The following is a 57,671-nucleotide window of genomic DNA, read 5'->3' on the forward strand; positions in this document are numbered from 1 at the left end:
ACCGCTGGTCAGGGCACCGGTACGACTCACCGGACGCGCGCCGGGCCACCCCCGGGATGAGGTCCCCGGGCTCACCGCCTCGTTGCACACCGGCGCCGGTCAGCACGTGCACGGGGATGCCCAGCGTCGCGAGTACCTCCAGGACCGGCGTACCGGCGCTCAGCGCGCTCACCGCACCGTCGAGTTCAGTGGCCCGGCCGCTCTGGTGCATGGCTGCCCTGAGCTGGGGCAGCGTTCGGCAGAATGCGGCCAGGTAGGCCCGATCGTCGTACACCCTGTTCCTCCTGCCTCGTGCCCGTCGCCGAACCCGGACCCGGACCCGGGGACCGGTCCCCTGACCCCCCGAACCCCGCGGCGTGAACGGCAGTTCCACCCCTGGACGCCCCCGCGCCGCAGCGGTCCGCAGCCAGTCTAGCGCCGTCGCCGAAGGCCCAGGGTGACTTCACCGGTTTCGCGGCGCAGCCGTGTCGTCCGTCGTGAATCGGCGCCTGTCACGGCCCGATGTGGATGACTGAGGCCCAGAAGAGCGGTGCGGCGTAGTGCGGTTGGCTGCGCAGCTGCCGGGCCGCCCGGTGCAGCGCGTGGGCCGCGTCGGTGCCAGGTCGCGCGGTGGCCATCGTCCGGTACACCTCCCGGGCGAGCTGCGGGGCGATCGCGTCCGCCACCGTCCACAGCGCGCCGATCACCTGGCGGTAGCCGCAGAGCTGGAACGCGGACGCCAGGGTGATCATCTCGTCCAGCAGCGCGTCGCCCGGAGCGGCGGTGTGGCAGGCGGACAGGTAGGCGAACTCCGCGTCCGACAGGCGCTCAGTGGTGAGATCACGGACCGTCAGGCTGCCGCCGTGCAGCAGCAGTCGGCTGTTCGAAGGGGCGGCCGGGTCGTACACGCCGTGGCAGGCCAGGTGTGCGTGGGTGTGGGTGCGCAGCGCGGCGAGCACGGCCTGCGGGGTCGCCTGGGTGTCGTTGAGCCGGAGTCGGCGGGCCGGCAACTCGTCCAGTGCCGCCAGTTCCTCCTCGACGGCGGGCAACGGCTGGTGCACCAGGGTGTCGGGGGCGAGCGGCGGTGCCTGCGACACGCCGACCGCGACCGCCGACCACCGTTGCAGCGCCGGTGCGGACCGCTCGCGGGCGTGCAACAGCGCCTCCAGCGTGGGCGTGTAGGACGACACCACCAGATCGTCCAGGTAACCGCCGGTGTCGTCGGTGCGCCCGTCACCGGTCGGGCGGCGCGCAGCGTGCAGCGGCAGCAGGGAGAGCGGCCCGGTGGGGCACCACCACAGCCTCGGCCACTGCTGTCCGGGCGCCACCGGGCGGTCCAGCCCGAGCCGGGAGAGCACCGGGCCGGTGACGTACTCCCCCAGCCACCGCAGCGTCTGCGTCACCGTCCGATCGTGCGCGAGCCGGTCCGCGAACGGGGTGGCGGCGGCGGCCAGTGCTGCGACCGCGGCCAGGAAGCCTCGTGCGCGGTCGGCGATCTCCCGCTCGGTGACTCCGGCCAGGGGTACCACTTCGACGATGGTGCGGGTCCTGGCCGGGCGCCGTAGCAGGGCGCCGAGCATGGTGCGGCTCGAGGCCGGGCGCAACAGGATGGCGTCGCAGCCCAGTTGGGAGACGTTGAGCACCACGACCGGTCCGTGCGCTGCCGCGGACCGCAGACGCGGCCATTCGAGCGGCATCTGGAAGCGGGTGAACCCCGGGAGGGTACGGATGTCCGCCACCACGCGGTCGTACTCCTCGGCGGCGGTTCTGCGCTCCTCGGCTGTCCCAGGCTCCTCGACCAACCGCATGCACACCAATTCGAAGCGGTCGGCGAGTTCGGCGGATGCCTCGGCGAGTTCGGCGTACCGGCCGCGCAGGCGCAAGGCCTGCGCCAGCAGCACGCCACGGCCCTGCTCCAGGCGGACCAGTGCCTCGGCAGGTCGCCCCGCCCTGATCTCCACGGCGGCGGCGTCGCACGCTATGGACCCCGCCACGCGCAGCTGGGTCTCCTGCGAGGACCTGCCGAGCGCTCGTCCGGTCAACTTGGGCAGCAGGTCGTCCAGCGCCACCCGGAACGCCGAACCGGCCTGCCGTAGGTCGCCGACGACCGCGCTGTGCAATCCCCACGCGTGGGCCGCGATCAGCCGGGTTCGCACGTCGTGCGTGGGGGTGAGCGCGGTGGCGCGGTACTGCGCTGCCGCCGCGATGAGGCCGTCGGCTCCCTGGGCGGCCACGGTCAGCGTGGCGCCCAGTTCCAGGCGGGCCAGTTGCTGATGGGGACCGTCGGCCGGGGGCAGTTCGGCCACGCCCCGCAGCAACTGAACGGCACGGTCGAGATCGGCGGCCGCTCCGGTGCCTCTCGCGCGGGTCCGCAGGGCCACGGCCAGTTTGATCCGCATGACGGCGTGGTCGTGCTGCTGGTACGAGGTGGCGGCGACCGCGTACTCAAGGTGCCGAACGGCCTCGCCGAGGTCCGCGAGGTCACCGTGGGCGTGGAACCGTGCCTGCAGTACGGCGCCCAGGTTGGTGAGGACCTGGCCGTGGGTCTCGGACAGCGGGTTGCTGCCCGCCAGCGCGGACCGGCCGAGCACGGTCGCCCGTTCGAGATCGGCGTGGTCCTGCGTACCGGTGAACCGGTCCAGGTGGGCGAGGCTGAGGGAGGATGCGGCCAGGGCCCGCAGCGCCGGGTCCTGACCGGTGTCGAGGGCCTCCTGCAGGCAGTCGATCGACTCCTGGAGGTCCTCCAGATCGCCCCTGACCTCGAACCGCATGCGCAGCCAGTCGCCCAGTTGCGCGAGGGCAGTGACGCGGTCCGCCGTCGGCACGGTCGGCGGGCGCAGGGCCCGACGCGTGTCGGCGATGAGCACGTCGAGCCGAGCCGGGTCCCCGTCCCGCGTGTAGTGCGCCACCGCACCGGCGGAGCCGGCCTCGTCCGCCACGGCGGACGGCGGTACTGCGGCGCGCGCCCTCTTCAGGGCGACCAGCATCGCTTCGGGCACCGGCCGATCGGCCGGACAGGCGGCGATGGCCTCCCGCATCATCGCGACCGCCATCTTGATGAAGTCGCTGTTCCCGCCGAGGGCGAAGAGTTCGGCGTAGGCGGAGCCCAGGTTGAAGGTGATCGCCGGGTCGAGCTGGTGCGTCGGCAGCATCTCCCGAGCCTGCTGGATCATCATCGCCGCCTGGGCCAGCCGGTCCCGGTCCCGGGCCTGCACGCTCTGGAGAAACAGCACGACGGCCACCGCGTGCATCACCTCTCCTGGGGGTTGCAACGGGGGTGTCAGAGCTGCGAAGTGGCTGCGGCGCGGTTGCGGAACGGCGTCCGGCCGCACCGCGTGCACCACCGAGAACAGGAAGACGGACGCATCGTGGTCCGGCCTGGACTCCGCCGCCGGAAGGTGCTGACAGCGCGCCCAGTGGAAGCAGGCGGCGAGGTAGATCGCCTCCAGGTCCGCCTCTTCCCCGCCGGCCGTGCCGGGTGCCAGGCGGTCGCGTGCGTCGTAGACGATCTCGGCCACGTTGCCAAGCGTCTCCAGGGACAGCACGGACTCCGGCGAGTCGCCGAAGAACGGGATCTCCCGGTCGGGCGCGGCCATGGCTGCCCGCATCAGTTGACGTAACGACGCGGTGAAGCGACCCGCCATCATCCCCCCCAAGCCCTGTCGACAGAGCTCATCCAGCTTACTGCCGAATGCACTTGACGGTACTTCAGGAGCTGTTTCCCGCAGATCAAGGGAGGCGCCCGGCAAGCGTGGTGGTGAGTTCGGCCGTGGCCAGGTACCACCAGAAGATCCAGTCGAGGAACGCCGGGTCATAGTCCTCCTGCTGGGAGGCGTCACGGTGACGGATCTCGAACTTATTGGCGATCACGAACAATGCGCCGTCATCCGGCTTTCCGAGTTCGGTGCGGATCAGGTCGCGTCGCTCCTCGAGGATCCCGGCCAGGGCGATGATCGCCGAGCGCTTCTCCTCGACGGCTGCGCCGCGTCCGCGGTAGAGGGCGATGGCGTGCGCGGTGCGCTGTTTGATGTCGGGGTCGGTGACGGCCAGGGCCCGGTGGACGAGGTCGGCGCGGGCGTCATCCGTCACGGCCACCAGGCGTCCTTGGTCCTCTCCCTCATCGGCCAGCCGGAAGTGGATCCCAGCACTGTCGAGCAGCCGGTTCACCCGCCACCGGTACAGCACCCGGGCGGGGCCGGCGTGGAACTCCCGGTGGTGCCAGCCGCACTGGTTGAAGGGATGGAAATAGCGGTCGCGCGGACGCGACATCAGATCGTGGAAGACCTCCACCAAGCCGAAGAAGGTGTCCTCGTCCCACTGCTGGGGCTTGACGGGCCACAGCTGCGCGATGCCCAAGCGGAGCTCCAAGACCTCGGCTGCGTCCGGCAGCTCCTCGTCGACGTCGATGCACTCCTCGCCGAACTGCTCGACAAGGTAGCCATTGCCGTGCATCTCCATGACCAGCCGGGCGAACCCGAGGCGCACCGAGTCCGGGTGCGCCGGCGCCTTGGGGGGTGACCCGCCCCTGGTGGTGAGGCCAGTAGGGGCGGGGCTCCGTGAAGTGCTTGATCTCCTTCGTCCGGTCGACCAACTCGCGGAACCACGTCCTCTGCGTCAGCGCCGGGGCCTGGACCCAGGCGGGCAGGTCGGGCCGGCCCCATGGGTCGTCGGTCTTGGGGGCCGCGGCGGGCAGGTTCTCGAAGTCCGAACAGGCACTGGATCCCTGGAACGTCTCGGTGAGCAGCCATGCGGCCCTGGAGGTCCAGTCCCGCCGGCCGGACGCCGCGATGTGGTTGGCCTCGGCGATGAAGAGATCGGCAGGCCAGAGCAGCCCGTAGTTGCTGAGATCTATCACTGGGTTCCTTCCACGCCTGCTGGCCAAGGGAGTTGGCCAGCAGGTAGACCGGTCGGGTGCGGTGCCGCGCGGCGTGGAACTCTCTACCACAAGGCATGACCCCGCCGGCGTGCTTTGTCAGGGAAATAGCTGATTCGAATGACTTCACGGTGATCTGCTCTGTGCCGGGGAAGGATCACCGGCGCCTGCGGGTGCCGTGCACCGCCGTCCGGCGGACAGCCGCTGCAGCCCGTGTCACTGGGGAGGGCGGGGAGAGTCGTGTCAGCACAGGGGAGTGCGGGAGCGCGCGTCGATCGGGGGACCGAGGTGGTCCAGGTCATGGCCGGTGTCATCGATGTGGGATTGGAGCAGGCCGAGGGGCTGCTGCGTCGGATGCGCGGCGTGCTCGGCCGTTCCGACCTGCACGAGGTGGCGGCGGACGGGCAGGAGGAGTTGCGGGCGCGCGGCGAGTTGCTGCTGGGCCGCCTCGCCCCCGCTTCCGAGTCGCACATGGAGGCTGTGGCCCGACGAGCGGCAGCCTCCCGCCAGCCGTCGCCCGATGCCTGAGCTGCTGCAGGGCCCAGAGCTCAGGGCGCGGGTCGACGAGGTCCTGCGCGCCTTCGTCCGGCAGGAGACCGAGCTACTGGTCGCCATCGACGTCCAACTGGAGCCGGTGGCGGAGCAGTTGCGTGCGGCCGTGGCGGAGGGCAAACGGTTGCGCGCCGCGTTCGCCTACTGGGGCTGGCGGGCCGCGGGCCAGCCGGACAGCGAGGCCATGGTCCGAGCCGCGTCCGCGATGGAGCTGGTGCACGCGGCAGCCGTGGTCCACGACGACCTGATCGACGACAGTCCGATCCGCCGCGGTGTGCCTACCGCGCACCTGTCCCTGCGCCGGACCGTCGCCGACGGGCCCGAACACGAGGCCCAGGGGCGTGCGTTGGCGATGCTGGTGGGCGATCTGCTGATGTCCTGGGCGGGACAGCTGCTCGCCGCCTGCGGGCTGCCCGCGGCCTACCTGGCGCGGGCCCGCCCGCTGTGGGCCACGCTCGCCCGCGAGCTGATCGCCGGGGAGTGCCTGGAGATCCTGCGCACCCGCGCAACACCGGACGCGGAGAGCTCACTTGAGATCATCCGCTACAAGACCGCGAAATACACCGTCGAGCATCCGCTGCATCTGGGCGCCCTGCTCGGCGGTGCTCCGCCCGCCCTGCTCGCTGTCTTCACCGCCTACGGGGTGCCGCTGGGCGAGGCGTTCCAGCTCCGCGACGACCTGCTCGGCGTCTTCGGCGACCCGCGGCGCACCGGCAAGTCCAACCTGGACGACCTCGCAGGCGCCAAGCCCACGGCGCTGCTCGCCCACGCCCTCACCGGCGCGATACCCGCCGACCGTGCGCGACTCCAGGCCCTGGTGGGCCGTGACGACCTCGGTACCGCCCAACTCGACGAGCTGCGGGAGATCATGGTCCGTTCCGGAGCCCGCACCCGCGTCGAGGAGATGATCGGCGAGCGGGCCGCCGCCGCCCGCACCGCGCTCGCCCGGGCCGCACTCCCGCCGCGGGCCGCAGGCGCGCTCGCCGACCTGGTCGCCGCGGCGACCGCCCGCACCTCCTGACCCGCCGCACCGAACGAGGGGGCACCCCGATGACCGTGACACCTGAAGCGATGGACGCCCTGCGCCTGACGGGCGACCCGCTGGCCGACACCGTCGTGGACGCGCTGTTCGAGCGCGGTGACATCGGCAAGTTCAACACCCTGATGCGCTGGGTCGCCCAGACCGGCCAGCCACTGCCCGAGGACGTCCCCGACGAGGCCCACGACTACCTGCACGCCACCGCCGCCCCACCCGACTGGGTGGACTGGGACCAGATGGAGAAGGCCCGGCTCTTCTTCATCCGCAACAACGTCCACATCTCCACCGCGCTGTCCTTCGCCTCGATGCCCGCCTGCTACGTCGTGCCGCACGTCGCCCGCCTGCTCAGCGCCACCCACTCACTGGACTACCCCTCCAAGCGGATGGCCGAGACCGGCCAGTTCACCCTCTACCTGATGCGGCCCGACGCCTTCGAAGCCGGCGGCAGGTTCCTCCCGGCCGCCCAGAAGGTCCGCCTGCTGCACGCCTCCATCCGCCACCACCTGCGCCGCGAGAACCGCTGGGACGAAGCCGCCCTCGGCGTGCCGATCTGCCAGGAGGACATGATCGGCGGTCAGATGATGTTCTCCATCCAGGTGCTGGACGCCCTGCACCGGATGGGCATCCACATCTCCAACGAGGGTGCCGACGCCTACTTCTACGCCTGGCGGGTGGTCGGCGCCATCGTCGGCATCGACACCCGCGCCGCCCCCGCCGATCTGGCCGAGGCCCGCGACTTCTCCGACCTCTACATGGCCCGCCACATGGGCCCCTCCGACGAAGGCGCCACGCTCACCCGCCAACTCATCGACCTCTACGAGCAGGTCGTGCCCGGCACCCTGCTCGACCCGGTCGTCCCCGCTCTGATCCGCTACCTGATCGGCGACACCTGCGCCGACTGGCTCCAAGTCCCGCGCTCCACCTGGGACAAGGCCATCACCCTCGCCCCCACCCTGCTCGGCATCCTGGAGCGCATCGAGGACTCCTCCCCGCTCGGAGCCTGGGCGCTGGACCGCCTCGGCGACCTCACCACCCGCTTCGAACTCAGCTCCCTCACCCGCGGCCGGGTCATGCAGTACGCCATCCCCGAACACCTCCACGACGAACACGGCGTCACCTCCACCAAACACCGCACCGACCCCTGGACCCCGCCCCCGCTCTCCAGCCGACTCCCCGCCTGACCACCGCCCGCGAGCGAAGTTCACGGTTCGCAAAATCGGTCGCGCAGCTGAACTGCTGCGCCGAATCGTGCGTGGACAGGCCAGCGCCGAGACCGGCGATCAAGTCCGTGGCCAGGGTGGATGGTTTGTCGGCACCGCAAGGCCCGGGAGGACCAGCAGATCGGCTCGCTCTTCGGCGAGATGCGCGGCTTCGACGGTGACCGGCTGACGGCGCCGGAGCTGCCGCTGGTGCCACTCGAGCCCCTTGGCCGGGGGCGTTGACATTTCAATTGCACCCTGACCGATCGCGGACAGCGGCGATATGATCGCAATGTATAGCCAAGAGCCTTGCGCCATGCCTTCTCCTGTCGGATGAGGTACCCCTGCCCACGCGCTTCGGAGGACGATCCATGACGGAACGCAAGCCACCAGGTCTCAGCTTCGAGAGCTGGATCGACAAGCAGATCCGAGAAGCGACAGAACGTGGCGAGTTCGACAACCTGTCCGGCGCGGGCAAGCCGCTCCGTAACGAGAACCAGCCGTACCACGAGATGTGGTGGGTCCGGGAGAAGATGGAGCGCGAGAACCTGACCTACATGCCGCCGTCCATGGCGATCCGTAGTGAGGTTGAGGAGGCGGTCGAGACTGCTCGGAAGGCGCCGTCGGAGCGTGTGCTGCGCCAGATCCTCACAGAGGTCAACGAGAAGATCGATGCTGCGATGCGGCGCCCGTTGGAGGGCCCGCCGCTCCACCTCGCGCCGGTGGACATCGAGGCAGCCGTCAGGGAGTGGAAGCAGAAGCGCCAGCGGTAGCGGCGCGCGCTCCCTCTCCCCCTACGACTTCGTCCCTGCCTCAGCTTGGCGTTTTACCTCGCCGGTCACTCGACCTGCTGACTGATCGGCGCTTCTTCCCGAGACAACGGAGGCGGCCGTTCTCCACGCTTCGAGATGTCGAGTCACGAAGTACGAGAGAACGGCCGCTGTGTACGAGTCTCCCTCCCGCCCCGCCTGCCACAAGCTCAGGCGGGGACGAAGGGCACACCCTCTCGGGGCGTGGGGCAGGTCAGAAGTGGCTGCCGCACCAGGGCACTGCGGAACCGGCGAACAGCAGGTCGGCCCGCGCGACGGCGCCGGCGTTCAGCGCCACTATCCGGCCGGCGTTGGCCAGTTCCGACGGCCGGAAGCCACCGAGGTAGAGCGATGCGAGTTCGGTCACCGGCATCATCAGATCCGGAGCGTCGTCGACCCGAGCCACGTTGTCCGCCGCAACCCGGTAGCGCCCGTCGTTCTGCGGCAGGAACGGGTCCTTGACCTCGATGACCACGGGGTCGGCGTCTCCGTACCCTCGCGCGGCAAGCGCCTCCTCGACGTTCAGCAGCCGGAGCCACAGCTCGTCGGAGACGACTGTGGTCCGGCAGGCGCGCGGATCCAGGAGCAGCCACTCCAGCGGTTCGTCCATGGCGCGCTCGCGGGCGTGCACCTCGGTCACCAGATCCATGTCGAGGACGAACCGCCACAACCCCGCCAGCGCTTCGGGAGTCGCGGCGTGCAGGTCGCCCACGTCGAGCCGGCCGTGTAGTTCCGGACGGTCGTAGCCCCAGTCCAGGGAGGCCTGGTATCGGACGTATCCGTCGTCGCCGTCCGAACCCGAGTGCACGGCAAAGTAGGTGCCGTGCGAGGTGGCAAGGCGCGCCTTGGCCCGGGCCATCCACTCGGCCGGACGTCGGATGCCACCCGGCCGTCCCCGCCAGATCCGCTCGTAGATCTCCGGGACCAGCTCCAGCGCCTCGTCAGGCTCGACCAACCGCACCGACCCGCCCAGCGGAGCGCCCGGGTGGAAGGCGCCCCGGGTCGCGTCCACCACGATCGACCGGGCGCGGGTCGCCACTCCCGCGCCGAAACGCGGATAGATGAGGGCCTCCGAGGGGTAGTAGCCCACGACCGGCTCTCCCCGGCGCAGGGCGTCCTGATAGCCCTCCATCATGAGGGCGCGCAGGATGCCACGTCGGCGGAAGTCCGTGCGCACGCCGCCCCGTTCACCGGTGGCCATCCGTACGGACCTCCCGCCGGGAACCGCGAGTTCCGAGGAGTGGGTGGCGACGGTGCCGGCCAGCACACCGTTCACATCGATCCCGAAGACCCGGCCCGGCTCAAAGCTGTGCCGGCCGTGCTCCCACCAGGCGTCCCCGACGGGCGGCTGGTGCAGCGCCCGCGAGAACATGTCGTACGCTGTGCGGTGTTCGCTCGGGTCCAGGACACGAACCTTGTGCGGGTTGACCATCAGTGACTTCCTTCCTCGAGCACGAACCCCTCGACGGCCCGGTTCGGGCTGTCGACGAGCTGGTGCAGGATGTTCAGATAGGCGGATGCCATCCAGGACACCGCCTCCGGCGAGAGCAGGCCGGTGCTGTATTCGAATTCGGCCGTGATCCCCTGCTCCTCGCGGACCAGGGAGAGCTTCAACTCGTACTTCACGGCGCCGGTGGACAGCTGCAGGAACTCCGCTGCCACTCCGGGCAGCTCGAGTCGCCATGGACGGTCGGCCAGTACGCACGCGATCTGGAACACCGGGTTTGTGTCGCCACTGCGACTCTTCACGACCCGGGCCACCACTTGGTCGAACGGCGCCTCCTGATGGGCAAGCGCTTGCATCGCCGCCTGGCTGGTGCGATCGAGCACCTCACGGAACGTGGGATATCCGGCGAGGGACACCCGGACCGCGACGGTGTTCACGAACAGGCCGTACGTGCCGTGCCACTTGGCGTCCTCCCGGTTCGCGACCGGGACGCCCACCACCACCTCGTCCGGGCCGGCCTGGCGGTGCACGAGCACGGCCAGCGCGGACAGCAACACCATGAACACCGACGCGCCGGACTCCGTCGCCAGCCCGCGCAGGCGGGCGGCGAGCGCCTGGGGGATGTCGAAACGCAGGGCTGCCCCATCCCGGGAGAACGCCGGCTCTCCCCAGGAGTCCTCCGGCCACGCCTCCTCCGGCCAGCTGAATGCTGGCAGTGGCTGGACGAGTTCACGCTCCCAGTAGGCCAGGTCCGACTCGTACCCGCCTTGCTTCGAGCGCTCGGACTCCTGGAGCGCGAAGTCCGCGTACTGGCTGCCGATTTCGTGCAGGTCGGCGGCCCGCTGAGCCGCCCGGGCGGCGTAGAGCTCCGCCAACTCGTCGAACAGCAGTTGCTCGGACCAGCCGTCGGTGATCGCGTGGTGGAGGTTGAGGAAGAGCACGTGCTCGTGATCGGCGAGCCGGTACAGCGTGGCGCGCAACAGCGGCTCACCGGCCAGCACGAAGGGACGCCTTGCCGCCTCCCGGAGTGTGCCGGTCAGCTCGTTCGCGGTGATTTGGATCACCGGCAGGCTCAACTTCCAGCCTTCCAATACCTCCTGGCACACGGACCCGTCGGAGGCCGCAGCGAGCACCGTCCGAAGGCTCTCGTGCCGGTCCACCGCGTCCTGCAGCGCACCGTGCAGCGTGGCCACCGGGAAGGCTCCCGTCAGCCGAATCGCGAACGGCACGTTGTAGGAGATGTCGGCACCGTGCAACTGGTCCAGGAACCACAGGCGTTGCTGGGCCGCGGAGGCCGGTAGCTCGGTCGGCCGGGGCGAGCGTTCCGGGCCGGCGGCGGGTGCGCCACCGGCCAGCAGCCGGGCCAGCAACTGTCGGCGCAGCGCGGCCGTCGACTCGTTCTCGACGTTCTCTGTGGTCACGGTCCCTCGCTGAGGACCTGGTGGACGATGGCCACCGCCCGATCGATATCCGCCTTGCTCACCCCGGAGTGGGTGACCGCGCGAATCCGGCCGTGGCCGAGTTCCCCGACGCGCAGGCCGTGTCGACTGGCTGCCCGGACGAAGGTCTCCCAGCTGAACCGGGGGTCGGTCACGCGGAACATCACGATGTTGGTCTGCACCACGGCCGGGTCGAGTTCGATCCCTGCGACTCCGGCCAGACCTTCCGCCAGCAGACGGGCGTTGGCGTGGTCCTCGGCGAGGCGGTCCGTCTCCTCCAGGGCGACGAGCCCGGCCGCTGCGATGATGCCGGCCTGCCGCATGCCGCCGCCGAGCATCTTGCGCACCCGGCGCACCCCGCGGATGAACTCGGCGGAGCCCGCCACGATCGAACCGATCGGTGCCGACAGTCCCTTGGAGAGGCAGAACTGTACTGAGTCCGCGTAGCGCGTGATCTCACTCACCGGGGTGCCCGCAGCAACTGCGGCATTGAAGATCCGGGCGCCGTCCATGTGCACCGGCAGTCCGTGGCCGTCGGCGAACGCCCGGACCTCGGCGAGGTACTCCGACGGTAGGACCACGCCACCGCAACGGTTCTGGGTGTTCTCCAGACAGATCAGCCCGGGCAAGGCGAACTGTGGGTCCTCCGGATCCGGCGGGAAGCCCGCCGCCAGGTCGGTGAGCAGGATCCGGCCGTCCGCTTGATTGGGCAGCGGCTCGTAGCCGATTCCACCCACGACGGAGGCGCCGTGCGCCTCGTAGACGTAGATGTCGCTCTCGGCGCCGACCAGGATCTTCGAGCCGCGTGGGCAGTGCGTCATGATCGCTGCCAGGTTCGCCATCGTGCCGCTCGGCAACAGGCAGGCGGCCGCTTTGCCCAGCAGGTCGGCGGCGCGTTCCTCCAGCGCCCGTACGGTCGGGTCCTCGCCGTAGACGTCGTCGCCGAGCTGTGCACCGAGCATCGCCTCGCGCATCCGCGCCGTCGGCAGGGTGAATGTGTCGCTCCGCAGTTCGATCATCACGCGGTCCCCTCGATGTTCAGGTGGATCTTGTTCAGTGCGGTGGCCAGGGTCTGCTCGACCTGCTCCGGGCAGGCGCCCCCGGCGATGACGTAGCCGAGTCGGCCGTATGCGTTGCGGGCTGACCCGACCCTCGCCCGGGTACGTGCGGTCACCGTGACGCGCTCGACCCCGGAGACCTGCTCGGCCTCGTCGACACCCTCGACGGCGTGCAGCACGCCGGGTCGGTCGGCGAGCAGGAACTGGATACCCGCGTACCCGGACCTGACCGGCTCCAGGGCGGGGGCGAGACCTGTGGCCACCCGCAGTTGCTGCTCCAGGAGGTCCACGCCGGTCGCGATGCGGATCACCTCGGGGATCATCCCGCCGGCCAGCCGGGGGTTGACCTCGACGATCGCGGCGCCGTCGGCGGTGAGCCGGATCTCGGTGTGGGTGGCGCCGAGCCGGATGCCGGCCGCCTCCACCGCGCGACGGGCGGTTTCGGCTATCTCCCGCGCGCTGTCCGGCGGAAGCGGCGCCGGGAAGACGTGCCGGGTCTCGACGAAGTACGGCCCGTCGGTGACTGTCTTGGCGGTGACGCCGACGCAGTGGGTCCCGCCGGGCCCGCTGAACAGCTCGACGCTGAACTCTGGCCCTACAAGGTGCTCCTCGATCAGGACCAGCCCGCTGGTGGGCAGTCCCCGGTCGTTAACCCGTACCTCGAGCAGACGTGCGGCGTGCTCGGTCGCCTGCTCGACGCTCTCGCACAGCAGCACGCCGTTGGAACCGGAGTCGTCAGCGGGCTTCACCACACAGGGCAGGCCGATCTCGATGACCCGGTCGGCGACCTCGGTGGCTGAGGCCACTGCAGCGAAACGGGGCTGGCGCACTCCCGCCTCGGCCAGCCGGGTGCGCAGCGAGGCCTTGTTCCGGCACGTGCGCACGGCCTCGGCCGGGTTGCCCGGGAGCCCCAGCCAGTCGGCCAGGTCGGCGACGACGGGAACGTAGAACTCGCTCGTGGTGGTGACCCCGACGATCTCCTCGCGGCGGAAGCGCCGCTGGATCGCTGCCCGGAGCGCCACCGGATCGTTGGTGTCGCAGACCAGCAGCTCGCACTCGACCGCGTCCAGTCTGGCGTAGCGGCTCGGCTCACTGGTCACCAGGACCGGGCGGAGCTTCAGGTCCCTGGTCGTGCGCAGCGCGACCACCCCGGTCCCAGTGGTGTTGGACTCGACGAAGAGCAGGTGTCCGGCGTCGAGGTCGACCCCGTCGGTCACCGCCCGCGACCACCGGCTGACGGGTGTCCCGTACGCCACTCGGGTCGGCTGCTCGGCCAGCGCCAGGTCGGTGAGCGTGTGCCGAGCCCAGTGCTCGTCGCTGTAGACCGTGTCGGCGTAGCGGTCCCCGCGGTCCGGGAAGATTCCGACGATGCGGGTGCCCGGGGCGCTCTCGGCCGCGACCGCGCAGAGCACCCGGTAGACCGACCCGGCAGTGTTGCCGGCGAAGATCTGCTGCTCACGGGCGAGGGCGCGGCTTGCCGCGAACGCCTCGTGGTCGTTCAGCCAGTGCACCTCGTCGATCAGGCGACGGTCCAGGTTCTCCGGCATGAGGCTGTTGCCCAGGCCGCTCTGCAGCCGCCCCGGCACGTCCGGCTGGTCGAAGAGGGCGCTGCCGACACAGTCGACACCGACCACGCGGAGCTCGGGCAGGGCGCCACGCAGGTGCCGGGCCGAGCCGCAGAGCGAACCGCCGCTGCCCACCGAACCGATCAGCACGTCGAAGGAGCCCAGATCGGTGAGGAGCTCGTCACCCAGGGTGCGGTAGGCGCCGGGGTTGTCCGGGTTGCTGTACTGCTGCGGCCAGAACGCTCCGGGGAGGTCGCGCATGAGCCGCTCCAGCCGCTCCAGCCGGGCGCTCTGCCAGCCCTGGGAGGACATCGCCCCGACGACGTGGACCTCACAGCCGAGCGCGCGGAGCTTGGCCAGGGTGATGGCGTCGATCCGCGGGTCGGTGACGATGTGGACCTCGTGGCCGAGCGATCGGCCGACCAGTGCGACGCCGAGGGCCATGGTGCCGGACGAGCTCTCGACGATGGGAGCCCCGTCGCGCAGTTCGCCGGACCGCTTGGCGCCGAGAATGATGTTCCGCGCGACGCGGTCCTTCATGCCGAAGGGATTCTGCATCTCCAGCTTCGCGTAGACCTCGACGCCTTCGGGGGCGTCGAGCTCCAGACGTACCAGCGGGGTGTGCCCGATAGCGTCGCGGACGTTGTCGAACAGCATGTCAACCCCTGATTTCAAGCCGGTCGGCGACCGGCGACGAGTGATACAGCGTGATCTCCCCGCCGAGTTGCGCGCAGGTCTCGCGCACCCGGCGCTCCTTGCCAGCGAGTTCCGGGTCGTCGGCGGCGAGCATGATGCCGAGCACGGTGCCGCTGTGGGCGAGCGCCAACCCGAGGCCGTCGACCTCCTCGCAGGCTCGGCGCAGCGTCGCGAAGCCGGGCCGCACCCGCAGCTTCGCGTGCATCTCCGCGCTGCGGGTGGCGATCCGGCCCACGGCGCGCAGGTCACCGACGGCGATGGCCTCGCCTATCTCGGCGAGCAGTCGGGCGTACTCCCGCTTGTCCGCGTGGTCGAAGGGCTTCGCGTGCCGATTGTGCTGAACGGTGTCGACCTGGCCGCCCTCGTCGTGCGCGATGACCGCGATCGGCGGGAGCGCGCCAAGGTGGCTGTGCAGCCGGACCTCGCGGTGGTAGAAGGCCACGACGCCGTCGTACATCACCCCGTCCGAAGGTTCGACGGCCCGCATGAGGTCCTCGGTCGTGGACTCGTCCAGAGGGGCGCCGACCGCCGCGGCCACCGCCCGGGCGGTGGCCACCAGGTCAGCCGAGGAACTCGCCAGCCCCTTGCCCTCCGGCAGGTCACTGAAGATCTCCAGGACGCCGCCGTCCTGGATACCGAGCGCGTCAAGGGTTGCCCGGGCGAGCGTGCGTGCCTTGACCTTGTGCGCCGGCCGGACGTGGATCTCCGGGACGCCCGGTGTACGGCGGAAACGCACAGTGGTCCCGGTGTTGATCGGAAAGGTCACCAGGAACTCCCGGTCGTCCGGCAGGATTCCCTGGACGAGCTCGCCGAAGGTGCCGCAGGCCCGGCCCAGCCCGGTGTGGTCGGCCGTCACGACGTGCTCCCGACAGTCAGCAGCCGGTCCAGTTCGGCCGACCGTGCGGATCCGAGCTCCTCGTACCGCGACCACCGTGTCGTCAGACGCGCGTACTCCTCAGCCTGTGCGGCGAGCACCTCCCGTACGGCGGACGGCCCCGTCGAGCCGGTGGAGACCATCCGGCCCAACGCTTGGCCGACGTCGAAGGCCGCCGCCAGCAGCCTGCCTGGGTCGGCCAGGCGGTAGCCGTGTTCCGCGGCGATCCGGCCCAGCAGCTCGGGGTCGACCGCACTGGGCGCCTCTCCGGTCCTGGCGGCGGCGACGATGTAGCCGCCGGCGATCACCTGGGCCTTGCGCCACGGCACCAGTTCTTCCAGGGCGAGGCTGTTGGCAAGACTGAAGCCGCCGAAGTACTCGCGCTCACAGGCCGCGGCCATCCGATCGGCCCGCAGCACCAGCGCGTCCAGGACCGTACGGAACAGTCTCAGCACGCTGCGGCTGTCCGTGAAGGCGGTGAGCACGTGGCGGCCGGCTTCTTTCGACACCTCGACGAGGTTGGTGAACGGGGTGTTGCGCTGCCCCAGGATCACGTCCAAGTGGTAGGCGGTGAGATGCGCCGTGCGCCCGCGGATGCGTTCCAGGATCGGGAAGTTCTTCTTCTGCGGCATCGCCGAGGAGATGCCCGACAGCTCGTCGGGCAGGTCGACGAAGCCGTACTCGCTGCTGCTCCACATCAGCAAGTCGGTCGAGAACCGGCTCAACGCTGCCCCGAGCAGACTCAGTTCGGCGGTTGCCTCGGCACTCCAGGCGCGGGAAGCGACCGAGGTCAGGGCCAGCGGCTGGGGCCGGGCGAACCCGAGCAGGTGCGCCATCCGGTCGCGGTCCCAGTGCAGTTCCTGTCCTGCCATGGCGCCCGCCCCGAGTGGCGAGGCGTCGATGCCCTCGTAGGTGGCCAGCATGCGGCGTACGCTGTGCAGTACCTGCTCGGAGAGCGCGGCGAAGTAGAAGCCGGGCGTGATGATCTGCGCGGCCTGGAAGTGGGTGTAGCCGGGCATGGGCATCTCGGTCGCCGTGCCGGCGAGCCGGTGTGCTGCTGCTCCGAACGCCAGGGCTTCCTGTGCGACCAGGACCAGTTGGCGCCGGCCGAAGAGCAACTGCGCACAGGCCTGGAGGTCGTTACGGCTGCGGTCCACGTGCCAACGCACGACCGGCTCGCCCAACTGCCGCTCGACATGGCGTTCGAGGCAGAAGGCGATGTCCGACATGCTGCCGGCCTGCCACTCGGCGATCGTCCCGGCCGTCACGGTGTCCAGCGCCGCGGCCAGCTGTCCGGCCTCGGCCTGCGTGATGAGTCCCATCCGCAGGTACTCCGCCGCGAACACCTTCTCGATGGAGACGTAGCCCGGCAGCAGGTGCTCGGCCTCGTACCGGAACTGGGGGTCGAGGACCTCTTCGCGGAGCAGCTCGCTGGGCCCGCCGGCGATCCGCCCGGTCAGTGCGGTGGTGGCGTCCTCGGACGCACCACTGTTGTCCACTCGTGCCATTTCACTCCCCTGCCTGCTGGAGAAGACGGAGGAGCTCCTCCTCGCTCATGCTGCTGACCCGATCCAGGACCCGGCGTTCCACCACCGCTGAGAAGCCGCGTAGCACCGGGGTGGTGAACAGCTCGCGCAGCGGGAGCTCGATGGCGAAACGCTGCCTGATCTTCCCCACTACCTGGGCGGCCGACAGCGACTGCCCGCCGATGTCAAAGAAGTTGCTGTCCGCCCACACGGCACCGGTCTGCAGGACCTCCTGCCAGACCGAGGCGAGGACCGGTTCGAACTCGCCGTCCAGGGGCGTTCCGCGGGCCGCGGAACGGTCTTCGTCGAACCGGGGAGCGGGCAGCCGGCGCCGGTCGATCTTGCCGTTGGCGTTCAGTGGCAGCCGCTCCAGCACGTGCAGGGCGGCGGGACGCATGTACGAGGGCAGCAGGCGGGCCAGGTGCTCGCGGAGGCTCTCCTCGGCGGGGCGCGCCCGTTCCATCGGCGCGACGTAGGCGGCCAGGCGCTGGTGGCCGCCGTCAGTCCGGTGGACGGTGACGACAGCCTGTCCCACGTCCGGGTGGCTGCGCAGCACCGACTCGATCTCCCCCAGCTCGACCCGCATCCCGCGGATCTTCACCTGGTGGTCCTGGCGCCCGACGAAGATGATCGAACCGTCCGCCTGGCGGTAGCCCTGGTCGCCGGTCCGGTACAGGCGCTCGCCTGGTCGGAACGGGCTGGCGACGAAGGCCTGGGCGGTCTTCACCGGGTCGCCGAGGTAGCCGCGGGCGAGGCCCACCCCGCCGATGTAGAGGTCGCCCACGACGTCGACGGGCAGCTCGGCGAGTCGCTGGTCCAGCACGTGAACCTGATTGTTGTCGAACGGCGAGCCCACACTGACCGCTCCACTGCCGGTCGCGTCCACGGTGGTGCACAGGCGGTCCGTGGAGTCGATGGACACCTCGGTGGCGCCCCAGGTGTTGTGGAGCCGACCGGGCATCGACTCCTGGAAGCGGCGCACCAGGTCGGGCGGCAGGGCCTCCCCGCTGGAGACGGTGCTGCGCAGCGCGCCGAGACCTTCACGCTGCTCGGGACGAATGGTGTCGAGCAGCATCGCGAGCATGCTGGGGACGGTCTGCAGGTGAACCGTCCGGTAGGCGACAGCGGCCGCCAGGACGGCCTCGGGGTCGCGGTGCAGCTCCGGATCGATCAGGGCTATCCGCCCGCCGACGGACAGCGGCCAGAAAAGCTCGAGTGCGGAGTCGTCGAAGGTCAGGGTGGTTTTGTGCAGCACGGTCTCGCCTGCGGCCAGACCGTGCTGCCGCTGCATCCAGACCATCCGGTTCACCCACCCACGGTGGGTGCTGGCCACGCCCTTGGGGTTTCCGGTGGAACCGGAGGTGTAGTAGACGGAGACCAGGTTCTCGGGCGCGATGCGGACCGCCGGCCGCTCGGCGGACTGCTCCGCGGCCGGCCACGGCTCGTTCAGGCTGATCAGCGACTCCACGGACGGACAGCGGTCCTTCTGGTGCCGCAGCGTCAGGCAGACCGCCACCCGCGCGTCGGTGACGATCCGGTCGAGCCGGGCCCGAGGGGTCTCCGGGTCCAGCGGTAGGTAGCCGGCTCCCGCCTTGAGTACGGCCAGCAACGCGATGACGAGTTCCGGCGAGCGGTCCATGCAGACCGCGACCGCGTCGTCGGTGGCCACGCCCCGCTCGATCATCAGTCGGGCGAGCTGGTTGGCCCTGCGCTCCAGCTCTGCGTAGCTCAGCGAACGTTCGCCGTGCACCACCGCGACAGCGTCGGGGGTCCGCCCTGCCTGCTCCTCGAACAGCTCGTGCAACAGGGTGTCCGCGGGGAACGCCGCGTCGGTGGCGTTCCACGCGTCCAGCTGGGCGCTCTCCTCCTTGGTGAGCAGGGTGAGGGAGTCGAGGCGGCGCTCCGGCTCGTCCAGTACTTGTTCGAGGAGCCGGCCGAAGTGGCCGAGCAGCTGGTTGACGGCACCGGGGGTGAACAGTTCGGCGCTGTAGTCGGCGGTGCAGCGCAGGCCACCGTCCTCGGCCGTTTCCATGGTCAGGGTGAGTTCGGCGCTGGTGTGGCTCGGGGTCGTCTCCAACGGAGTCACCGTCAGGCCGGGCAGTGCCAGCCCGCTCCGGTCGTGGTCCGCCCGGAAGTCGAACTCCAGCTGGACCAGCTGACGTTGGCCGGCCTCACCGCGAAGGTTCAGTCGGCGCAGCAGAAGCTCGAACGGGATCTCGCGCTGCTCCGTGGCGAACCGGTGCGCCTCGACCGTGGCGCGCAGGTGCTCGGCGAATGACCGATGCCCGTCGTAGCCCGAGCGGACGGGGAGGAGATTGGTGAACTGCCCCACTGAATCCCGGTATTCGGAACCGCGCAGATCGGCCGGCAGGCCGACCACCACCTCGGCCTGGCCGGTCTGCCGGTGGACCAGCAGGGTGAACACCGCCAGGGCGAACGCCGCCGACGAAACGCCGAGGCTGTCGGCGGCCCGGGCGAGGCGGTTGGAGAGAGGGGCTCCGAGCACGGTCCGCGCCCGCGCGGCGAGGTTCCGCGGCAGCACCGGACGCGCCAGGTCCGCCCGGATGGTGGAGGCGTTCGGCGCGTCGGCCAGCGAGTCGGCCCGGGTGGCCAGCTGGTCCGCCGACCGCCCGGAGTCCGTGGCCTCCCGCTGCCGCCTCGCGTGCTCGAGATGCGCCGCCGGTGCGGTTCGCGCCCCGGCGGTCGCGCCGTCGAGCACGAGTCCGTACCCGGCCCCCAACTCCTTCTCCAGCAACGCCAACGACGGTCCGTCGACGAGGATCCGGTGGGACGTCAGCAGCAGGATCCAGTCGCTCTCGCCGAGCCGCAGGAGCAGACCGCGCAGCAGCGGCCCAGCCGTCAGGTCGAATGGCCGCCGGGCCTCCGACGCCAGCACCGCCTGCGCCGCGAGTTCGCGCTGCTCCCCGGCCGGTACCTCCGTCAGGTCGTGCACCGGTAGGTCGAACGGCACCGCGTCGAGCACCCGCTGCACGGGCGCGTCCTCGTGGTGCACGACCGCTGTGCGCAACGCCGGCTGACCAGCCACCAGGTGACGTGCGGCCTGCTCCAGTGCTGAGGAATCGAGCCGGCCCTTGATCCGGTACGCGACGGACTGACTGTGGATCGGTTCGGCAGGGTCGATCTGCTGGCGCAGCCAGATCTCTTCCTGGGCGAACGACAGCGGGGCGTCGGCGAGCATCGTTCCTGCCATCCTTGGGTTGAGCTGTTGGTTCCGGAGTCGGTGGCCGGTATGCCGTCAGAGCTTGCTGTAGAGGGTTCCGTCGGCCCAGACGTAGTCGGTGCGGCCCCAGCTCATCGCCGAGGCGGCGTCCGGGAAGAAGCCGTACCCGTTCAGGTTGGCGCTCGTGTTGCAGAGCACCGGTACTCCGCTGAGCCGGTGGTAGGCCCGCAGCAATTCGGTGAGGACCGGGTCCTCGTCCACGCTCACGGTCTGCAGGCGGGCGGTGCCGTCGAGGTGCATGATGGCGGGCACCCGGTCGACCCACTCCGGACGCACATCGTGGTCGAAGAGCATGTACGGGTCCGGAGTGCCGGGATCGAAGATCTCCTCGGCGTGCTCGACCAGGCAGATCGGCGCCACCGGGCGGTAGTACTCCCGCTTCTTGACCTCGTTGAGCACGTCCTTCATCGCCGTGTCGGTGGCGGGGGCGAGGATGCTGCGCGCGCCGAGCGCACGCGGGCCGAGCTCGGCGTTCCCGCTCAGGAAGACGAGCGGCTTGCCGGTCTCGTGCAGCAGCTCGGCGACCTCCTCGACCGCGCAGTCGCGCGAGGCCCAGCCGGCCGGCGTCGCGTCGGTGGCGGCCAGCCACGGGCCGGAGCGCGCATGCCACTGGACGGCGGAGAGCCCCTTGGCGTAGGCGTACTCGGCGCAGGCGGTGCCGATGGCCGAGCCGGAGTCGTCCGGGAACGGGGGAACCCAGACGTCCTTGAAGAGCGGGTGGGCGCGTAGGGCGCTGTTCCACTTGATGTTCAGTGCGCAGCCGCCGGCGAAGGCGAGGTTCCAGGGGCCGTCCCCCTTCCAGCGGCGGATCTTGTCGACGATGCGCTCCACCAGCAGCTCCTCCATGAACTGGTGCATGGAGGCGAGGACGTCCTCGTCGGAGACGCCGAGCGTGGCGATCCGCTCGGCGGCGTCCGAGAGGTAGCCGTGCACGTACCGGTGCGAGGGCTCACCGTTGCTGCCGCAACCGGTGACGTTGCGTCGGAACTCGGCGACGGCCTCGGTCGGCGCCTCGAAGTTGCGGTGGAAGGCGTCGCGGAGCGCCTCCTGGACGGCGTCCTTCGGCTGCCCGAGCGCGATGTAGGCCATCAGCTTTCCGGCGACGGACAGGTCGTCCACCACCTTGGAGCGGTCGGCGGTCTTGCGCGCCCACGGACCGAAGTACTGGGCCGCCATGGCGTAGGAATGGCCGATGAGCGGAAAGACCTCGGCGCCGTTCTCCACGGTGCCGCGCGCGGCGTCGACGAAGTAGAGCCGCGGGAAGGTCCCGCCGTCCCAGACCAGGACGAACGAGTCCTCACCCCGGGCCGCGAAGGGGCTGGAACAGTACGCCGCCGCGAAGTGGCTCGAGACGTGGACGAAACTGTTGTACGTGACCGACCGGCCGCCGAGCGGGATCTCGCCGATGTGGCCGGGCCGGATCAGGCTGGGGATCGCGTCGTTCTCACGGTACGGGGCGACGGCCAGCTCCAGCGGGCTGCCGCTGTCCAGCACGGAGAGCCGGCCGGCCTCGCGGCCGTCCCAGCCGTCGAGTGCCCAGCGGTCGACGTCGGAGACCTTGAAGCCGTACTCGGCGAGGATCTCGGGTATCAGGCTGAGGTCGGAGACTGGGCTGTAGCGCGGGTTGTTGGCGAGCTTCTGCACCTCGACGTGGAACAGCAGCCGGTCGTCCTCGAGCAGAGCGAGTCCGCCGCTGTGGGTCAGTTTGATACCTGCGGTGATCATCGTGCGTCTTCCTGCCTGGGCTTGGGACGAAGGAGGTTGGCCGAGTCGGCGTTGCGGCGGATGCGGTCGGTGACCCGTTCCAGGCCGGCCACGCCGCCGGACACGAGGGTGAAGCCGGTCGGACGGAGTTTCAGTTCGACGGCGTCGAGCTGGGCGTAGGCGTCCATCCGGTCGAAGACCGCTCGGAGCCGGGGGCTCTCGAAGAGGCCGGCTGCGGAGATGGTGCCGAACTCGCCACCGGTCCAGTCCCCGGCATCGACGGAGCCGGAGCCGCCGTCCCAGTTGACGCCGTGCACGATGGCCCAGTCGCTGCCGACCCGGAAGAACTCCGCAGCCTCCTGGAACCGGTAGGCGTTGACGATGGGGTGGATATACGCGTCGACGTCGGCAGCGAGCCGGGTGGCCTGCGAGACATCGGAGAAGGAGGTGCGGGTGCCGTACTGCTCGACCGACAGCGTCAGGCCCAGATCCCCGAGGACCGTGCCCGAGATGTCGTCCTCGGAATCCCGAAGGAGCAGCTGGACCAGATCACGGCTCAAGAGCCGGTCGAATTCACCGTACGGGTGATAGTACCAGGTATAGGCGATTCCCTCCGGCTTGAGGTGACGCTGCAGCCATTCCGCACCACCGGCCGGATTCTCCAGATGATGGATCACCCCGGTGCTGGTGATGAGGTCGAATTGGCGCCCCAGGAGCTCGCCGCCGATCTCGGCGTGCCGGAACTCCACGTTGTCGCAGCCGTTCCGCTCGGCCAGCCCGCGCGCCACCGAGAGCGAGTGTTCGCTGAAGTCGACGCCGAGGAAACGGGTTTCCGGGTACTGGCAGGCCAGGCCGATCAGTCGGTGACCGGTGCCGCAGCCAGCATCGAGCACCTCGAGCCCGTCCAGATCCGCCATCACGAGATCCAGTCCCATGGCGACGTCGTAGATCGGATCGCTGTCGGCGACCGGCAATGGATAGGGGAATTCCTCGTACAGTGCGCGTACGTCTGCACCGCGCGGTTGTTCGGACCGCATCAAGCGACTCCTGTCATATCGGGAATGCGTTTTGTCCTGATTTTTTCGTTGACCGTGCCCGAGCTATTCGGCGTGCTCGGTGAACGCCTCGGTGATCTCGCGCGCCATAACCGCCACGTGCGGCGGTCGCAGGAAGGTGAGGTGGTCGCCGGGGGAGGTCCGGGCGTCGATATCGCCGACGAACGGCGCCCAGCTCTCGGCGATCGGCAGCGTCCACGGCGAGCTCTCCGCCTGGTACAGCAGGACGGGGCAGTCGACCTTCGGCGGCTGGTAGTGGTACACGGCCCGGGTGTGCGCCTCCATGGTCCTGAGGTGGTCGACCAGTTCGGTGCGCTGCAGCGCGAGCATTTCGACGGGCAGGTTGAGCTCGCCCATCAGCTTCTCGACCTCCGCGGACCGAGCCAGGTCCCGCTGGGTCACCCCGGTCTCGGTCAGCCGCGCCAGCAGGGCGGAGACGGCTGTGTGGTCACGCTCGATCAACTCCATGGCACCCTCGACCGGAAGGCAGGAGTCCAGGGCGACCAGCAACTCGACCCGCTCGCCGGCCTCGGCGGCCAGCCGCGCGGTCTCCAGGGCCAGCGCGCCGCCGAAGGAGTAACCGGCCAGCAGGTACGGCCCGGCCGGCTGGAGGCTGCGGATCGCCTCCCAGTAGCCGCCCGCCATCGTGACTACGTCACCCTCGGGCTCGGCTCCGAAGCCCACGCTGCGGGACTCGATACCCACCACCCGGACCACCGGGGCGAGCGCGTCGGCGAGGTGGACGTAGCCGCTGACGTTGCCGCCACCCTCGTGGAAGGCGAACAGCGTGCGCTGCGCCGTGCTGTCGTTCAGCTCGACGGCCGCCACCCGGGTGTCCCGCCCGCCGTCGACGGAGCCGAGCACAGCGAACCGGCGCGTGCCCGGCCGCGCGGCCGGGCCAGCGGGCACGGTGGCGGGCGCCTTGCGCACCGAGGTCACCTGGCCGGCCAGCTCCGCGATCGTCGGGTTCTGGAAGAGCACCCGCGGGGTCAGCTTCATGCCACGGCGCCGCGCCTTGGCGATCACCTGCATGCCGAGGAAGGAGTCACCGCCCAGAGCGAAGAAGTTGTCGTCGGCGCCCACCCGGTCGACCTTCAGTACCTCGCGCCAGATCTCGGCGAGCACGGCCTGGGTGCCCTCGGTCGGCGAGGAGTACTGAGTGGCCAGCTCGGGCCGGGCCATGTCGGGAGCCGGCAGCGCCTTGCGGTCCACGCCCTTGCCGTTCGCCGTCACCGGCAACGTGTCCAGCAGGACGAACGCGGTCGGCACCATGAACTCGGGCAGCCCGCGAGCGCACCACTCGCGCAGGTCGGATGCCCCTGGACGCTCCTCCGCCGCAGGCACGCAGTACGCGACCAGTCGACGCACCCCCGGGTCGTCCTCCCGAAGCAGTACAACGCCCGACTTGACCTGCGGATGGGAGGTCAGCACGGACTCGATCTCGCCGAGCTCGATGCGGAAGCCGCGCAGCTTGACCTGGTCGTCTATCCGGCCCAGAAAGTCCAGCTGCCCGTCCGGCAGCCAGCGCACCAGGTCGCCGGTCCGGTACATCCGAGCCGAAGGATCGGCGGGGCGCGGGGCCTGGACGAACCGTTCGGCGGTCAGCCCGGACTGGTTGAGGTAGCCACGGGCCACGCCCTTGCCCCCGATCCACAGCTCGCCCGGTACACCGAGCGGCGCGGGTCGGCCCGACCTGTCGACGACCAGCACGTCGGTGTTGGCCACCGGAGCCCCGATCGGGACGATCGCGGCGGGACGCGTGATCAGACAGGTCGTCATGTTCACGGTGGTCTCGGTGGGACCGTAGATGTTGAACAGCGGCACGGAGGTTCGCCTGAACCAGCGCTCCACCGAGGCGGCGAGGACTCGCTCGCCGCCCATACTCATCAGCCGGAGCCGCACGCCCAGCTCCGCCGCGCTGGTCAGCTGCGAGATGAGCTCGTTCCACACGAACGGGGGCAGCTGACAGACGGTGATGCACTTGTCGCGGATGGTCTCCAGCACCTGGCGCGGGGTCCAGTCGTCGCCGCGCGGCACCAGCCGCGCGCCGGCGACCAGCGTCGGGAAGATCTCGCCCACCGAGCCGTCGAAGGTCACGGAGGAGAACTGCAGGTAGGCATCGTCAGCGGTGAGCCGGTACTGGCGGCGCATCTCCTGCACCCGGTCGGACATCGAGCGGTGCTCGATCATCACGCCCTTCGGCCGGCCGGTCGAGCCGGAGGTGAAGATGACGTAGGCGAGGTGGTCCGGGCCGGACAGCGGCTCAGGATCGGCGTCCGGCTCCGCCGCGAGCACCGCGGTGTCCGCGTCCAGGTAGACGTAGCCGGGCCCGTTCTCGGGCAGACGGTCGGACAGGTGTCGCTGCGTGACGACGACGGGCGCGGCGGTGTCCTCGATCATGAACGCCAGCCGGTCGGCAGGGTACTGCGTGTCGAGCGGCACGTAGGCGCCGCCGGACTTCATGATGCCGAGCAGCGCGACGATCATGTCGATGCCCCGCTCGACGCACAGACCGACGATAACCTCGGGCCCGACGCCTCGTCCCCGGAGGTGGTGAGCGAGCTGGTTCGCCCGCCGGTTGAGGTCGCCGTACGAGAGCAACTCCTCGCCGAACTCCACGGCGACCGCTTCCGGTGACAGGTGCGCCTGCCGCTCGATCAGCTCGTGCACCGGTACGTCGTCCGGGTACACAACGGTCTCGCCGTTCCACCGGGCGAGTTGCGCGAGCTCCTGCTCCGTCAGAAGGTCCAGCTCGTCGAGCAGCGTCCCGGCGTCCCCCGCCACGATCCCGGTCAGCAACTGCTGCAGATGGTCGACCATCCGGGCTGCGGCGGCATCGTCGATCTGGCTGCGGTCGTGGACCAGGTGCAGGTCCAGCTCGTTGCCGGAGAGCGCGACGCCCAGCACCAGTGGGTACCCCGTGCGCTCGACGTAGCCCAGCCGCTTGCGGGTGAGCCCGTCCGGCAGGTCGTCACCGCCCAGCAGCTTCGGGTAGTTCTCGAAGATGAGGATCGAGCGGAACAGCGCCTCGCTCTTGGGGACTTCACTCCACCGGTGCACGTCGCTCAGCGCGCTGTACTCGTACTGCCGCAGTTCGGCGTGGTTCTCCTGGAGCCCGCGCAGCCATCCGACCATCGGCTCGCCGCCCGGCACCACGGCCCGCACCGGCAGGGTGTTGATGAACAGACCCACCATCGACTCGACATCGGGCAGGTCGACCGGCCGTCCCGAGACGGTCGAGCCGAACAGCACGTCCTCGCCACCGCTGTAGTGCGACAGCAGCAGGGCCCACGCCCCCTGGAGCACCGTGTTCGCCGTGATCCGATGCTTGCGGGTGAACTCATCCAGCCGACGGACGAGTTCACCATCGACGGTGCGCTCGACGTCGCCGAAACCGGTCAGCCCGGTCTCCCGGTCCACCCCGAGCGTCGTTGGGGCCTCCAGACCGGCGAGGTACCGTCGCCAGAAGGCCTCGGCCTCGGCGGGAGAACGGTCCTCCAGCCACTCGATGTACCGGCCGTACGGCACCGGAGCGCCGAGGGCCGACTCGGCCGACGCCGTGGTGCCCTCCGTCTCGGCCCGGTAGAAGGCGTAGAACTCCTTCTGCACCAGCTGGGCGCTCCAGCCGTCCAGCAGCAGGTGGTGGAAGGACCACAGCACGACGGTCCGGTCCTCGGCGACCCGCAGCAGCGTGAAGCGGAAGGGGGACGCCTGGTCGAGGTCGAAGCCGCGTTCCCGGTCCTCGGTCAGCAGGCCCGCCAAGAGCTCCTGCTGACCGGCCTCGTCCGAGTGCCGCCAGTCGAGTTCGGTGATGGCTACCTCGACCTGGGGGCTGACCGCCTGGTAGGGCTCCTCCACGCCCTCCCAGACGAACGCACTGCGGAGGATCGCGTGACGGTCGATCACCCGCTGCCAGGCCCTCCGGAAGACCGCCGGCTCGAAACGCCCGGTGAACTCGTCCAGGAACTGCACGATGTAGGGGCGCACGTCGGACGCGTCCGACAGCGACTGGAAGAACATTCCTGACTGGAGCGGTGTGAGCCGGTAGATCTCCTCGGCCCCCCGGGAGACCAGCGCGGTACGCCGGGTCGGTTCAGCACAGAGGATCTCCCGCAGCGCGGTGACCAGCCCGGTGGCGAACGCCTGCGCGGTGGCGTCTTCGTGGACCTCGGCGCTGTACATGACCTCGATGACCATTCGGCCGTCACATACCGCGACAACCACCTCGATCAGATGTGCGCGCTCGGTCCGCGGATCCACTCCGAGGCCACGCGGCTCCTCGTCGGGTGCGTGCCGACCGATCGAGGCCACCGAACCCTCGAACTGCCCGAGGTAGTTGAAGCCGATCTCCGGGCGGGGCAGGGCATCGATCACCGTGCGGACCTCGGCGTCGGCCGACAGGTGGCGCAGGACGCCGTAGCCGATGCCACGGTTCGGGACGGCTGACAGCTGGGCCTGGATGCCCGGCAGCGAAGCGACCGGGTTGCCTCCGGTGACGAGCCGTACAGGGAAGATGCTGGTGAACCATCCGACCGTGCGGGAGACGTCGAGTTCCGGGAAGAGATCCTCGCGCCCATGCCCCTCCAGGTCGACCAGGACCTCGTCGCCGCCACTCCAGTCCTTGACGGCGTGAGCCAGCGCGGTCAGCAGCACGTCGTTGATCCGGGTGCCGAAGGCCCGGGGAACGTGCCGCAGCAGCGACTCGGTCTCCGCCGGGTCGAGCGCGACGGACACCGAGGCCAGCGACTCGAAGGTGTTGCTGCCCTGCCGGTCACGCGGCAGGCCGGTCACCGTCGCACCCATCCAGGCGGTCAGCTCCTCGCCGACCTGCTCGCTGCCGGCGTACTGCGCGAGACGACGGCTCCAGGCCTGGTAGGAGGAGGTCTTCGCCGGCAGTGCCACCGGCTCACCCGCGATCAGCGCGCGGTACACCTCACCCAGGTCCTCCAGGAGGATCCGCCACGACACGCCGTCGACGACCAGGTGGTGCATGACCAGCAGCAGCCGTTGCCCGCGCCCCGCCCCCAGTTCGAACAGTGCGGACCGGACCAGCGGACCTCGTGCGAGGTCGAGACTGCGGTGCACCGCATCAGCTCGCTCGCGCAACGCCTCCCGGACCTCGGAGTCGGCGAGCGCGCTCAGGTCGTGGCGCTCCACCGGGGTCGCGAGGTGCTCCGCGGTGTGCTCCTGACGCCACTGTCCCTCGTCCTGGACGAACCTCAGACGCAGGGCGTCGTGGTGATGCACCACGGCCGCGAGAGCCTCGGTCAGCACCTCGGCGTCGATGCCGTCGGTGACCAGGAGCCGGGCCTGGTTGAAGTGCCCGGGAACGGCCGGCTGCTGCTCGAAGTACCAGTGCTGGATGGGGGTCAGCGGCAGGTCGCCGACGACCGGCCCCTGTTCGGCCTGCACCGGCGTCTGGTCCGGCACCGCGTCGGCGATGGTGGCGATGGTCTGGTGTTGGAAGATCATGCGGGGTGTGAGTTGGATGCCGTGTCGGCGGGCGCGGGAGACGGCTTGGATGCTGAGGATGGAGTCGCCGCCGAGCTCGAAGAAGTTGTCGAGGACGCCGACCTTGTCGAGGCCCAGGACGTCGGCCCAGACCTGTGCGAGTGTCTCCTCGGTGGGGGTGCGGGGGGCGAGGTAGGTGGCTGCGAGGTCGGGGCGGGTGTTGTCGGGGGCGGGGAGTGCTTTGCGGTCGGTCTTTCCGTTGGTGGTGAGGGGGAGTGCGTCGAGCAGGACGAAGGTGCTGGGGACCATGTAGGCGGGGAGGTCTTGTGCGCACCATTCGCGCAGTTCGGTCAGGGTTGGTTCGGTGTCGGCTGGTACGAGGTAGGCGACGAGGCGCTTGTCGCCGGGGGTGTCCTCGCGTGTGATGACCGTGTTCGCGGTGACCTTGGGGTGGGTGGACAGGACTGCTTCGATCTCGCCGAGTTCGATGCGGAAGCCGCGGACCTTGACCTGGTCGTCGGCGCGGCCGAGGTATTCGAGCTCGCCGTCGGTGAGCCAGCGCACGACGTCGCCGGTGCGGTAGAGGCGGTGGAGCTGTCCGCTGATCTCGCGTTCGGTGAAGCGTTCGGTTGTGAGTTCGGGGCGGTTGAGGTAGCCGCGGGCCACTCCGGTGCCGCCGACCCATAGTTCGCCGGCCACGCCGATGGGCACGGTGGTGCCGGTGGTGTCCAGTACGAAGACGGAGGTGTCGGCGAGGGGGCGGCCGATGGGGGAGACGGTGCCTGCGGTTGTGTCTGCCGCGGTGATCTCGCGTGCCGTGACGTGGATGGTGGTCTCGGTGATGCCGTACATGTTGACCATGCGCGGGCCCGAGGTGCCGTGTGCTTCGAACCAGTCGGTCAGGCGTGCGGGGCGCAGGGCTTCGCCGCCGAAGACGACCAGGCGTAGGGCTGTCCGGTCGGTGAGTCCGCCGTCCAGGACGGCGCGCTGGAGGACCTCGAACGCGGAGGGTGTCTGGTTGAGGACGGTGACTTGCTCCTGGACGAGGAGCTGTGCGAACGCTTCCGCGTTGCGGCTGGTGTCCTGGTCGACGATGACCAGGCGGCCGCCGTAGCACAGTGCGCCCCAGATCTCCCATACGGAGAAGTCGAACGCGAAGGAGTGGAAGAACGTCCACACGTCGTGGTTGTCGAACGCGAAGTCACTGTCGGTGCCCCGCAGTCGGTTGACCACGCTGCGGTGCTCGATCTGGACGCCCTTGGGGCGTCCGGTCGAACCGGATGTGTAGATCACGTAGGCGAGATCGTCCGGCCCTGACAGTGCGGCCGGGTCCGTGACCGGCTGGCCGGCGAGTATGTCGTTCTGCTTGTCCAGGGTGATCAGGGTCCGGCCGTCGCCGGAGACCCGCTCTGCCAGGTTGTCCTGTGTCACGACGATCGTCGCGGCGGCGTCGGTGAGCATGAACTCCAGGCGCTCCAGCGGGTACTGGGGGTCCAGGGGCAGGTAGGCGCCGCCGGCCTTCAGTACGCCCAGCAGTGCGACGCTCAGGTCCGGGCCGCGGTCCAGGCACACTCCCACCAGCGTGCCGGCTTCCACACCCGAACCGCGCAGGTGGTGCGCCAGCTGGTTTGCCCGTTCGTTCAGCTCCTGGTAGGTGAGTTGGGTGTCGCCGAAGGACACGGCGGTGCTGGAGGGGTGCAGGTGGGCCTGTTCCTCCACCAGTGCGTGCAGCGTCGCCGTGTCACGGCCGGCCACCGGGCCCTCGGCCCAACCGGTCAGTGCGGCCGATTCCTCGTCCGTCAGCATCACCAGCTCGCCGACCCGCGACCCGGCGCCGTCCACCACCGAGGCGAGCAGACGCCGGAAGTGCCCGGCCATCCGCTCCACCGACGCCACCTCGAACAACCCACGATCGAACGAAATGTTCACACCGAAGCGCTTGCTCAGATAGCTCACGACGGTGATCGGGTAGCCGGTGCGCTCCACGTCGCGGCGCACATAGCGGGTCAGGCCGGACGGGATCTCGTCGGTGGCAACCTTCGGGAAGTTCTCGAAGACGAGGATCGAGTCGAACAGGCGCTGCCCGCTGGGGACTCCGCTGTACCGCTGCACGTCCACCAGGGAGCTGTACTCGTACTGGCGCAGCTCCACCTGCTGCTCCTGCAGCCCGCGCAGCCACTCCACCACGTCCGCACCCGCCGGGACCGAAGCCCGCACCGGCAGCGTGTTGATGAACAGACCCACCATCGACTCGACGCCCGGCAGCTCGGCCGGCCGTCCCGACACCGTCGAGCCGTACAGCACGTCCTCGCCACCGCTGTAGCGCGACAGCAGCAACGACCAGACGCCCTGCACCACGGTGTTCACGGTCACCCGGTGCGCCCGCGCGAACTCCCGCATCCGCGAGGACAGTTCCTCGCCCAGCTCGAACTCGACGTCACCGAACCCGGCCAGCCCGGTCACCCGGTCCACACCCAGTGCGGTCGGACCCTCCAAGCCCGCCAGATACCCACGCCAGAACTGCTCGGCCTCCGGCCGCGACTGCTCCTCCAGCCAGTCGACGTACCGCACGTACGGCACCGCCTCACCAAGCCCGGCCGGGACACCCGACAGCTCCGCTCGGTACAGCGCGAAGAACTCCTTCTGCGCGAGCTGGGCACTCCAACCGTCGAGCACCAGGTGGTGGAACGACCACAGGACGAGGGTCCGCTCCTCCGCGGTGCGGATCAGCGTGAACCGCAGCAGCGGCGCCCGGTCGAGCTCGAAACCACGCGCCCGGTCCTCGGACAGCAGCCGCTCCAGCAGCCGCTCCTGCTCGCCCTCGTCGAAGCCGCGCCAGTCCGCCTCTTCGAAGGGCACCTCGACCCGCCCGCGCACCACCTGCAGCGGAACGTCCACGCCCTCCCAGACGAACGCGCTGCGCAGGATCGTGTGCCGATCCACCACCGCCTGCCACGCCCGCCGCAGACACCCCAGATCCAACCGACCCACGAACTCGTCCAGGAACTGCACAGCGTAGGGGCTGACATCGGTCGTGTCGTACAGGGTGTGGAAGAGCATCCCGGACTGCAACGGCGCCAGTTCGTAGCTCTCACGCAGCGGCTTGGCCTCTGCCTCGACCGTGCTGCTCGCGGCGGGGGTCACGCTCGCCGTCGCGTCGGCGATGGTGGCGATGGTCTGGTGTTGGAAGATCATGCGGGGTGTGAGTTGGATGCCGTGTCGGCGGGCGCGGGAGACGGCTTGGATGCTGAGGATGGAGTCGCCGCCGAGCTCGAAGAAGTTGTCGAGGACGCCGACCTTGTCGAGGCCCAGGACGTCGGCCCAGACCTGTGCGAGTGTCTCCTCGGTGGGGGTGCGGGGGGCGAGGTAGGTGGCTGCGAGGTCGGGGCGGGTGTTGTCGGGGGCGGGGAGTGCTTTGCGGTCGGTCTTTCCGTTGGTGGTGAGGGGGAGTGCGTCGAGCAGGACGAAGGTGCTGGGGACCATGTAGGCGGGGAGGTCTTGTGCGCACCATTCGCGCAGTTCGGTCAGGGTTGGTTCGGTGTCGGCTGGTACGAGGTAGGCGACGAGGCGCTTGTCGCCGGGGGTGTCCTCGCGTGTGATGACCGTGTTCGCGGTGACCTTGGGGTGGGTGGACAGGACTGCTTCGATCTCGCCGAGTTCGATGCGGAAGCCGCGGACCTTGACCTGGTCGTCGGCGCGGCCGAGGTATTCGAGCTCGCCGTCGGTGAGCCAGCGCACGACGTCGCCGGTGCGGTAGAGGCGGTGGAGCTGTCCGCTGATCTCGCGTTCGGTGAAGCGTTCGGTTGTGAGTTCGGGGCGGTTGAGGTAGCCGCGGGCCACTCCGGTGCCGCCGACCCATAGTTCGCCGGCCACGCCGATGGGCACGGTGGTGCCGGTGGTGTCCAGTACGAAGACGGAGGTGTCGGCGAGGGGGCGGCCGATGGGGGAGACGGTGCCTGCGGTTGTGTCTGCCGCGGTGATCTCGCGTGCCGTGACGTGGATGGTGGTCTCGGTGATGCCGTACATGTTGACCATGCGCGGGCCCGAGGTGCCGTGTGCTTCGAACCAGTCGGTCAGGCGTGCGGGGCGCAGGGCTTCGCCGCCGAAGACGACCAGGCGTAGGGCTGTCCGGTCGGTGAGTCCGCCGTCCAGGACGGCGCGCTGGAGGACCTCGAACGCGGAGGGTGTCTGGTTGAGGACGGTGACTTGCTCCTGGACGAGGAGCTGTGCGAACGCTTCCGCGTTGCGGCTGGTGTCCTGGTCGACGATGACCAGGCGGCCGCCGTAGCACAGTGCGCCCCAGATCTCCCATACGGAGAAGTCGAACGCGAAGGAGTGGAAGAACGTCCACACGTCGTGGTTGTCGAACGCGAAGTCACTGTCGGTGCCCCGCAGTCGGTTGACCACGCTGCGGTGCTCGATCTGGACGCCCTTGGGGCGTCCGGTCGAACCGGATGTGTAGATCACGTAGGCGAGATCGTCCGGCCCTGACAGTGCGGCCGGGTCCGTGACCGGCTGGCCGGCGAGTATGTCGTTCTGCTTGTCCAGGGTGATCAGGGTCCGGCCGTCGCCGGAGACCCGCTCTGCCAGGTTGTCCTGTGTCACGACGATCGTCGCGGCGGCGTCGGTGAGCATGAACTCCAGGCGCTCCAGCGGGTACTGGGGGTCCAGGGGCAGGTAGGCGCCGCCGGCCTTCAGTACGCCCAGCAGTGCGACGCTCAGGTCCGGGCCGCGGTCCAGGCACACTCCCACCAGCGTGCCGGCTTCCACACCCGAACCGCGCAGGTGGTGCGCCAGCTGGTTTGCCCGTTCGTTCAGCTCCTGGTAGGTGAGTTGGGTGTCGCCGAAGGACACGGCGGTGCTGGAGGGGTGCAGGTGGGCCTGTTCCTCCACCAGTGCGTGCAGCGTCGCCGTGTCACGGCCGGCCACCGGGCCCTCGGCCCAACCGGTCAGTGCGGCCGATTCCTCGTCCGTCAGCATCACCAGCTCGCCGACCCGCGACCCGGCGCCGTCCACCACCGAGGCGAGCAGACGCCGGAAGTGCCCGGCCATCCGCTCCACCGACGCCACCTCGAACAACCCACGATCGAACGAAATGTTCACACCGAGCAGATCGTCGAGGTAGGACGCGGCCAACGTCAGCGGATAGTCCGTCCGCGCGATCCCGCGGTGACCCTCCACCTGGAGGTCGTTGGGCAAGTCCTTGCCGCCTACGAGCTTGGGGTAGTTCTCGAAGACGAGGATCGAGTCGAACAGGCGCTGCCCGCTGGGGACTCCGCTGTACCGCTGCACGTCCACCAGGGAGCTGTACTCGTACTGGCGCAGCTCCACCTGCTGCTCCTGCAGCCCGCGCAGCCACTCCACCACGTCCGCACCCGCCGGGACCGAAGCCCGCACCGGCAGCGTGTTGATGAACAGACCCACCATCGACTCGACGCCCGGCAGCTCGGCCGGCCGTCCCGACACCGTCGAGCCGTACAGCACGTCCTCGCCACCGCTGTAGCGCGACAGCAGCAACGACCAGACGCCCTGCACCACGGTGTTCACGGTCACCCGGTGCGCCCGCGCGAACTCCCGCATCCGCGAGGACAGTTCCTCGCCCAGCTCGAACTCGACGTCACCGAACCCGGCCAGCCCGGTCACCCGGTCCACACCCAGTGCGGTCGGACCCTCCAAGCCCGCCAGATACCCACGCCAGAACTGCTCGGCCTCCGGCCGCGACTGCTCCTCCAGCCAGTCGACGTACCGCACGTACGGCACCGCCTCACCAAGCCCGGCCGGGACACCCGACAGCTCCGCTCGGTACAGCGCGAAGAACTCCTTCTCGATCAGCTGCGAGCTCCAGCCGTCGAGCAGTAGGTGGTGGAACGAGCGCAGGACGAGGGTCCGCTCCTCCGCGGTGCGGATCAGCGTGAACCGCAGCAGCGGCGCCCGGTCGAGCTCGAAACCACGCGCCCGGTCCTCGGACAGCAGCCGCTCCAGCAGCCGCTCCTGCTCGCCCTCGTCGAAGCCGCGCCAGTCCGCCTCTTCGAAGGGCACCTCGACCCGCCCGCGCACCACCTGCAGCGGAACGTCCACGCCCTCCCAGACGAACGCGCTGCGCAGGATCGTGTGCCGATCCACCACCGCCTGCCACGCCCGCCGCAGACACCCCAGATCCAACCGACCCACGAACTCGTCCAGGGTCTGGGCCACGTAGGGGTTCTCGCCGGAGGAGTCGTAGATGGTGTGGAAGAGCATCCCGGACTGCAACGGCGCCAGCTTGTAGATGTTCTCGATGTTCTGCGAAGTCATTACTGGAGCCTTTCGAGAAGCGCAGCCAGGTCGGCCGAGTTGAGTCCGGATCGCGGGAAGCTGACTGCAGGTTCGACGGCCACGTCGTCGACGGTGTCCTGCACGTCCGACGCGAGCCGTTCGAGGAAGTCCCGGACCAGACCCAGGACGTGTTCAGCCGTTGCTCGGCCATGACGAGCCGGCGAGTAGTCGAGTACGAGAGTGAGGCGTTCGTCCGCCACCACTGCGGTGAGATGAAGAAGATGGCGCCCTCGGCCAGCCCCGGAGAAGGCCTGGCCGGTCAGCTGTGCGAGATCCACCAGCCGCCCGAAGCCAGGGATCCTGGTCGCAGGCCGGCCCAGGTAGCTGAGGCCGACCTCGGACACGGGCGCTGCGCCCAGCGCCGACCGAGTCCCGGCGTCCGCGAGGCGGCGGAGAATCCCGTACCCCGCACCGCCATTCGGTACCGCTGCAGACCGTTCCGCTACGCGGGCGAGTGTGGCCCGAGGGGTCTCGCCCGTGACCAGGTCCAAGCTCAGCGGGAAGTCGACGGAGAACCGGCCGACCGTGCGGCCGCACTCCGGTTCGGCGAGCGGATATCCGCGGCCGGACACTTCGACATCGACTTGGACGGCTGCCAGGCCGGTCCATTCACCGAGGGCGTGTCCGAGCGCGGCCAGCACAGTGGTCTCAGGCGCCGCGTCGAATCCTCTCCGAGAGTCCTCCAGGAGCGTCCTGGTCTGCTCGGCGGTCAAGATGGCGACAACCGAGCGCGGAGAGCTGTCCCCCGCCGGGTCGGCTCCGTCACGCGGCAGTGCTGCGGTGGGCCGCTGGCTGAGCCAGAAGGGGAGTTCGGCGAGCGCCTCGGCGGTGCGGGCATACTCGGCGAGCCGGGCCACCCACGCCTGGACTGAGCTGGTCTTCACGGGCAGGACAGCTGTCTCGCCGACTGCTGCGCAGGCGTAGGCCTCGGCCAGGTCCTCAAGGAGGATCTGCCACGACGCCTCGTCGACCACCAAGGGGTGCGCCGCCACCAGCAGCCGCTGTCCGTGCTCGGGCCCCAGATCGAGCAGCGCCGCCCCGAGCAGCGGACCGGCCGATAGGTCCAGCTCCTTCGCCAGGACATTCGCGTGCTCGCTGATCAGGGCGGACACCTCGTCGACGCCGGCTGCGGAACAGTCGTGACGCTCCACCCGGCAGAGCGTGGCCGTGGTGTCGGCGTGATGTCCCCGCCCGTCCGCGGTGAACCGGGACCTCAGACCATCGTGGTGCTCCACCAGGGCCTCCAGCGCCTGCTCCAGCAGGCCGAGGTTGTCCAGACCGGCGACCTCCAGCAGCCGAACCTGGCCGAGTCGCCGCAGTCCGGACCAGCCGTCGGCGAGGAGGTCCGCCTGACCGGGGGTCAGTCGTACCTCGCCGGTTGCCCTTTCCTGACTCGCGGCCGGGGCACCCGCGACGGCGAGTTCAGCGACCGTCGGATGCTGGAAGAGCATCCGTGGGTTGAGCACGAGCCCGTACCGCTGCGCCCGTGCGACCACCTGGATGCTGAGGATCGAGTCGCCGCCCAGGTCGAAGAAGTTGTCGTGGATGCCCACCCGGCCGACGCCCAGCAGTTCGCGCCAGACGCGTACGAGGGCACGCTCGACTGTGTCGCGCGGGGCGGTGTAGGCGGATCCCAGATCCGGGCGCGTACCGTCCGGAGCGGGCAGCGCCTTGCGGTCGACCTTTCCGTTGGGCGTGAGCGGGAGTTCGTCGAGCAGGACGAACATGCTGGGCACCATGTGGCCGGGCAACTCCCGGCCGCACCAGGCCCGCAGGTCGGCGGTGCCCGGGTCGCCACCGGGTGAGACCAGGTAGGCGACGAGTCGTTTGTCGCCGGGTACGTCCTCGCGGACGATGACGACGCTCGCGGTGACCTCGGGGTGGGTGGACAGGACTGCTTCGATCTCGCCGAGTTCGATGCGGAAGCCGCGGACCTTGACCTGGTCGTCGGCGCGGCCGAGGTATTCGATCTCGCCGTTCGGCAGCCAGCGCACCACATCGCCCGTGCGGTAGAGCCGACGGACCCGCCCGCTGATCTCGCGTTCGACGAAGCGCTCCGCCGTCAGCTCGGGACGGTTCAGATAGCCACGGGCCACACCCGCACCACCGACCCATAGTTCACCGGCCACACCCACCGGCACCACCGCGCCGGCCGCGTCCAGCACGAACACCTCGGTGTTCGCGATCGGACGGCCGATGGAGACCATCGCGGTGTCCGACTCCACAGCGCCGGCCAGCGACCAGATCGTCGTCTCAGTCGGCCCATAGACGTTCGTCACGCTCGCCGAGACCGAGGTCAGTTTCTGGGCCAGCTCCAGCGTCAAAGCCTCACCACCGACCAGGATCCGCAGCTGCTCCGGAAGGGTGTCGAGCCAGGGCGTCAACAGCCGCCAGGCCGACGGTGTGGCCTGGGCGAGGTCCACCCGCTGCTCGGCGATCAGTGCCGCCAGCTCTTCTGGTGCGCGGACCTGTTCGCGGCCTGCGACCACCATCCGGGCGCCCGAGATCAGCGGCAGGTACAGCTCCAGATTGGAGATGTCGAAGGAGATCGTGGTGGAGGCGAGCACGGTCTGCTCCGGGGTGACCGGACAGATCTCGCGCATGGCATGGAGCAGGTTCGTCAGGGCCCCCATCGGCACGGCGACGCCCTTGGGGGTGCCGGTGGAGCCTGAGGTGTAGATGACGTAGGCGATGTTGTTCGGACGGGCGGTCTGTTCCGGGGTGGTGCCTGGTTGTGCTTCGATCAGTGCACGGTCGGTGTCCAGGCGGACCAGTGCCGGGCCGTTGTGGGGGAGTCGCGTGGTGAGGGTCTGCTGGGTGATGACCACGGGTGCGGCGGTGTCCGTGAGCATGAAGGCCAGTCGGTCCACCGGGTATTCGGGGTCGAGTGGTACGTACGCGCCGCCGGCTTTCAGGACGCCCAGCAGTGCGATGACCATGTCGAGGCCACGCTCGACGCAGACGCCGACCACGGTGTCGGGTCCGACTCCGAGGGTTTGCAGGTGGTGTGCGAGCTGGTTCGCCCGCTGGTCCAGTTCCCGGTAGGACAGCTGCGAACCCGCGAACCACACCGCCGCCGCGTCCGGCCGCAGGCGTACCTGTGCCTCGAACAGCTCCGGCAGTGTCAGCCGGGTGTCGAACGGCCGGAGCGCCGCGGTGTTCCACGTTTCGAACTGCTCCTGCTCGGCGGGGGTCAGCAGTTCCAGGGTGGTGACCGGTGAACCCGGTCGGGTGAGGGCATCGGCGAGGAGTGTGGCGTAGTTGCCGGCGATCCGTTCGGTGGTGGATGTGTCGAACAGGTCGGTCGCGTACTCGAGCCGGACGCTCAGGCCGCCGTCTGCCGACTCGCGCACCCACATGGCGAGGTCGAAGTTGGCGACCGAGGTGGCGAGTTCGACCGGCTCGACCTCGACACCGGGCAGCCGCCACTGCTCGTCGCCGGTGTTCTGCAGTGCGAAGAAGGCCTGGAACAACGGGGTGCGTGAGAGGTCCCGTTCCGGTGCGAGTTCCTCGACCAGTCGTTCGAACGGCAGGTCCTGGTGCTGGAACGCCTCCAGCGCGCCGGCCCGGACCCGGCCGAGGAACTCCTCGAACGAGGGAGCGCCGGACAGGTCGCCGCGCATCACCAGGGTGTTGACGAAGAAGCCGACCAGTCCGTCCAGCTCGGCCCGCGGGCGGTTGGCCACGGGCGTTCCGACCGCCACGTCCTCACGGCCGGACCAGCGTCCCAGCAGCACCTGGAAGGCGGCCAGCAGCACCATGTACGGGGTCGTGCCCGTGCGCAGGGCCAGGTCCCGCACGCCCGAGGCGAGCTCGGCCGGCAGTGCGAACGAGACCTCGCCGCCGCGTCCCGACCGGACCCGCGGACGCGGCCGGTCCAGTGGCAGCTCGAGCGCCTCGAGACCGGCCAGCCGCTCCCGCCAGAATCCCAACTGCTCGTCCAGAAGCGGTCCTTGCAGCCATTCCCGCTGCCACAGCGCGAAATCGCCGTACTGCAGAGCGAGCTCCGGCAGACCCGCCGGACGGCCTGCCGAGGCGGCCGCGTAGAGCTCCTCCAGCTCCCGGGCCAGCACACCCACCGACCAGCCGTCGGAGACGATGTGATGCACCGCCAGGACCAGCACGTGCTCGACGTCCGAGACCCGGACCAGCGAAGCCCGGAACAGCGGGCCCTCACCCAGGTCCATCGGCCGCGTCACCAGCCCCCGCACGGCCTCCAGCACGTCACCCTCGACCGCGACCAGCTCCAGGCCCACCCCGCCGGACGGCCGCACCACCTGCACCGGCACCCCGTCCACCGCACGGAACACCGTCCGCAGCACCTCGTGCCGCTCCACCAACCCGGCAACCGCCGCCTCCAACGCCCCCACATCCACCGAACCACGCAACCGCAAGGCGGTGGAGAGGGTCCACTCGTCGCTCTCGATGGTGATCTGGTCGAGGAACCACAGGCGCTGCTGGGCGAAGGACAGCGGAGCCTCGTCCCGGTCGGCCCGGCGCACCAGCGCCACCGGCTGCTCCGCCGTCGTTCCTGCCATCTCCTCCGGTGCCAGCCGCATCGCCAGACCGGCCACGGTGGGCGCCTCGAACACGTCCCGCACCGCGACCCGCGCGGCCAGAACCTGGGCCAGCCGGTTCACCACCCGCGTCGCCAGCAGCGAATGTCCGCCCAGCGCGAAGAAGTTGTCGTGGATGCCCACCCGGTCCAGGCCCAGCACCTCGCACCAGACCCCGGCCACCGCCCGCTCCACCTCACCCACCGGCGCGACGAACCCGGACTCCAACTCCGGCCGCAGACCGTCCGGCACCGGCAACGCCTTCCGATCCACCTTGCCGCTGCCGGTCAGTGGGAAGGCCTCCAGGGCCACGAACACGCTCGGCACCATGAACTCCGGCAGGTTCTGTCGGCAGAGCTCCCGCAGTTCACCGGCAGTCGGCACAGCAGAGGTTTCGTCCTTGAGGTGGTAGGCGACGAGTCGTTTGTCGCCGGGTGCGTCCTCGCGGACGATGACGACGCTCGCGGTGACCTCGGGGTGGGTGGACAGGACTGCTTCGATCTCGCCGAGTTCGATGCGGAAGCCGCGGACCTTGACCTGGTCGTCGGCGCGGCCGAGGTATTCGATCTCGCCGTTCGGCAGCCAGCGCACCACATCGCCCGTGCGGTAGAGCCGACGGACCCGCCCGCTGATCTCGCGTTCGACGAAGCGCTCCGCCGTCAGCTCGGGACGGTTCAGATAGCCACGGGCCACACCCGCACCAGCGATCCACAGCTCGCCGGCCACACCCACCGGCACCACCGCGCCGGCCGCGTCCAGCACGAACACCTCGGTGTTCGCGATCGGACGGCCGATCGGCACCACGATCGAACCGTGCTCGAGGTGCGTGGCCAGCGAGTAGACGGAGGTCTCGGTCGGACCGTAGAGGTTGGTTGCCCGCGAGGCAGTGCTGGTGAGCTTCTCGGCGAGTTCCACGGAGAGCGCCTCGCCGGCGACCAGGAGGTGGGAGCCGACCGGCATCGTCCTCATCAGATCGATCACAAGTCGCCACAGCGAGGGCGTGGCCTGGGCGACGTGCACACCCTGCTCGGCGATCAGTGCCGCCAGCTCTTCTGGTGCGCGGACCTGTTCGCGGCCTGCGACCACCATCCGGGCACCCGAGATCAGCGGCAGGAAGATCTCGGTGTTGGAGATGTCGAAGGAGATCGTGGTGGAGGCGAGCACGGTCTGCTCCGGGGTGACCGGACAGATCTCGCGCACGGCCCGAAGCACGTTGGCAAGCCCCTGGTGCAGCACGGCGACGCCCTTGGGGGTGCCGGTGGAGCCTGAGGTGTAGATGACGTAGGCGATGTTGTTCGGACGGGCGGTCTGTTCCGGGGTGGTGCCTGGTTGTGCTTCGATCAGTGCACGGTCGGTGTCCAGGCGGACCAGTGCCGGGCCGTTGTGGGGGAGTCGCGTGGTGAGGGTCTGCTGGGTGATGACCACGGGTGCGGCGGTGTCCGTGAGCATGAAGGCCAGTCGGTCCACCGGGTATTCGGGGTCGAGTGGTACGTACGCGCCGCCGGCTTTCAGGACGCCCAGCAGTGCGATGACCATGTCGAGGCCACGCTCGACGCAGACGCCGACCACGGTGTCGGGTCCGACTCCGAGGGTTTGCAGGTGGTGTGCGAGCTGGTTCGCCCGCTGGTCCAGTTCCCGGTAGGACAGCTGCGAACCCGCGAACCACACCGCCGCCGCGTCCGGCCGCAGGCGTACCTGTGCCTCGAACAGCTCCGGCAGTGTCAGCCGGGTGTCGAACGGCCGGAGCGCCGCGGTGTTCCACGTTTCGAACTGCTCCTGCTCGGCGGGGGTCAGCAGTTCCAGGGTGGTGACCGGTGAACCCGGTCGGGTGAGGGCATCGGCGAGGAGTGTGGCGTAGTTGCCGGCGATCCGTTCGGTGGTGGATGTGTCGAACAGGTCGGTCGCGTACTCGAGCCGGACGCTCAGGCCGCCGTCTGCCGACTCGCGCACCCACATGGCGAGGTCGAAGTTGGCGACCGAGGTGGCGAGTTCGACCGGCTCGACCTCGACACCGGGCAGCCGCCAGACGGTGTCGCCCTCGTCGGCGTTCTGTAGCACGAAGAAGGCCTGGAACAACGGGGTGCGTGAGAGGTCCCGTTCCGGTGCGAGTTCCTCGACCAGTCGTTCGAACGGCAGGTCCTGGTGCTGGAACGCCTCCAGCGCGCCGGCCCGGACCCGGCCGAGGAACTCCTCGAACGAGGGAGCGCCGGACAGGTCGCCGCGCATCACCAGGGTGTTGACGAAGAAGCCGACCAGTCCGTCCAGCTCGGCCCGCGGGCGGTTGGCCACGGGCGTTCCGACCGCCACGTCCTCACGGCCGGACCAGCGTCCCAGCAGCACCTGGAAGGCGGCCAGCAGCACCATGTACGGGGTCGTGCCCGTGCGCAGGGCCAGGTCCCGCACGCCCGAGGCGAGCTCGGCCGGCAGTGCGAACGAGACCTCGCCGCCGCGTCCCGACCGGACCCGCGGACGCGGCCGGTCCAGTGGCAGCTCGAGCGCCTCGAGACCGGCCAGCCGCTCCCGCCAGAATCCCAACTGCTCGTCCAGAAGCGGTCCTTGCAGCCATTCCCGCTGCCACAGCGCGAAATCGCCGTACTGCAGAGCGAGCTCCGGCAGACCCGCCGGACGGCCTGCCGAGGCGGCCGCGTAGAGCTCCTCCAGCTCCCGGGCCAGCACACCCACCGACCAGCCGTCGGAGACGATGTGATGCACCGCCAGGACCAGCACGTGCTCGACGTCCGAGACCCGGACCAGCGAAGCCCGGAACAGCGGGCCCTCACCCAGGTCCATCGGCCGCGTCACCAGCCCCCGCACGGCCTCCAGCACGTCACCCTCGACCGCGACCAGCTCCAGGCCCACCCCGCCGGACGGCCGCACCACCTGCACCGGCACCCCGTCCACCGCACGGAACACCGTCCGCAGCACCTCGTGCCGCTCCACCAACCCGGCAACCGCCGCCTCCAACGCCCCCACATCCACCGAACCACGCAACCGGAGCGCGCGTGAGCTCAGGTACTCATCACTGCAGGGCGTCAGCTGGTCGAGGAACCACAGGCGCTGCTGGGCGAAGGACAGCGGAGCCTCGTCCCGGTCGGCCCGGCGCACCAGCGCCACCGGCTGCTCCGCCGTCGTTCCTGCCATCTCCTCCGGTGCCAGCCGCATCGCCAGACCGGCCACGGTGGGCGCCTCGAACACGTCCCGCACCGCGACCCGCGCGGCCAGAACCTGGGCCAGCCGGTTCACCACCCGCGTCGCCAGCAGCGAATGTCCGCCCAGCGCGAAGAAGTTGTCGTGGATGCCCACCCGGTCCAGGCCCAGCACCTCGCACCAGACCCCGGCCACCGCCCGCTCCACCTCACCCACCGGCGCGACGAACCCGGACTCCAACTCCGGCCGCAGACCGTCCGGCACCGGCAACGCCTTCCGATCCACCTTGCCGTTCGCGTTCAGGGGAAGTCCTGGCATAACGACGAACGCGCTGGGCACCATGTGCTCCGGCAGCCGCCGGCCGCACCAGGCCCGCAGGTCGGCGGTGCCCGGGTCGCCACCGGGTGAGACCAGGTAGGCGACGAGTCGTTTGTCGCCGGGTGCGTCCTCGCGGACGATGACGACGTTCGCGGTGACCTTGGGGTGGGTGGACAGGACTGCTTCGATCTCGCCGAGTTCGATGCGGAAGCCGCGGACCTTGACCTGGTCGTCGGCGCGGCCGAGGTATTCGATCTCGCCGTTCGGCAGCCAGCGCACCACATCGCCCGTGCGGTAGAGCCGACGGACCCGCCCGCTGATCTCGCGTTCGACGAAGCGCTCCGCCGTCAGCTCGGGACGGTTCAGATAGCCACGGGCCACACCCGCGCCACCGACCCATAGTTCACCGGCCACGCCTACCGGCACCAGCGCGCCGACCGCGTCCAGCACGAAGAGCTCGGCGTTGGCCATGGCGCGCCCGATCGGCAGAACGCCGTTACGTCGCCGCGTGCCGTCGACATGGTGCACGGTCGTGCCGACCGCTGCCTCGGTCGGGCCGTACTCGTTGATGATCGTGGCCGACGGGGTGCACACCCGGGCGGCCATTGCTGCCAGGCGCGCGTTGAACGGTTCACCGGCCACCACCAGGGTGTTCACGTCGATCTTGCCGCCGCCTGCGCGGACGAGCTCCAGCACCATCTCCAGGTGCGAAGGCGTCATCTTGAGGGTGCTGAACGACTGTCCGTCGGCCAGGGCCTGCGCCAGCTGCTCGACGCCCTCCTTGCCCGACGAGGGCAGGATCACGATGTCCTGGCCCTGCACCAGCGGAAGGAAGATCGACGGCAGCGGCAGGTCGAAGGCGATCGAGGAGTGCAGAGCCGACCCGTGCGCCTCCGCCGGTGGGAACTCGAGGTCAGCGGCGAACAGGAAGTTCACCACGTTGCGGTGCTCGACCAGCACGCCCTTGGGGGTGCCGGTGGAGCCTGAGGTGTAGATGACGTAGGCGATGTTGTTCGGACGGGCGGTCTGTTCCGGGGTGGTGCCTGGTTGTGCTTCGATCAGTGCACGGTCGGTGTCCAGGCGGACCAGTGCCGGGCCGTTGTGGGGGAGTCGCGTGGTGAGGGTCTGCTGGGTGATGACCACGGGTGCGGCGGTGTCCGTGAGCATGAAGGCCAGTCGGTCCACCGGGTATTCGGGGTCGAGTGGTACGTACGCGCCGCCGGCTTTCAGGACGCCCAGCAGTGCGATGACCATGTCGAGGCCACGCTCGACGCAGACGCCGACCACGGTGTCGGGTCCGACTCCGAGGGTTTGCAGGTGGTGTGCGAGCTGGTTTGCCCGCTGGTCCAGTTCCCGGTAGGACAGCTGCGAACCCGCGAACCACACCGCCGCCGCGTCCGGCCGCAGGCGTACCTGTGCCTCGAACAGCTCCGGCAGTGTCAGCCGGGTGTCGAACGGCCGGAGCGCCGCGGTGTTCCACGTTTCGAACTGCTCCTGCTCGGCGGGGGTCAGCAGTTCCAGGGTGGTGACCGGTGAACCCGGTCGGGTGAGGGCATCGGCGAGGAGTGTGGCGTAGTTGCCGGCGATCCGTTCGGTGGTGGATGTGTCGAACAGGTCGGTCGCGTACTCGAGCCGGACGCTCAGGCCGCCGTCTGCCGACTCGCGCACCCACATGGCGAGGTCGAAGTTGGCGACCGAGGTGGCGAGTTCGACCGGCTCGACCTCGACACCGGGCAGCCGCCACTGCTCGTCGCCGGTGTTCTGCAGTGCGAAGAAGGCCTGGAACAACGGGGTGCGTGAGAGGTCCCGTTCCGGTGCGAGTTCCTCGACCAGTCGTTCGAACGGCAGGTCCTGGTGCTGGAACGCCTCCAGCGCGCCGGCCCGGACCCGGCCGAGGAACTCCTCGAACGAGGGAGCGCCGGACAGGTCGCCGCGCATCACCAGGGTGTTGACGAAGAAGCCGACCAGTCCGTCCAGCTCGGCCCGCGGGCGGTTGGCCACGGGCGTTCCGACCGCCACGTCCTCACGGCCGGACCAGCGTCCCAGCAGCACCTGGAAGGCGGCCAGCAGCACCATGTACGGGGTCGTGCCCGTGCGCAGGGCCAGGTCCCGCACGCCCGAGGCGAGCTCGGCCGGCAGTGCGAACGAGACCTCGCCGCCGCGTCCCGACCGGACCCGCGGACGCGGCCGGTCCAGTGGCAGCTCGAGCGCCTCGAGACCGGCCAGCCGCTCCCGCCAGAATCCCAACTGCTCGTCCAGAAGCGGTCCTTGCAGCCATTCCCGCTGCCACACCGCGAAATCGCCGTACTGCAGAGCGAGCTCCGGCAGACCCGCCGGACGGCCTGCCGAGGCGGCCGCGTAGAGCTCCTCCAGCTCCCGGGCCAGCACACCCACCGACCAGCCGTCGGAGACGATGTGATGCACCGCCAGGACCAGCACGTGCTCGACGTCCGAGACCCGGACCAGCGAAGCCCGGAACAGCGGGCCCTCACCCAGGTCCATCGGCCGCGTCACCAGCCCCCGCACGGCCTCCAGCACGTCACCCTCGACCGCGACCAGCTCCAGGCCCACCCCGCCGGACGGCCGCACCACCTGCACCGGCACCCCGTCCACCGCACGGAACACCGTCCGCAGCACCTCGTGCCGCTCCACCAACCCGGCAACCGCCGCCTCCAACGCCCCCACATCCACCGAACCACGCAACCGGAGCGCGCGAGCATCGACGAACTCGAGTCCGTTCGACAGCAGCTGGTCCATGAACCACAGTCTCTGCTGCCCGATCGAGCTCGCCTTTTCGGCAGGAGAACTCGATGCGTGCTCGGGCGCGGGGCCGGTCATCGCTATAACCTCTCGGTCATGATAAAAGGGCAGCATGAATCACACGCCGAATATTTTGCTAAACTTCGGCGCGTAATTCACTCGAGGGCTGAGGAGGGAATTGCGGCAGGTGTTAATTGTGGCAGTAGAGTGGCCAGTCCGTCGCCGCGGGGAATTGTCAGGCCGTCACGGCCGCTTCGGGTTCCCGCTCGCGCTTCCCCTGTGCCCAGGACACGACGGGGGGGATGACGGAGCCGCAGCAGGCGAAGACCACCGCGAGGAGTAGCCAACCGGGGCGACCCCACCCGATGACCAGCAGGCTGAGCACAGTGGGCGCCAAGGTCCGGGCGAGCCCGTTGCCCATGGAGTACGTGGCCTGGTACTGACCCTGGGCATCCTTCGGTGCCAGGCCGAAGGAGATTCCCCAGCCGCCGACCGCCTGCCACAGTTCGCCGGCGACATGAACGAGCGTCCCGAGGACCAGCAGCACCACGGCGAGCCAGGTCGGGCGGCCGGCCGCGGCTGCGTAGAGGACGCAGGCGCCGGCGACGGCAAATCCCGCCCAGCGCGAGCGGCGAGCGGCCGCTGCGATCTGGTCGGCCCCCTTCGCCGCCCGCGTCTGGAACAGGAAGCACATCACTGTGTTGATGATGCCGAGAACCGAAACCGTCCACCGGGGTACGCCGGTGGCCGACACGACCCACAGCGGCACCGCGAATTCCACGACGACGTAGTGCATGGACAGCAAGCCGTCGACCACGGTGAAGGTGAGGAACGGACGGTCTCGCAGGGAGCCCAGCCGTGGCCCGTTGGCCGGCTTGGGAACCGGTGGGATCGTCGGCACGCGCAGCAGGATCAGCGCGGCGAGCATCGTGGTCACCGCGTTGGCGAGGAACATCCCGACATACCAGGAGCGTGTGTCGGCAGTCAGAGCGACACCCGCGACCAGCACACCCACCGTGATGCTGAGGTTGGTCGCCGAGCGCAGGTAGGCACGGGTCCGTAGGCGCTGATCCTCCGGGACGGCGTTGGCCATCACTGCACCCCAGGCCCCGCGCGCCCCGGCGTCGATCAGCCTGTCCAGCACGATGACGACCAGGAACCAGAGGTAGGAGTGCGCGAAGACCATCGCGACCTGGGCCACGGATTGGGCCGCGAACCACCCCACGGCAAGGTTGCGTGGCCCGAATCGGTCGGCCAGGTAGCCCATCGGAGTGCTGGCCGCGAGTCCGACCAGCGCGGCCCCGGAGAGTCCGAGGCCGACGTTCGCCGCCGACAGTCCGACGATGCGGGTGAAGAACAAGGCACTGAGCACGAGATACAGCCCGTTGCCAAAGGTGTTAACAACCGCTGCGAAGGCCAGGGAACGGGTCACGCCCCCAGGAGGGATCAGTTGCATGCCGATATGACTACCTCATGCCTGTGTCACCAGCCAAGGAAGATAATTCCCGTCACTTCCATCATAGTAGACAAACTGGACATCTGGTGTCTCTCGGTCCAACCAGGATCAGCCCGGAAGAACCTGGCGGTGACACCTATGGCAAAGCGGTCAAAGTGGACATCATTGCCTAGAGTTGCGTACAAATATTTTTCTGCGATTCGCATTCAGAAAGTTTGGCCCGGATTCATCCGGCGGGAGTGGCTGCGGCTGGCCGCTCAATCGCTGACCGTGGGTATGCAAATGTGATTCTCGCCACAGGGGGGGCTCGGGTCGGAGTCTATGGCGGCCTCCTTCTCGGGCCGTCGCCGGCTGGGCCCCGACGACCCTTGATCACTCCGTGACTTGTGTGCCAGGCTGATGGTCGGCACGTGAGAGGCGTCGAGCGATCCTCCGAGACCCGCCGTCCAGTTGGGCTATCCGCGACATCGATGCGCGGTTCCTTCGACCCTTCCGTTCTGGAGGCCTGAGATGTCCACCGATCCCTTCGAGGACGCATCCGCCGGCTACCTGGTGCTGGTGAACGACGAGGAGCAGCACTCGCTCTGGCCGGACGGGCTGGAGGTGCCGACCGGCTGGCGGGCGGTGTTTGGAGTGGGCGGCCGCGCCGAATGCCTGGCGTACGTCGGGGCCAACTGGATGGACATTCGCCCGGCGGGCCTTCGCGCGGCGCTGTAGGACCCTGTCGCCCGATTCGTAGCGTTTGGCTGACGTGCGGCGTTCTGGGGTGGGATGGTGGTTGGGTCCGGTTGCTTCGCGGGGAAGTGAGGAGGATCGGCGCGATGTCGTTGCATCCTGCTGTTGCCCCTGCGATCCCTGAGGTTACGGCGTGGGTGGCGCGGGCCGCCTTTACCAGGCCGAACTCATCGCCCAGATAAGGCGGTTGGCGCAACGCAGTCGCCGGGTGGCCTCGGTGTGCACGGGTTCCGCCCTGCTCGCCGCGGCGGGCCTGCTGGACGGGCGCCGGGTGGCCACCCACTGGGCCTACGCCCACGAGCTGGCCCGCCGGCACCCGGCGGTCACCGTGGACCCCCGTCCGCTCTACGTCATCGACGGGGACGTCTGCACCTCCGCCGGCGTGACCAGCGCCGTCGATCTCACCCTCGCCCTGGTGGAGGCCGACCACGGTCCCGACCTGGCTCGAACGGTGGCCCGCTGACTGGTCACCTACATGCAACGCCCGGGAAACCAGGCGCAGTTGTCCCTCTACGTCAAGGACTTGCCGCCCGAGCGCCGGACCCTGAGGCAGATCGTCCTGCACATCACCGGCAACCTCGACGCCGACCTCGGCAAAGCCGCCCTCGCTGCCCGGGCCGGCGTCAGCGAACGCCACCTCTCCCGGCTCTTCCTCACCCAACTCGGCGAGCCTCCGGCCCGTTTCGTCCGCGCCGCCCGCAGTGAGGCCGCCGCCCGCCTGCTGGAGTCCACCGCCCTCCCGCTGACCGCCGTGGCCCGCCGCTGCGGCTTCGGCTCCACCGAGACCATGCGCCAAGCCTTCCAGGCCCGCTACGGCACCACCCCCTCCGCCCACCGCGCGGCCCTGTGCCGGGCCCAGCAAGGTCGTTGAGTGCGATGAACCGGGACAGCTGTGGTGCCGACCGGCACCGATGGCCGCTGATGGTCCGTTCGCCGATCGTTCAGGGTGAACGGACTTCCCCGTACGAGAGGCGACTTGTCATCGTCTCGGCACCAGGTGGCCACCGCACGCCGCAGGTCAGCCGGATGCGGGCCGCAGATTGTTCATGAGCTGGCCGAGGGCGAACTCGAAGCGGTCGGGTCCGGTGCCGGAGATCAGCTCGGCGGCGTGGCGTCGGGTCTGCGGGAATCTCTCGGCGGGCAGTGCGGTGAAGCGGTCCAGCAACTCCTGGTGGCTGAGCACCCATTCCTGATCCTGGCGCCGGCGCCGTTGCCGGACCAGCGACTGCTCCAGTGCGTAGGCGCTGACGTAGAGGGAGAGCGCGTCGCGGGCCCAGCCGGCCGTTCGCGGTTCGATGCCGCCCGCGAGCAGGATCGCCAGGATCCCTTCGCCGACCCGCAGCGTTTCCAGGTTGGTCGGCACCATGGCCAGTGCGGCGCGCGAGACGCCAGGGTATTTCAGGTACAGGTCGCGGATCTGCGTGTACACCCCGAGCAGTTGCTCGCGCCAGGCGGCCGGGTCCGGTTCGGGGAGCACGACCTCGGCGTAGAGCCTGCCGATCAGCAGATCGTCGATGTCGTCCTTGTTGACGATGTGCGCGTACAGCGAGGACGGACCGGTGCCGAGCACGGCGGCGACCCGGCGGATGGTCAGTGCGTCGTACCCCTCGGTGGCGACGACTTCCAGGGCGGCGTCGGTGATCCGTTCGACGGTGATCGGCTTCTTGCGTGGCGCCGACGCGGCGACCTCCGCTGCGGGTTGGGCGTGGCGAGCTGCGCGGCGTTGGCGGGGATCGGCGGACATGCCGACCACCATACCTTGACACGATCTAAGTTCGTTGATACGAACTTAGATCGTCAGAACGAACTAAGTTCGTATCGATGTTCCGGAGGTGTGTGATGCGGGTTTCCGTTGTCGGAGCCGGTCTGGGAGGTCTGGCCCTCGCGCAGGGTCTGCGTGGTGCCGGGATCGAGGCCGACGTGTTCGAGCGCGACCCGGGGATCGCCGCACGGTTCCAGGGCTACCGGCTCGTGCTGGACCCGATCGGTTTCCAGGCGGTGCGCGACTGCCTGCCGACGCGCTGGCACCCGCTGCTGGACGAGATCGTCATGGAGGCCTCCGCCGAGCAGCTGATCCTGGACCGGCAGCTGAACGAGATCGGCAGGCTCGGCGCGGGCCGGACCGGCATCGTGGTCGACCGGCAGGTGCTGCGACACCTGTTGCTGACCGGCCTCACCGTGCACACCGACGCCGCGCTGACCGGCTACGACGTGCTGGCCGACGGCAAGGTCCAGGCCCGGTTCGTCCGCCGCGACCCGGCCACCGCCGACCTGCTCGTCGGCGCGGACGGCGTCACCTCCGCGGTCCGCCGGGTGCTGTCGCCGCAGACCACCCCGACCGACACCGGCGTCCGGTTCGTCATCGGCCGCACCCCGCTGACCGACGAGTTCGCCGGCCTGTCCAAGGCATACGGCTCGAAGATCGCGGGCGACGGCGTCAGCCTGCTGCTCGGCGCGATGCGCTTCCGTACCCCGCCGAAGCAGGCCGCCGAGCAACTGGCCCCCGAAGTCACACTGCCCGACATCGGCGACTACGTGCGCTGGGCCATGATCCTGCCGCCGAACGGCTCGCTGGAGAACCTGACCGCGCAGGACGCCGTGCTGTCCAGGATGGAAGGCTGGCACCCGGAGCTGCGCGCGCTGATCGAGCAGGCCGACCCGGACAACAGCACCCTGCTGTCCATCCGGGTGGTCAAGCCCGGCGAACGCTGGGCGCCCGGCCCGGTCACGCTGCTCGGCGACGCGATCCACGCCACCTCCCCGACCGGCGGCAACGGCGCGAACACCGCACTGCGCGACGCCGACCTGCTGCGCCGCCGCCTGATCGAGGCAGCCGAAGGCCGCCAGGATCTGCTCGGCGCGGTCGACGACTACGAGCGGCAGATGTTCGAGTACGGCGCGGCGGCCGTGCGCAGCAGTCTCGAGAAGCTGCCCGCCTTCGCCCCCGAAGCGAAACTCTCCTGAGGTCGAAGCGCACCTGGTGCGACCGACCGGACCCGCAACCGCGTCCTCGGGATCACGGTCGCAACCGCGACGGGACGAGCCCCGCGGCGCGCAGCAGGTGCGGGACCTCCTCGACACCGCGCTGCGCTTCAAGATCGAGAACCGTCGTCTGATGTCGGCCGCGGAGGACGCCGGGCTCAGCAGCCCGTACCAGGCCGATCACTACGGCTGGTTGCACCACAACCTCTGCCTGGCGCTGGACCGGGTGCCCGGCGTCCACGGCGCGGACTTCACCGCCCACGCACTGCTGGCCGCCATCCGCGCCGACCTCGTGGCACACCTGATCGACGATCGGAAGACGGGAACCCGAAGCCCTGCGCGCCTCGCTGGCGGCCTACCTCGACAACGTCCTCGGCGACGGTCCGACCGGTGGCTGACTCGCCCGGACCCCCGCACCGCGACCCCGAGTGCGGCGTGCGCGCGTGGGTCAGGTGGCCATGAGCGGCGCGAGGTGCCGGCTGAGGCGGTGGACGGCTTCGGCGAGGCGGGGATCGGCTGCGGCGCGGAAGGGTGCGACCGGCTGGGCCAGGGGTCCGATGACGACGCCGGTCCGGCCCGTCAGCGAGGCGTCGGTCGCGGCGAAGATCGACGGCTTGGCCGCCACGGAGGCCGGGCCCGAGGTCGAGCGTTCGAACTTCCGTCGGACGAGCGGCCAGAGCAGACGCAGCCCGGGGGACACGATCCTCGGGTCGCGCAGGGTGCCGTTGGTCATGTCGGTCGCGGCGCCGCCGGGGTCCGCGGCGAAGACCGAGACGCCCGTGCCGTCGAGTCGGCCGGCCAGGTCCAGGGTGTAGGCGAGGTTGGCGAGCTTGGCACGGCCGTACCAGTGGAAGCCGTAGTAGCCGCCGGGCGGCTCGACGGCGTCGAAGCTCCGCTTGGCGAGCCCCACCGCGCCGGAGGTCACGTTCACGATCCGGCTCGGTGCTGCTGCCCGCAGCGAGGGCAGCAGCAGTTCGGTCAGCAGGTACGGCGAGAGGTGGTTGACCGCGAAGCTCGCCTCGATCCCGTCGGCCGAGTCCTGCCGGTCCGCGAACATCGCCCCGACGTTGTTGACCAGGACGGTCAGTGGGCCTTCGGCGAGGATCCGGTCGGCGAGCGTGCGGACCGCGTCGAGCGAGGCGAGGTCGGCGGCCATGAACCGGGCGGGATGCGCCGGTGCCGTGGCATTGATCCGTTCGACCGCACGGGCGCCGCGTTCGGCGTTGCGGCCGACCACGGTGACCGCGAGTCCGGCTGCGGCCAGTCCCAGGGCCGTCTCCCAGCCGATTCCGGCCGTCCCCGCTGTGACCAGTGCTGTCTGCTTCATCGCACATCCCCTCCCGGCAAATACGGATGGACTATCCGCTTCCCGGGACCATAGCAGATTCGGATGGGCTATCCAGTTAGACTGCTCCGATGACGACCCCACCGCTGCGCAAGGACGCCGCCCGCAACCGGGAGCAGATCGTCGCCGTGGCCCGGGATCTCGTGGACGAAGGCGTACCGCTGCAGCTCAACGACGTCGCCCGCCGTGTCGGCCTGGGCGTCGGCACCGTCTACCGGCACTTCCCGACCGCCGAGGCGCTCCTGGAGACCGTCGCCACCCGTAGCCTGGAGATGCTCGTCGCCCACGGTGAGCAGGCGCTGGACGACGACGATCCCTGGCGCGCGCTCGCCGGCTTCCTGATCCGCACCGTCGAGGTGCAGGTCACCGACGCCTCGCTGTCCACCGTCACCGCGGCGCCCACGGATGCCCTTGCGCACACCACCGAACTGAAACGGGCACTGTGGTCGCTCGGTGGACGGCTGTTCGACCGGGCCCGTGACGCCGGGGTCGTGCGCGCCGATCTGGCCTCCGCCGACCTGGTCCCGCTGATGTGCGGAATCGCCTACGCCGCAACCGTCCACGGCGGTGCCGGCGCTGCCCGCGCCGACACCGCCCGGCGCTATCTGACGGCGCTCCTGGAGGGTCTGCGCACCGGCTGATCCGGGGTGACCCGCGGTGCCGGGCCGGAGACGGCGCTGGTGATCTCGTACCGGCCGTTGCTCTGTGAGGTGAGCAGCCAGCCGGAGTTCTTGCTGGTGCTGTCGCCGGCGACGACCGAGGCACCCAGGGCGGAGCCGGTGACGAGCGGGCTCCTGCCGTTCTTCACCTGCGGGTGGACAACGCCGGCGGTGCCAACGCCACCGCCACCGTGTACCGGGGTGCCCGGGGTGCCGGAGATGCCGCCGATGGGGGTGCCCGGGGTACCGGGGTTGGCAGGGGTGCCCGGGGTGACGGTGACGCCGGGGACGGTGACGCCGCTGATGGGGGTGCCGGGGGCGCCGGGGGACGGACATTCCGGCACCGCCGTGGCCGTGGCGGGTCAGCGAGGTGAACTGGCCGCGGGGTAGGCGGTCTTGGGTAGGTGGATGCCGAATTCGCGGCGTAGCGCGGACCGGGCGGCCAGGTAGCCGGGCATGCCGTGGACGGCGGGGCCGGGGGGTGTGGAGGCGGAGCAGAGGTAGAGGCCCGGCAGTGGGGTGCGGTAGGGGTTCCAGCGGATGGTGGGGCGGAAGAAGGTCTGGCGCAGGGTGATCGCGCCCGCGCCGATGTCGCCTCCGACGTAGTTCGGGTTGTAGGCCTCCCACTGGGCGGCGCTGACGACGCGCTCCGCGAGGATGGTGTCCTGGAATCCGGGGGCGTAGCGCTCGATGGTCTCCCTGACCAGGGTGGCGCGGTTCGCCGGGTCGCCGTGCGGGACGTGGGCGTAGGCCCAGACCGGGCGTCTGCCGGCGCGGGCGCGGTCCGGATCGGTGACCGCGGGGTCGACGATCAGCATGAACGGGTGGCGGGGCAGTCGGCCTCGGGCGGTGGATGACTCGGCGGCATACAACTCGCGCTGTGTTCCGCCGAGATGGATGGTCCCGGCGGTGCGCAGCTGGGGGTTGGCCCAGGGAATGGGGTCGCTGACGAGGAAGTCCACCTTGGCGGCGGCCGGGCCGTAGCGGAAGGACTCCAGCGCTCGGGCGTAGCGGTGCGGAAGGTTCGCGCCGGCGATCTCCAGGAGTCCTTTGGGGCTGACGTCGGCCAGCACGACACGGCTCGGGGGCAGGGCGCCGAGGTCGGTGATCCGGGTCCCGGTGTGGATCACGCCGCCGTGCGCGGTGATGTCCGCGGCCATGGCCTTGGCGATCTGGGCGGAGCCACCCCGGGGCAGCGGCCATCCGGTGGTGTGGGCGAGGTGGCCCAGGAGCAGGGCGATGGCTCCGCCGGCCAGCGAGGGCAGTCTGCCGATGGCGTGCGCGGCGGTGCCGGCCAGCAGTGCGGCGGCCTCCTCGGTGCGGAACTGACGGTGTGCCAGGGCGGTGCCGTGGCGCAGGATCCGGTGGGCCAGCAGGAGCGGTGTGGTCGGGTCGGCCGGCAGGGTGCGCTGGTCGGAGAGGAAGAAGGCGACCACTTGGGCGCTGTGGGCGATCAGGGGTTCCATCAGGTCGCGCCAGGCCGGTCCGTCGACTCCCAGGGCGTCGGCGGTGGTCGCCAGGTCGCGCCAGGCCAGCGCAGCGCGTCCGTCGGCCAGGGGGTGTGCGTAGGAGAGGGTGGGGGTGATGAGGTCGACGCCGTGGGCGGCCAGGTCGAAGGCGCGGAAGAACGGTGAGGCGGGGGCCATCGGGTGGACGGCCGAGCAGATGTCGTGCAGTACCTCGGAATCGAACAGCGGCAGCGTGCGCAGGCCCCCGCCGATCGTGTCAGCGGCTTCGAAGAGCTCGACCTGCAGTCCGGCGCGGGCCAGCGTGACGCCTGCGGCCAGGCCGTTGGGGCCGGTACCGATGACGACGGCGTCCGGTCCGCGACCGCCCTCACGGTGGCGGACCGGATGGCGGTTCGGGCGGCGGTTCGGGCGGCCGGTCATGTGGCCGGGGACAGTTGGGTCTCCCGCGGCGTCACCTGGGCGGGAGTCTCCAGGGCGGGTTCGGCGGGGAGTTGGGCCGGGGCGGGGGGAGCGTCGGGAAGGGCGGCGATGGCCGCGGAGCCGATCATGATGAGGCTGAAGCTCCACAGGCCCATCGTGGCGATGATGCCCGCGTGCAGGGCGATGTCGAGGAGGAACGCGATCCGTCGCCAGCGGGCGGAGCTGAGCAGGAAGACCGCGATGACGACCTCGATGACGATGGCGCCCCAGGTCATCCCGGCGACGATGACGGGACTGTTGGACATCCACAGCAGCAGCGGCTTCAGCGGTCCCGCTACGCCGAAGAGCGGGTTGCGCAGGATGTAGTACTCGGCGGAGCCGTTGAGCCAGTCGGGGACGCCGAACTTGCTGATGCCGCTCTGCAGGTAGAGGGCGGCCAGCTGGATCCGCACCCCGAGGAAGGCGGCGAAGGCGATGCCCTGGGGGACGGGCCGCAGGCGGGTGGTGGCTGCCTGCCAGTGCCAGCGGCGGTCGTCGATGAGGCCCAGCGGGATGATGAGCAGGCAGATGATGCGGGCGATGGCCTCCCCGCCGTCCGGGAGGGAGATGCTCACGCCGATCGAGAAGGCGATCCAGGCGTGCGGGAGGACGGTCCACCGCGGCCGGTAGCCGGAGGCCACCACGAGGAGCAGGGCCACCATGAACCAGCGCCGCCACTCCTGGCCGATCTCCGCTCCGCCGAGGCAGTAGGCGGAGACGGCGCGGATGCCCCCGCACTGCGGCACCCGGCCCTCGCCGATGACCGGGGGCATCAGGTACGCCGGGCCGGTGAGGGCCAGGGTCAGCACGTGGGCCAGAGCGAGCAGGGTGCGACCCCAGCCGAACCAGGTGGTGCGTGGATCGAAGCTCGTGGCCATCCGGTCCAAGGTTTTCATCGGTTAACTTCCCCCTACCGTCGTTGGCGTGTTCGTCGGCCCGGAACGTGCCGTGGTACTCGCTGCTGGGACTCACTGGACTCGCTGGTGGGACTCACGGACAGGTGACGTGGATATGGGCCGAGTCCTGCACCTGGCTGATGTCAGAGGTGAAGTGGCGGTACGCCCACGGGGTCGGCTTCTCCTCGACCAGCGCGATGTCGCCGCACACGGTGGGTGTCGCCGACTGGTTGGCCACTTCCTGGGCGGGCTGGGCGAACGCCTTCCGCATGCACTGGGAGAAGTCGTTGTCGGTGCACGGCTGCCACGTGGTCGCGCTGCGGGCCAGCGCGGCCATCTCGGGTCCCTGGGCCCGCTGTTCACGAGAGAGCCCGAACAGGTTGGCGGGCTCGACCTGCGGGGTGCGCATCCGGCTCTGGTAGCCCTGGGGCGTCGAGCGGTAGGCGTACAGCTCCACGCTCTCGGGGTCCTTGGTGAAGAAGGCCCAGCCCTGCGGGGCGGTGATCGTGAAGGCGCTCTTCAGCCCGCCCATCCACGAACTGGTCAGGACGTTGCCGGGCATCGAGAAGAAGACGGTCAGCAGAAGGAACGTCAGTACGACGGCGATGGCGGCGCGGAAGGCGCGCAGGCACAGGACCGCTTCGCGATCGGGGACGGGTTCTGGGGTGGTCATCGGGAGGTCTCCGCGGTGTTGAGCACGGGTGGTCGCCGGCAAGAACGCTGGGGTCGGAGCCCGGCGGGCTCCGACCCCAGCGGATGGTGAGGGATTACAGCGAGCCGGCGAGACCGGCGGCGATCGACTCCTGGGTGAACGCGGACTCGTCGCCGCCGTGTGCGTAGGCGACGACCGCGACCACGCCGACCTCTGCGGCGGCCGCCACGGTGGTGGCGACGGTCCCGGTCTGGACGATGGCCTCCGAGGTCCAGACGAACCAGGAGCCGTCCGGGTTGACCGCGGATCCCTTGGAGGTGTTCGCCAGGGTGTTCACATCCGCCGTGTACTGGGTGAGCGCCGCCCGCACCTTGTACGGGTTGTGGCTCTGCAGACCCTGCGCGACGACCGCGTGGTAGTTCGGGTCCACCTTGTTCAGCGCGCCGGTCAGATCGGTCACGGTCTTCGCGTCGACTGACCGGGGGGTCTCACCCAGCTGCTTGAGGGTGGTGGGGTGCTGCTGGGCGATCGGGCCGGTGCCGAACGCCAGCAGCGAGGTGACATCGGCGTCGCTGTAGGCGGCGGCGGTGGCGTGCTGCGGGGTGGCGGCCAGCGCCGGAGCGGCCGCGGCACCGGCGGCGAGGAGGATCAGGACACCGGCGGCGCCGGCGCGGATGGCAGTGATGCGCATCATAATTCCCTTCGTTACTCACGGTGATCGGACTGGGTCCGGAGCGCATGCTTCTCCGGTCGGTCGCCGAGCGGGGCCGGGCTCTCCTGGGAGGAGAGCGCCTGCGATTGCCCGGTGAACCGATGGAACAACCAGGGACAAATGCGCGCCATGAGCCCCCGTTGCCTTGCGGCCCGGGGCAAAAGGCCCACCGGACTGCGTGACGTGATGGACACTATGCAGACGAACCCGTTCGGGCAAGCGTCCGAACCTGTTTCAGGTGGCTAGCACCCAACGTGACATCGGAGGTTGATCAGGAAATGACATCGCGTTATTCGTGGCTTGCACCCGCCCAGTTGTGGCAGCTCGCCGCACCCCTTGTGCCGACCGCCGCAGCGCGGCCGCAAGGCGGTGGGACCCGCCGGATCGACGACGAGTCGGTCTTCGCCGCCATCGTGTTCATCGTGGTGACCGGATCCTCCTGGAGAGAGTTGCCGGGGACTTTCGAGGTTTCCTGGCAGACCGCGTACCGGAGATTTCGGCAATGGGCCGATGCCGGATTGTGGGAGCGCCTGCACCGGGTGGTTCAGGACATGGGGGTCGGTGATCTCTATGCGGTCTGGACGGAAAAGCTGCGGGCCGCTTCCGCGGAGCTCGTGGGCAAGCGTTTGGTGCTGGCGGGGCAAGCGGCGTCCGGTGCCGGCAAGGCAAGCGGCCAGTGCCTGGCGACGTGCCGGTGAGACAG

The 57,671-nt window shown here is 69.9% G+C and carries 31 protein-coding genes and 2 pseudogenes (1 of these 33 only partly in view); 10 read left to right on the forward strand and 23 right to left on the reverse strand.

What is annotated here, in order from left to right; all coding sequences use genetic code 11:
* The 3 genes and pseudogenes from OG403_RS27590 to OG403_RS27600 form a co-directional block, all read right to left on the reverse strand.
* Window positions 1–274: the 5' portion of a hypothetical protein gene (locus tag OG403_RS27590; protein WP_329568910.1), read on the reverse strand. The gene continues 95 nt to the left of window position 1, outside the view; the window shows 274 of its 369 coding nt (coding positions 1–274); its start codon is at window positions 272–274; the stop codon falls past the left edge of the window.
* Window positions 275–491: 217 nt separating this feature from the next.
* The gene (locus OG403_RS27595; protein WP_329568912.1) at window positions 492–3,587 is read right to left on the reverse strand and encodes a CHAT domain-containing protein; all 3,096 of its coding nucleotides are present in this window, start codon (window positions 3,585–3,587) and stop codon (window positions 492–494) included.
* A gap of 121 nt (window positions 3,588–3,708) precedes the next feature.
* Window positions 3,709–4,834 (reverse strand): annotated as a pseudogene (locus OG403_RS27600) (hypothetical protein).
* A 318-nt stretch (window positions 4,835–5,152) separates the two neighbouring features.
* Here OG403_RS27600 and OG403_RS27605 point away from each other — a divergent pair.
* From OG403_RS27605 to OG403_RS27625, 5 genes are all read left to right on the forward strand, one after another.
* A complete protein-coding gene (locus OG403_RS27605; protein WP_329568916.1) occupies window positions 5,153–5,380 on the forward strand; it encodes a hypothetical protein in 228 nt (75 codons plus the stop codon).
* Window positions 5,373–6,425, forward strand: coding sequence for a polyprenyl synthetase family protein (locus OG403_RS27610; RefSeq protein WP_329568917.1), 1,053 nt, complete (start codon window positions 5,373–5,375; stop codon window positions 6,423–6,425). The genes OG403_RS27605 and OG403_RS27610 overlap by 8 nt, the downstream gene beginning before the upstream one ends.
* Before the next feature lie 29 nt (window positions 6,426–6,454).
* Window positions 6,455–7,624: an oxygenase MpaB family protein gene (locus OG403_RS27615; protein WP_329568919.1), complete on the forward strand. Its 1,170-nt coding sequence runs from the start codon at window positions 6,455–6,457 to the stop codon at window positions 7,622–7,624.
* 120 nt (window positions 7,625–7,744) lie between these two features.
* Window positions 7,745–7,885, forward strand: a complete 141-nt coding sequence (locus OG403_RS27620) for a hypothetical protein (RefSeq protein ID WP_442910999.1) — start codon at window positions 7,745–7,747, stop codon at window positions 7,883–7,885.
* Window positions 7,886–8,013: 128 nt separating this feature from the next.
* On the forward strand, window positions 8,014–8,415 hold the full coding sequence (locus OG403_RS27625; RefSeq protein WP_329568921.1) for a J-domain-containing protein: 402 nt from the start codon (window positions 8,014–8,016) through the stop codon (window positions 8,413–8,415).
* A 250-nt stretch (window positions 8,416–8,665) separates the two neighbouring features.
* Here OG403_RS27625 and OG403_RS27630 read toward each other — a convergent pair whose 3' ends face one another.
* The 12 genes from OG403_RS27630 to OG403_RS27685 form a co-directional block, all read right to left on the reverse strand.
* Window positions 8,666–9,883: a GNAT family N-acetyltransferase gene (locus OG403_RS27630; protein WP_329568923.1), complete on the reverse strand. Its 1,218-nt coding sequence runs from the start codon at window positions 9,881–9,883 to the stop codon at window positions 8,666–8,668.
* Entirely contained in the window at window positions 9,883–11,319 is a 1,437-nt protein-coding gene (locus tag OG403_RS27635) for a condensation domain-containing protein (protein ID WP_329568925.1), read from the reverse strand. The genes OG403_RS27630 and OG403_RS27635 overlap by 1 nt, the downstream gene beginning before the upstream one ends.
* The gene (gene ltaE, locus OG403_RS27640) at window positions 11,316–12,356 is read right to left on the reverse strand and encodes a low-specificity L-threonine aldolase (RefSeq protein WP_329568927.1); all 1,041 of its coding nucleotides are present in this window, start codon (window positions 12,354–12,356) and stop codon (window positions 11,316–11,318) included. The genes OG403_RS27635 and ltaE overlap by 4 nt, the downstream gene beginning before the upstream one ends.
* Window positions 12,356–14,617, reverse strand: a complete 2,262-nt coding sequence (locus OG403_RS27645) for a pyridoxal-phosphate dependent enzyme (RefSeq protein WP_329568929.1) — start codon at window positions 14,615–14,617, stop codon at window positions 12,356–12,358. The genes ltaE and OG403_RS27645 overlap by 1 nt, the downstream gene beginning before the upstream one ends.
* 1 nt (window position 14,618) lies before the next feature.
* Complete coding sequence (locus tag OG403_RS27650) at window positions 14,619–15,512, reverse strand: GHMP family kinase ATP-binding protein (RefSeq protein WP_329568931.1); 894 nt, start codon at window positions 15,510–15,512, stop codon at window positions 14,619–14,621.
* Window positions 15,509–17,038, reverse strand: coding sequence for an argininosuccinate lyase (locus OG403_RS27655; RefSeq protein WP_329568933.1), 1,530 nt, complete (start codon window positions 17,036–17,038; stop codon window positions 15,509–15,511). Before OG403_RS27655 ends, OG403_RS27650 begins: the two co-directional genes overlap by 4 nt.
* Before the next feature lies 1 nt (window position 17,039).
* A complete protein-coding gene (locus tag OG403_RS27660; protein WP_329568935.1) occupies window positions 17,040–20,255 on the reverse strand; it encodes a non-ribosomal peptide synthetase in 3,216 nt (1,071 codons plus the stop codon).
* A 57-nt stretch (window positions 20,256–20,312) separates the two neighbouring features.
* Window positions 20,313–22,022, reverse strand: a complete 1,710-nt coding sequence (locus OG403_RS27665; RefSeq protein ID WP_329568937.1) for a carbamoyltransferase N-terminal domain-containing protein — start codon at window positions 22,020–22,022, stop codon at window positions 20,313–20,315.
* Entirely contained in the window at window positions 22,019–23,038 is a 1,020-nt protein-coding gene (locus OG403_RS27670; protein ID WP_329568941.1) for a class I SAM-dependent methyltransferase, read from the reverse strand. The genes OG403_RS27665 and OG403_RS27670 overlap by 4 nt, the downstream gene beginning before the upstream one ends.
* A gap of 63 nt (window positions 23,039–23,101) precedes the next feature.
* Window positions 23,102–34,801 carry a non-ribosomal peptide synthetase gene (locus OG403_RS27675; protein ID WP_329568943.1) on the reverse strand — a complete coding sequence of 3,900 codons (11,700 nt, stop codon included), beginning with the start codon at window positions 34,799–34,801 and terminating at the stop codon, window positions 23,102–23,104.
* Window positions 34,801–45,717 (reverse strand): non-ribosomal peptide synthetase, encoded by a 10,917-nt coding sequence (locus OG403_RS27680; protein ID WP_329568945.1) that lies wholly within the window; start codon window positions 45,715–45,717, stop codon window positions 34,801–34,803. Before OG403_RS27680 ends, OG403_RS27675 begins: the two co-directional genes overlap by 1 nt.
* 121 nt (window positions 45,718–45,838) lie before the next feature.
* Window positions 45,839–47,035, reverse strand: coding sequence for an MFS transporter (locus OG403_RS27685; protein WP_329568947.1), 1,197 nt, complete (start codon window positions 47,033–47,035; stop codon window positions 45,839–45,841).
* Between the two features lie 534 nt (window positions 47,036–47,569).
* Between OG403_RS27685 and OG403_RS27690 the strand changes: the two genes are divergently transcribed.
* Window positions 47,570–47,776, forward strand: a complete 207-nt coding sequence (locus OG403_RS27690; protein ID WP_329568950.1) for an MbtH family protein — start codon at window positions 47,570–47,572, stop codon at window positions 47,774–47,776.
* Between the two features lie 151 nt (window positions 47,777–47,927).
* Window positions 47,928–48,665, forward strand: a pseudogene (locus tag OG403_RS36780) (GlxA family transcriptional regulator); the annotation flags it as partial.
* 147 nt (window positions 48,666–48,812) lie between these two features.
* Here OG403_RS36780 and OG403_RS27705 read toward each other — a convergent pair.
* Window positions 48,813–49,538, reverse strand: a complete 726-nt coding sequence (locus tag OG403_RS27705) for a TetR/AcrR family transcriptional regulator (RefSeq protein WP_329568957.1) — start codon at window positions 49,536–49,538, stop codon at window positions 48,813–48,815.
* A gap of 95 nt (window positions 49,539–49,633) precedes the next feature.
* Here OG403_RS27705 and OG403_RS27710 point away from each other — a divergent pair, with 95 nt between their 5' ends.
* The gene (locus OG403_RS27710; RefSeq protein ID WP_329568959.1) at window positions 49,634–50,758 is read left to right on the forward strand and encodes an FAD-dependent oxidoreductase; all 1,125 of its coding nucleotides are present in this window, start codon (window positions 49,634–49,636) and stop codon (window positions 50,756–50,758) included.
* 52 nt (window positions 50,759–50,810) lie between these two features.
* On the opposite strand, the gene OG403_RS27715 is transcribed toward OG403_RS27710, so the two are convergent.
* Together OG403_RS27715 and OG403_RS27720 are read right to left on the reverse strand one after the other, a co-directional pair.
* Complete coding sequence (locus tag OG403_RS27715; RefSeq protein ID WP_329568961.1) at window positions 50,811–51,077, reverse strand: hypothetical protein; 267 nt, start codon at window positions 51,075–51,077, stop codon at window positions 50,811–50,813.
* Between the two features lie 147 nt (window positions 51,078–51,224).
* The gene (locus tag OG403_RS27720) at window positions 51,225–52,103 is read right to left on the reverse strand and encodes an SDR family NAD(P)-dependent oxidoreductase (protein WP_329568963.1); all 879 of its coding nucleotides are present in this window, start codon (window positions 52,101–52,103) and stop codon (window positions 51,225–51,227) included.
* Window positions 52,104–52,192: 89 nt separating this feature from the next.
* On the opposite strand from OG403_RS27720, the gene OG403_RS27725 reads away from it, so the two are divergent.
* Complete coding sequence (locus OG403_RS27725; RefSeq protein ID WP_329568965.1) at window positions 52,193–52,762, forward strand: TetR/AcrR family transcriptional regulator; 570 nt, start codon at window positions 52,193–52,195, stop codon at window positions 52,760–52,762.
* Here the strand turns inward: OG403_RS27725 and OG403_RS27730 are convergent.
* The 5 genes from OG403_RS27730 to OG403_RS27750 form a co-directional block, all read right to left on the reverse strand.
* Window positions 52,723–53,124, reverse strand: coding sequence for a hypothetical protein (locus tag OG403_RS27730; protein ID WP_329568967.1), 402 nt, complete (start codon window positions 53,122–53,124; stop codon window positions 52,723–52,725). The two genes, OG403_RS27725 and OG403_RS27730, sit on opposite strands and share 40 nt — an antisense overlap.
* An 18-nt stretch (window positions 53,125–53,142) precedes the next feature.
* Window positions 53,143–54,669, reverse strand: coding sequence for a phytoene desaturase family protein (locus tag OG403_RS27735; protein WP_329568968.1), 1,527 nt, complete (start codon window positions 54,667–54,669; stop codon window positions 53,143–53,145).
* Window positions 54,666–55,586, reverse strand: a complete 921-nt coding sequence (locus tag OG403_RS27740; RefSeq protein ID WP_329568970.1) for a sporulation-delaying protein SdpB family protein — start codon at window positions 55,584–55,586, stop codon at window positions 54,666–54,668. Before OG403_RS27740 ends, OG403_RS27735 begins: the two co-directional genes overlap by 4 nt.
* Window positions 55,587–55,698: 112 nt before the next feature.
* Complete coding sequence (locus OG403_RS27745; RefSeq protein ID WP_329568972.1) at window positions 55,699–56,277, reverse strand: SdpA family antimicrobial peptide system protein; 579 nt, start codon at window positions 56,275–56,277, stop codon at window positions 55,699–55,701.
* A gap of 94 nt (window positions 56,278–56,371) precedes the next feature.
* Complete coding sequence (locus tag OG403_RS27750) at window positions 56,372–56,947, reverse strand: hypothetical protein (RefSeq protein WP_329568974.1); 576 nt, start codon at window positions 56,945–56,947, stop codon at window positions 56,372–56,374.
* 275 nt (window positions 56,948–57,222) lie between these two features.
* On the opposite strand from OG403_RS27750, the gene OG403_RS27755 reads away from it, so the two are divergent.
* On the forward strand, window positions 57,223–57,666 hold the full coding sequence (locus OG403_RS27755; protein ID WP_329568976.1) for a transposase: 444 nt from the start codon (window positions 57,223–57,225) through the stop codon (window positions 57,664–57,666).
* Window positions 57,667–57,671 lie beyond the last annotated feature (5 nt).

Origin of the sequence: Kitasatospora sp. NBC_01266 (assembly GCF_036242395.1) — a bacterium.
GTDB lineage: Bacteria > Actinomycetota > Actinomycetes > Streptomycetales > Streptomycetaceae > Kitasatospora.

What these genes read in the sequence shown, in the direction of transcription:
- OG403_RS27595 (WP_329568912.1), bottom strand. Translation starts at nt 3,587, where the DNA reads ATGCGGGCAGCCATGGCCGCGCCCGACCGGGAGATCCCGTTCTTCGGC.
- OG403_RS27605 (WP_329568916.1), top strand. Translation starts at nt 5,153, where the DNA reads ATGGCCGGTGTCATCGATGTGGGATTGGAGCAGGCCGAGGGGCTGCTG.
- OG403_RS27610 (WP_329568917.1), top strand. Translation starts at nt 5,373, where the DNA reads ATGCCTGAGCTGCTGCAGGGCCCAGAGCTCAGGGCGCGGGTCGACGAG.
- OG403_RS27615 (WP_329568919.1), top strand. Translation starts at nt 6,455, where the DNA reads ATGACCGTGACACCTGAAGCGATGGACGCCCTGCGCCTGACGGGCGAC.
- OG403_RS27620 (WP_442910999.1), top strand. Translation starts at nt 7,745, where the DNA reads ATGGTTTGTCGGCACCGCAAGGCCCGGGAGGACCAGCAGATCGGCTCG.
- OG403_RS27625 (WP_329568921.1), top strand. Translation starts at nt 8,014, where the DNA reads ATGACGGAACGCAAGCCACCAGGTCTCAGCTTCGAGAGCTGGATCGAC.
- OG403_RS27630 (WP_329568923.1), bottom strand. Translation starts at nt 9,883, where the DNA reads ATGGTCAACCCGCACAAGGTTCGTGTCCTGGACCCGAGCGAACACCGC.
- ltaE (WP_329568927.1), bottom strand. Translation starts at nt 12,356, where the DNA reads ATGATCGAACTGCGGAGCGACACATTCACCCTGCCGACGGCGCGGATG.
- OG403_RS27645 (WP_329568929.1), bottom strand. Translation starts at nt 14,617, where the DNA reads ATGCTGTTCGACAACGTCCGCGACGCTATCGGGCACACCCCGCTGGTA.
- OG403_RS27655 (WP_329568933.1), bottom strand. Translation starts at nt 17,038, where the DNA reads ATGGCACGAGTGGACAACAGTGGTGCGTCCGAGGACGCCACCACCGCA.
- OG403_RS27660 (WP_329568935.1), bottom strand. Translation starts at nt 20,255, where the DNA reads ATGCTCGCCGACGCCCCGCTGTCGTTCGCCCAGGAAGAGATCTGGCTG.
- OG403_RS27665 (WP_329568937.1), bottom strand. Translation starts at nt 22,022, where the DNA reads ATGATCACCGCAGGTATCAAACTGACCCACAGCGGCGGACTCGCTCTG.
- OG403_RS27670 (WP_329568941.1), bottom strand. Translation starts at nt 23,038, where the DNA reads ATGCGGTCCGAACAACCGCGCGGTGCAGACGTACGCGCACTGTACGAG.
- OG403_RS27675 (WP_329568943.1), bottom strand. Translation starts at nt 34,801, where the DNA reads ATGACTTCGCAGAACATCGAGAACATCTACAAGCTGGCGCCGTTGCAG.
- OG403_RS27680 (WP_329568945.1), bottom strand. Translation starts at nt 45,717, where the DNA reads ATGCTGCCCTTTTATCATGACCGAGAGGTTATAGCGATGACCGGCCCC.
- OG403_RS27690 (WP_329568950.1), top strand. Translation starts at nt 47,570, where the DNA reads ATGTCCACCGATCCCTTCGAGGACGCATCCGCCGGCTACCTGGTGCTG.
- OG403_RS27705 (WP_329568957.1), bottom strand. Translation starts at nt 49,538, where the DNA reads ATGTCCGCCGATCCCCGCCAACGCCGCGCAGCTCGCCACGCCCAACCC.
- OG403_RS27710 (WP_329568959.1), top strand. Translation starts at nt 49,634, where the DNA reads ATGCGGGTTTCCGTTGTCGGAGCCGGTCTGGGAGGTCTGGCCCTCGCG.
- OG403_RS27720 (WP_329568963.1), bottom strand. Translation starts at nt 52,103, where the DNA reads ATGAAGCAGACAGCACTGGTCACAGCGGGGACGGCCGGAATCGGCTGG.
- OG403_RS27725 (WP_329568965.1), top strand. Translation starts at nt 52,193, where the DNA reads ATGACGACCCCACCGCTGCGCAAGGACGCCGCCCGCAACCGGGAGCAG.
- OG403_RS27735 (WP_329568968.1), bottom strand. Translation starts at nt 54,669, where the DNA reads ATGACCGGCCGCCCGAACCGCCGCCCGAACCGCCATCCGGTCCGCCAC.
- OG403_RS27740 (WP_329568970.1), bottom strand. Translation starts at nt 55,586, where the DNA reads ATGGCCACGAGCTTCGATCCACGCACCACCTGGTTCGGCTGGGGTCGC.
- OG403_RS27745 (WP_329568972.1), bottom strand. Translation starts at nt 56,277, where the DNA reads ATGACCACCCCAGAACCCGTCCCCGATCGCGAAGCGGTCCTGTGCCTG.
- OG403_RS27750 (WP_329568974.1), bottom strand. Translation starts at nt 56,947, where the DNA reads ATGCGCATCACTGCCATCCGCGCCGGCGCCGCCGGTGTCCTGATCCTC.